Annotated in this window: 55 protein-coding genes and 1 tRNA gene (1 of these 56 only partly in view); 21 read left to right on the top strand and 35 right to left on the bottom strand. The window is 69.4% G+C overall.

Features of this window, described 5'->3' with window-relative positions; genetic code table 11:
- Positions 1 to 34: 34 nt before the first annotated feature.
- Entirely contained in the window at positions 35 to 1330 is a 1296-nt protein-coding gene (locus tag ACTJJ4_RS02630; RefSeq protein WP_440941889.1) for a M20/M25/M40 family metallo-hydrolase, read from the top strand.
- A gap of 48 nt (positions 1331 to 1378) precedes the next feature.
- Positions 1379 to 2209: an undecaprenyl-diphosphate phosphatase gene (locus tag ACTJJ4_RS02625; protein ID WP_292703192.1), complete on the top strand. Its 831-nt coding sequence runs from the start codon at positions 1379 to 1381 to the stop codon at positions 2207 to 2209.
- A 4-nt stretch (positions 2210 to 2213) separates the two neighbouring features.
- Here ACTJJ4_RS02625 and ACTJJ4_RS02620 read toward each other — a convergent pair whose 3' ends face one another.
- The gene (locus ACTJJ4_RS02620; protein WP_440941888.1) at positions 2214 to 3056 is read right to left on the bottom strand and encodes a PAC2 family protein; all 843 of its coding nucleotides are present in this window, start codon (positions 3054 to 3056) and stop codon (positions 2214 to 2216) included.
- Positions 3057 to 3149: 93 nt separating this feature from the next.
- Between ACTJJ4_RS02620 and ACTJJ4_RS02615 the strand changes: the two genes are divergently transcribed.
- From ACTJJ4_RS02615 to lnt, 9 genes are all read left to right on the top strand, one after another.
- Positions 3150 to 3833 carry an HAD family hydrolase gene (locus ACTJJ4_RS02615; protein WP_292703190.1) on the top strand — a complete coding sequence of 228 codons (684 nt, stop codon included), beginning with the start codon at positions 3150 to 3152 and terminating at the stop codon, positions 3831 to 3833.
- On the top strand, positions 3830 to 4840 hold the full coding sequence (locus ACTJJ4_RS02610; protein ID WP_440941887.1) for a tRNA (adenine-N1)-methyltransferase: 1011 nt from the start codon (positions 3830 to 3832) through the stop codon (positions 4838 to 4840). Before ACTJJ4_RS02615 ends, ACTJJ4_RS02610 begins: the two co-directional genes overlap by 4 nt.
- 10 nt (positions 4841 to 4850) lie before the next feature.
- The gene (locus ACTJJ4_RS02605; RefSeq protein ID WP_440941886.1) at positions 4851 to 5762 is read left to right on the top strand and encodes an FKBP-type peptidyl-prolyl cis-trans isomerase; all 912 of its coding nucleotides are present in this window, start codon (positions 4851 to 4853) and stop codon (positions 5760 to 5762) included.
- Positions 5759 to 6769: a helix-turn-helix transcriptional regulator gene (locus ACTJJ4_RS02600; protein WP_440941885.1), complete on the top strand. Its 1011-nt coding sequence runs from the start codon at positions 5759 to 5761 to the stop codon at positions 6767 to 6769. Before ACTJJ4_RS02605 ends, ACTJJ4_RS02600 begins: the two co-directional genes overlap by 4 nt.
- Positions 6766 to 7755 carry a helix-turn-helix transcriptional regulator gene (locus ACTJJ4_RS02595; protein WP_440941884.1) on the top strand — a complete coding sequence of 330 codons (990 nt, stop codon included), beginning with the start codon at positions 6766 to 6768 and terminating at the stop codon, positions 7753 to 7755. The genes ACTJJ4_RS02600 and ACTJJ4_RS02595 overlap by 4 nt, the downstream gene beginning before the upstream one ends.
- A 31-nt stretch (positions 7756 to 7786) precedes the next feature.
- Positions 7787 to 8044: a twin-arginine translocase TatA/TatE family subunit gene (gene tatA / locus ACTJJ4_RS02590; RefSeq protein ID WP_440941883.1), complete on the top strand. Its 258-nt coding sequence runs from the start codon at positions 7787 to 7789 to the stop codon at positions 8042 to 8044.
- A gap of 57 nt (positions 8045 to 8101) precedes the next feature.
- Positions 8102 to 8866: a twin-arginine translocase subunit TatC gene (gene tatC, locus ACTJJ4_RS02585; RefSeq protein ID WP_440941882.1), complete on the top strand. Its 765-nt coding sequence runs from the start codon at positions 8102 to 8104 to the stop codon at positions 8864 to 8866.
- Entirely contained in the window at positions 8863 to 11337 is a 2475-nt protein-coding gene (locus ACTJJ4_RS02580; RefSeq protein WP_440941881.1) for a DEAD/DEAH box helicase, read from the top strand. Before tatC ends, ACTJJ4_RS02580 begins: the two co-directional genes overlap by 4 nt.
- A gap of 89 nt (positions 11338 to 11426) precedes the next feature.
- Entirely contained in the window at positions 11427 to 12866 is a 1440-nt protein-coding gene (gene lnt / locus ACTJJ4_RS02575; protein WP_440942810.1) for an apolipoprotein N-acyltransferase, read from the top strand.
- A gap of 1 nt (position 12867) precedes the next feature.
- Here the strand turns inward: lnt and ACTJJ4_RS02570 are convergent, their stop codons facing one another.
- The 4 genes from ACTJJ4_RS02570 to ACTJJ4_RS02555 all read right to left on the bottom strand — a co-directional run bounded on the left by ACTJJ4_RS02570 (position 12868) and on the right by ACTJJ4_RS02555 (position 15528).
- Positions 12868 to 13251, bottom strand: a complete 384-nt coding sequence (locus tag ACTJJ4_RS02570; protein ID WP_285632291.1) for an RNA polymerase-binding protein RbpA — start codon at positions 13249 to 13251, stop codon at positions 12868 to 12870.
- A 116-nt stretch (positions 13252 to 13367) separates the two neighbouring features.
- On the bottom strand, positions 13368 to 14135 hold the full coding sequence (locus tag ACTJJ4_RS02565) for a glycerophosphodiester phosphodiesterase family protein (protein WP_440941880.1): 768 nt from the start codon (positions 14133 to 14135) through the stop codon (positions 13368 to 13370).
- Complete coding sequence (locus ACTJJ4_RS02560; protein ID WP_440941879.1) at positions 14132 to 15058, bottom strand: SPFH domain-containing protein; 927 nt, start codon at positions 15056 to 15058, stop codon at positions 14132 to 14134. Before ACTJJ4_RS02560 ends, ACTJJ4_RS02565 begins: the two co-directional genes overlap by 4 nt.
- 8 nt (positions 15059 to 15066) lie before the next feature.
- A complete protein-coding gene (locus tag ACTJJ4_RS02555) occupies positions 15067 to 15528 on the bottom strand; it encodes an NfeD family protein (protein ID WP_440941878.1) in 462 nt (153 codons plus the stop codon).
- A 116-nt stretch (positions 15529 to 15644) separates the two neighbouring features.
- Here ACTJJ4_RS02555 and ACTJJ4_RS02550 point away from each other — a divergent pair, with 116 nt between their 5' ends.
- Positions 15645 to 16409: an SDR family oxidoreductase gene (locus ACTJJ4_RS02550; RefSeq protein ID WP_440941877.1), complete on the top strand. Its 765-nt coding sequence runs from the start codon at positions 15645 to 15647 to the stop codon at positions 16407 to 16409.
- A gap of 65 nt (positions 16410 to 16474) precedes the next feature.
- Here ACTJJ4_RS02550 and ACTJJ4_RS02545 read toward each other — a convergent pair whose 3' ends face one another.
- Positions 16475 to 17068 carry an HdeD family acid-resistance protein gene (locus tag ACTJJ4_RS02545; protein ID WP_440941876.1) on the bottom strand — a complete coding sequence of 198 codons (594 nt, stop codon included), beginning with the start codon at positions 17066 to 17068 and terminating at the stop codon, positions 16475 to 16477.
- Between the two features lie 76 nt (positions 17069 to 17144).
- Between ACTJJ4_RS02545 and ACTJJ4_RS02540 the strand changes: the two genes are divergently transcribed.
- Genes ACTJJ4_RS02540 through ACTJJ4_RS02530 form a run of 3 tightly spaced genes read left to right on the top strand, consistent with a single transcriptional unit; the run spans position 17145 to position 20381 of the window.
- Positions 17145 to 17588 (top strand): helix-turn-helix domain-containing protein, encoded by a 444-nt coding sequence (locus ACTJJ4_RS02540; protein ID WP_440941875.1) that lies wholly within the window; start codon positions 17145 to 17147, stop codon positions 17586 to 17588.
- Positions 17589 to 17598: 10 nt separating this feature from the next.
- Positions 17599 to 18009 carry a VOC family protein gene (locus tag ACTJJ4_RS02535; protein WP_285632284.1) on the top strand — a complete coding sequence of 137 codons (411 nt, stop codon included), beginning with the start codon at positions 17599 to 17601 and terminating at the stop codon, positions 18007 to 18009.
- A gap of 23 nt (positions 18010 to 18032) precedes the next feature.
- Entirely contained in the window at positions 18033 to 20381 is a 2349-nt protein-coding gene (locus ACTJJ4_RS02530) for an ATP-binding cassette domain-containing protein (protein WP_440941874.1), read from the top strand.
- 38 nt (positions 20382 to 20419) lie between these two features.
- On the opposite strand, the gene aspS is transcribed toward ACTJJ4_RS02530, so the two are convergent.
- Entirely contained in the window at positions 20420 to 21715 is a 1296-nt protein-coding gene (aspS, locus tag ACTJJ4_RS02525; RefSeq protein WP_440941873.1) for an aspartate--tRNA(Asn) ligase, read from the bottom strand.
- A gap of 253 nt (positions 21716 to 21968) precedes the next feature.
- On the opposite strand from aspS, the gene ACTJJ4_RS02520 reads away from it, so the two are divergent.
- The 4 genes from ACTJJ4_RS02520 to ACTJJ4_RS02505 all read left to right on the top strand — a co-directional run bounded on the left by ACTJJ4_RS02520 (position 21969) and on the right by ACTJJ4_RS02505 (position 25533).
- A complete protein-coding gene (locus tag ACTJJ4_RS02520) occupies positions 21969 to 22769 on the top strand; it encodes a class I SAM-dependent methyltransferase (RefSeq protein WP_440941872.1) in 801 nt (266 codons plus the stop codon).
- Positions 22770 to 22904: 135 nt separating this feature from the next.
- Positions 22905 to 23396: a hypothetical protein gene (locus ACTJJ4_RS02515; RefSeq protein ID WP_440941871.1), complete on the top strand. Its 492-nt coding sequence runs from the start codon at positions 22905 to 22907 to the stop codon at positions 23394 to 23396.
- Between the two features lie 176 nt (positions 23397 to 23572).
- Positions 23573 to 24448: a serine hydrolase domain-containing protein gene (locus ACTJJ4_RS02510; RefSeq protein ID WP_440941870.1), complete on the top strand. Its 876-nt coding sequence runs from the start codon at positions 23573 to 23575 to the stop codon at positions 24446 to 24448.
- A gap of 149 nt (positions 24449 to 24597) precedes the next feature.
- Complete coding sequence (locus ACTJJ4_RS02505) at positions 24598 to 25533, top strand: alpha/beta fold hydrolase (RefSeq protein WP_440941869.1); 936 nt, start codon at positions 24598 to 24600, stop codon at positions 25531 to 25533.
- Here the strand turns inward: ACTJJ4_RS02505 and ACTJJ4_RS02500 are convergent.
- From ACTJJ4_RS02500 to ACTJJ4_RS02475, 6 genes are all read right to left on the bottom strand, one after another.
- Positions 25484 to 25981, bottom strand: a complete 498-nt coding sequence (locus tag ACTJJ4_RS02500) for an HIT family protein (protein ID WP_440941868.1) — start codon at positions 25979 to 25981, stop codon at positions 25484 to 25486. The genes ACTJJ4_RS02505 and ACTJJ4_RS02500 overlap by 50 nt on opposite strands.
- 70 nt (positions 25982 to 26051) lie before the next feature.
- Positions 26052 to 26552, bottom strand: a complete 501-nt coding sequence (locus tag ACTJJ4_RS02495; RefSeq protein ID WP_440942809.1) for a GNAT family N-acetyltransferase — start codon at positions 26550 to 26552, stop codon at positions 26052 to 26054.
- Between the two features lie 5 nt (positions 26553 to 26557).
- The gene (locus ACTJJ4_RS02490; RefSeq protein WP_440941867.1) at positions 26558 to 26974 is read right to left on the bottom strand and encodes a GNAT family N-acetyltransferase; all 417 of its coding nucleotides are present in this window, start codon (positions 26972 to 26974) and stop codon (positions 26558 to 26560) included.
- A 103-nt stretch (positions 26975 to 27077) separates the two neighbouring features.
- Complete coding sequence (locus ACTJJ4_RS02485; protein ID WP_440941866.1) at positions 27078 to 28160, bottom strand: DNA polymerase IV; 1083 nt, start codon at positions 28158 to 28160, stop codon at positions 27078 to 27080.
- A gap of 54 nt (positions 28161 to 28214) precedes the next feature.
- Positions 28215 to 28913: a potassium channel family protein gene (locus ACTJJ4_RS02480; protein ID WP_440941865.1), complete on the bottom strand. Its 699-nt coding sequence runs from the start codon at positions 28911 to 28913 to the stop codon at positions 28215 to 28217.
- The gene (locus ACTJJ4_RS02475) at positions 28906 to 30222 is read right to left on the bottom strand and encodes a TrkH family potassium uptake protein (protein WP_440942808.1); all 1317 of its coding nucleotides are present in this window, start codon (positions 30220 to 30222) and stop codon (positions 28906 to 28908) included. Before ACTJJ4_RS02475 ends, ACTJJ4_RS02480 begins: the two co-directional genes overlap by 8 nt.
- A gap of 131 nt (positions 30223 to 30353) precedes the next feature.
- Between ACTJJ4_RS02475 and ACTJJ4_RS02470 the strand changes: the two genes are divergently transcribed.
- Positions 30354 to 31682: an MFS transporter gene (locus ACTJJ4_RS02470; protein ID WP_440941864.1), complete on the top strand. Its 1329-nt coding sequence runs from the start codon at positions 30354 to 30356 to the stop codon at positions 31680 to 31682.
- Between the two features lie 32 nt (positions 31683 to 31714).
- Here ACTJJ4_RS02470 and ACTJJ4_RS02465 read toward each other — a convergent pair whose 3' ends face one another.
- From ACTJJ4_RS02465 to polA, 6 genes are all read right to left on the bottom strand, one after another.
- Positions 31715 to 32458 carry a formylglycine-generating enzyme family protein gene (locus tag ACTJJ4_RS02465; protein ID WP_440941863.1) on the bottom strand — a complete coding sequence of 248 codons (744 nt, stop codon included), beginning with the start codon at positions 32456 to 32458 and terminating at the stop codon, positions 31715 to 31717.
- A gap of 3 nt (positions 32459 to 32461) precedes the next feature.
- Complete coding sequence (gene yczE / locus ACTJJ4_RS02460) at positions 32462 to 33118, bottom strand: membrane protein YczE (RefSeq protein WP_440941862.1); 657 nt, start codon at positions 33116 to 33118, stop codon at positions 32462 to 32464.
- Positions 33115 to 33870, bottom strand: a complete 756-nt coding sequence (locus ACTJJ4_RS02455; RefSeq protein ID WP_440941861.1) for an SGNH/GDSL hydrolase family protein — start codon at positions 33868 to 33870, stop codon at positions 33115 to 33117. Before ACTJJ4_RS02455 ends, yczE begins: the two co-directional genes overlap by 4 nt.
- 42 nt (positions 33871 to 33912) lie before the next feature.
- Positions 33913 to 35265: an MFS transporter gene (locus ACTJJ4_RS02450; protein ID WP_440941860.1), complete on the bottom strand. Its 1353-nt coding sequence runs from the start codon at positions 35263 to 35265 to the stop codon at positions 33913 to 33915.
- A gap of 65 nt (positions 35266 to 35330) precedes the next feature.
- On the bottom strand, positions 35331 to 37004 hold the full coding sequence (locus ACTJJ4_RS02445) for a DUF885 domain-containing protein (RefSeq protein WP_440941859.1): 1674 nt from the start codon (positions 37002 to 37004) through the stop codon (positions 35331 to 35333).
- A 39-nt stretch (positions 37005 to 37043) separates the two neighbouring features.
- Positions 37044 to 39677: a DNA polymerase I gene (polA, locus tag ACTJJ4_RS02440; RefSeq protein WP_440941858.1), complete on the bottom strand. Its 2634-nt coding sequence runs from the start codon at positions 39675 to 39677 to the stop codon at positions 37044 to 37046.
- A 63-nt stretch (positions 39678 to 39740) separates the two neighbouring features.
- Here polA and ACTJJ4_RS02435 point away from each other — a divergent pair, with 63 nt between their 5' ends.
- Positions 39741 to 40163, top strand: coding sequence for a hotdog fold thioesterase (locus ACTJJ4_RS02435; RefSeq protein ID WP_292703609.1), 423 nt, complete (start codon positions 39741 to 39743; stop codon positions 40161 to 40163).
- A gap of 59 nt (positions 40164 to 40222) precedes the next feature.
- On the opposite strand, the gene ACTJJ4_RS02430 is transcribed toward ACTJJ4_RS02435, so the two are convergent.
- The 16 genes from ACTJJ4_RS02430 to rpe all read right to left on the bottom strand — a co-directional run.
- Complete coding sequence (locus tag ACTJJ4_RS02430; protein ID WP_440941857.1) at positions 40223 to 40840, bottom strand: ANTAR domain-containing response regulator; 618 nt, start codon at positions 40838 to 40840, stop codon at positions 40223 to 40225.
- Positions 40841 to 41034: 194 nt separating this feature from the next.
- A tRNA-Leu gene (locus ACTJJ4_RS02425) sits at positions 41035 to 41117 on the bottom strand.
- Positions 41118 to 41179: 62 nt separating this feature from the next.
- The gene (gene pyk / locus ACTJJ4_RS02420; protein WP_440941856.1) at positions 41180 to 42628 is read right to left on the bottom strand and encodes a pyruvate kinase; all 1449 of its coding nucleotides are present in this window, start codon (positions 42626 to 42628) and stop codon (positions 41180 to 41182) included.
- Between the two features lie 56 nt (positions 42629 to 42684).
- A complete protein-coding gene (locus ACTJJ4_RS02415; RefSeq protein WP_440941855.1) occupies positions 42685 to 44151 on the bottom strand; it encodes a glutamate synthase subunit beta in 1467 nt (488 codons plus the stop codon).
- On the bottom strand, positions 44144 to 48649 hold the full coding sequence (gltB, locus tag ACTJJ4_RS02410) for a glutamate synthase large subunit (protein WP_440942807.1): 4506 nt from the start codon (positions 48647 to 48649) through the stop codon (positions 44144 to 44146). Before gltB ends, ACTJJ4_RS02415 begins: the two co-directional genes overlap by 8 nt.
- 161 nt (positions 48650 to 48810) lie before the next feature.
- Complete coding sequence (lgt, locus tag ACTJJ4_RS02405) at positions 48811 to 49809, bottom strand: prolipoprotein diacylglyceryl transferase (protein WP_440941854.1); 999 nt, start codon at positions 49807 to 49809, stop codon at positions 48811 to 48813.
- Positions 49810 to 49819: 10 nt separating this feature from the next.
- Entirely contained in the window at positions 49820 to 50623 is an 804-nt protein-coding gene (trpA, locus tag ACTJJ4_RS02400; RefSeq protein ID WP_440941853.1) for a tryptophan synthase subunit alpha, read from the bottom strand.
- Positions 50620 to 51828 (bottom strand): tryptophan synthase subunit beta, encoded by a 1209-nt coding sequence (gene trpB, locus ACTJJ4_RS02395; protein WP_440941852.1) that lies wholly within the window; start codon positions 51826 to 51828, stop codon positions 50620 to 50622. Before trpB ends, trpA begins: the two co-directional genes overlap by 4 nt.
- A gap of 2 nt (positions 51829 to 51830) precedes the next feature.
- Positions 51831 to 52634 (bottom strand): indole-3-glycerol phosphate synthase TrpC, encoded by an 804-nt coding sequence (trpC, locus tag ACTJJ4_RS02390; RefSeq protein WP_440941851.1) that lies wholly within the window; start codon positions 52632 to 52634, stop codon positions 51831 to 51833.
- Positions 52634 to 52873, bottom strand: coding sequence for an HGxxPAAW family protein (locus tag ACTJJ4_RS02385; protein WP_285632216.1), 240 nt, complete (start codon positions 52871 to 52873; stop codon positions 52634 to 52636). Before ACTJJ4_RS02385 ends, trpC begins: the two co-directional genes overlap by 1 nt.
- A gap of 34 nt (positions 52874 to 52907) precedes the next feature.
- Positions 52908 to 53498 carry a Trp biosynthesis-associated membrane protein gene (locus tag ACTJJ4_RS02380; RefSeq protein ID WP_440941850.1) on the bottom strand — a complete coding sequence of 197 codons (591 nt, stop codon included), beginning with the start codon at positions 53496 to 53498 and terminating at the stop codon, positions 52908 to 52910.
- A 1-nt stretch (position 53499) separates the two neighbouring features.
- Complete coding sequence (gene hisI / locus ACTJJ4_RS02375; RefSeq protein WP_440941849.1) at positions 53500 to 53850, bottom strand: phosphoribosyl-AMP cyclohydrolase; 351 nt, start codon at positions 53848 to 53850, stop codon at positions 53500 to 53502.
- Complete coding sequence (gene hisF, locus ACTJJ4_RS02370) at positions 53847 to 54608, bottom strand: imidazole glycerol phosphate synthase subunit HisF (protein WP_440941848.1); 762 nt, start codon at positions 54606 to 54608, stop codon at positions 53847 to 53849. The genes hisI and hisF overlap by 4 nt, the downstream gene beginning before the upstream one ends.
- Positions 54608 to 55450, bottom strand: a complete 843-nt coding sequence (gene hisG / locus ACTJJ4_RS02365) for an ATP phosphoribosyltransferase (protein WP_440941847.1) — start codon at positions 55448 to 55450, stop codon at positions 54608 to 54610. The genes hisF and hisG overlap by 1 nt, the downstream gene beginning before the upstream one ends.
- Before the next feature lie 38 nt (positions 55451 to 55488).
- Positions 55489 to 55752: a phosphoribosyl-ATP diphosphatase gene (locus ACTJJ4_RS02360; protein WP_285632201.1), complete on the bottom strand. Its 264-nt coding sequence runs from the start codon at positions 55750 to 55752 to the stop codon at positions 55489 to 55491.
- Positions 55749 to 56055, bottom strand: partial view of a ribulose-phosphate 3-epimerase gene (gene rpe, locus ACTJJ4_RS02355; protein ID WP_440941846.1) — the 3' end only. Its footprint extends 374 nt past the window's final position; 307 of the gene's 681 nt are visible here — the last part of the coding sequence; its start codon lies off the right edge, out of view — the gene reads right to left on this strand; it ends in the stop codon at positions 55749 to 55751. The genes ACTJJ4_RS02360 and rpe overlap by 4 nt, the downstream gene beginning before the upstream one ends.

The following is a 56055-nucleotide window of genomic DNA, read 5'->3' as shown; positions in this document are numbered from 1 at the left end:
CGGGCGTGGCACGCCGTTTCGATAGCCTGGAGCCATGTCGGATTCCTCCCTGCCCGAAGTCGCCCGGATCGCCCGTGATCTGATCCGCATCGACACCTCCAACTTCGGCGGAGGGAACTCGAAGGGCGAACGCGAAGCCGCGGAGTACGTCGGCGCCTACCTCGCCTCGCTCGGACTCGAGCCGGAGTACTACGAGCCGATCCCGAACCGGACCAACGTGATGGCACGCGTCAGGGGCAGCAACCCTGAGCGTCCCGCACTGGTCGTGCACGGACACCTGGACGTGGTGCCCGCCATGGCCGAGGACTGGAGCGTCGACCCGTTCGAGGGCGTCGTCCGCGACGGGATGCTGTGGGGGCGCGGCGCCGTGGACATGAAGAACATGGACGCCATGATCCTCACCGCGGTCGCCGATCTGCTGCGGGCGGGCGAGCAGCCCGAGCGCGACCTGATCCTGGTGTTCTTCGCGGATGAGGAGAACGGCGGCGTCGAGGGCTCCGCTCTCGTCGTGCGCGACAGGCCGGAATGGTTCTCCGGCGCGACCGAGGCGATCAGCGAGGTGGGCGGGTACTCGATCACGGTCGACGATCACCGCGCCTATCTGCTGCAGGTGGGGGAGAAGGCCCTGATGTGGCTCCGGCTCGTCGCCAAGGGCCGCGCCGGGCACGGCAGTCGCTACCACGAGCAGAACGCCGTCACGCGCCTCGCAGAGGCCGTCGCCGCCGTCGGCCGCACCCGCTGGCCCATCCGGCTCACTCCGACGACTCAGGCGCTTCTGGACGGACTGAGCGAGCTGACCGGCCGGCCGATCGACGATCCGGACGCGCTGGCCGCGGCCGCCGGACCGGCAGAGGCCTTCCTGCGCTCCACGTTCCGCACCACCGCGAACCCCACCGCGCTCACCGCCGGCTACAAGCACAACGTGATCCCCGAGACCGCAGAGGCCCTGATCGACGTCCGCGTGATCCCCGGGACCGAGGACGACGTGCTCGCCGAGCTGCAGCGGATCGTCGGCGACGACGTCCGCATCGAGACCGTCGTGCGCGACATCGGCATGGAGACGCCGTTCACCGGCGACCTCGTGGATGCCATGGTCGCGGCCCTGGGGAAGCACGACCCCGGAGTGCCGGTGATCCCGTACCTGCTCGGCGCAGGCACGGACAACAAGGCGCTGGCCTCGATCGGCATCACCGGGTACGGATTCGCGCCGCTGCAGCTGCCCGCCGATCTCGACTTCACAGGGATGTTCCACGGAGTGGACGAGCGCGTCCCCGTAGAATCTCTTGTCTTCGGTCAGCGCGTGCTGACCGATCTGCTGCGCTCCTGCTGACCGGCATCCGCCCGGGGACACCGACGCCTCACCCTTGGAAAGCACCGCATGAATCTGCTCGAAGCCCTTCTGCTCGGCGTCGTCCAGGGACTCACCGAGTTCCTGCCGATCTCCTCCAGCGCGCATCTGCGCATCGTCGGGGCGCTGCTTCCCTCCGGTGAGGACCCGGGTGCGGCGTTCACCGCGATCACCCAGATCGGCACGGAGGCGGCCGTCGTGGTGTTCTTCTGGCGCGACATCGTGCGCATCATCGGCACGTGGTTCCGCTCCCTGACCGGCAAGGCGCCGCGCAACGACCCCGACGCGAGGATGGGATGGCTGATCATCCTCGGCAGCATCCCGATCGTCCTGCTGGGGCTGCTCTTCCAGGACAAGATCGAGACGACGCTGCGATCGCTCTGGATCGTCGCGATCATGCTCATCGGCTTCGGTCTGCTGCTCGGCATCGCGGACTACATCGGCGCCAAGAAGCGCAAGCTCGACGAACTCACCTACCCGCACGGCATCGCCTACGGCGTGGCGCAGGCTTTCGCTCTGGTGCCGGGCGTGTCGCGATCCGGCGGCACCATCACGATGGGCCTCTTCCTCGGCTATGAGCGCGCAGCAGCCGCCCGATACGCGTTCCTGCTCGCGATTCCCGCGGTGTTCGGCAGCGGCTTCTACCAGCTGTTCAAGCACGGCGGCGAGGCCGGCCAGTACTTCAGCCTGGGGGAGACCTTCGCGGCGACCGGCATCGCATTCGTCGTGGCGCTCGGGGTGATCGCGTTCTTCATGAACTGGATCTCCAAGCGCAGCTTCCTGCCGTTCGTGATCTACCGGGTGCTGCTGGGCGGCACGCTCATCGTGCTGCTGTCCACGGGCGTGCTCTCGCCGCGCTGATCGGTCACTTCTTGTCGGGGCCGTCGCCGCGGCGGCGCAGGTAGCGCTCGAACGCCTGGGCGATGGCGTCACCGGAGGCATCGGGCGAGTCCCAGGTGTCGCGAGTCCGCTCCAGCTGGTGGATGTACTCGGTCATGTCCTCGTCCTCGGCCGCGGCGGCGTCGATGGACGCCTCCCACGCCGCGGCCGCCGTGCGCAGGTGCTCGCGGGCGGGACCCACGCCGGTGAGCTCCTCGAGCCGATCCAGCAGCGCCAGGGTCGCCTTGGGCGAGGGGGCGGCGGTCGCGACGTAGTGCGGCACGCTGGCCCACAGGCTCGCGGAGGGGATCTCGGCGCGCTCGGCGAAGTGCTCGAACACGCTCAGGATGCCCACCGGCCCCTCATAGGTGGACTTGTCCAGGCCGTGCGCAGCGCGCACCCGCTCGTTCTGGCTCGACGCGAAGATCGAGATGGGACGGGTGTGCGGCACATCCGAGAGCATCGCCCCGAGAGTGACCAGGCCCGTCACATCGTCGCGCAGTGCCACGTCGATGAACTCCGTGGCGAACGCCTGCCACGCCCGCGCCGGCTCCGAACCGGTGAGCAGCCACAGCTCCGGGCCCTCGGCCGTGCTCGTGGGGCGCCACAGCGTGGCCTCCGGCCAGTGCAGCTCGCGGCGCCCGGAGGCATCCATCCGGGATGAGGGACGGGTGTACTGATAGTCGAAGTACAGCTCGGGATCGACGGAGTGCACGGCCTCGTAGCTCCCCGCGTCGCGCAGCGCGCCGATGGCGCCGCTGGCCGCCTCGCCGGCGTCGTTCCAGCCGTCGAACGCGGCGACGATGATGCGTGAGCCGAGAGCGTCCACCGTTCTCCCTCCTGTCATCCGGGGCCTGCACCCCCGGAAGTGTCCCTCCAGGCTAGTCGCCCGGCATCAGCCCTGGGCCGGCTCCCGGCTAGCATGGGTTCAGTGAGCAACAAGCCCAGCGCAGTCCTGTGGGACATGGACGGAACCCTCGTCGACACCGAGCCGTACTGGATGGACGCCGAGACCGTCCTGGTCGAGTCGTTCGGCGGCACCTGGACCCACGAGGACGCGCTCCAGCTGGTCGGGAACGGCCTGCACGACAGCGCCCTCATCCTGCAGAGGTACGGCGTCGACATGGAGGCGGACGCCATCGTCCAGCACCTCACGGATGCCGTCGCAGGCCGCCTCCGCGCCGACGGGGTCCCGTTCCGGCACGGCGCGCGCGAACTGCTCGCAGACCTGCGCGCCAACGGCATCCCCACGGCCCTGGTGACCATGTCCCTGCGCCGCATGGCGCTCGACGTCGTCTCGCTGATCGACTTCGACGCCTTCGACCTCGTGGTCGCCGGCGATGACGTCGCCCGCCCCAAGCCCTTCCCCGACCCGTACCTGCGAGCCGCCGAGCTGCTGGAGATCGACATCACCGATGCCGTCGTGATCGAGGACTCCGGCACCGGAGTCGCGGCAGGTCGGGCATCCGGAGCGGTGACCCTGGGCGTGCCGCACATCGTCTCCCTGGACGGCTCGGACGCGCACGAACTGTGGCCGACGCTCGCGGGACGCACGTCCGCCGACATCCGCGACCTCGCCGGCCGCCACGCCAAGGAGAACGCATGAGCGCCAATCGACCCCGCGGGCCGTTCCGAGAGGGCGACCGCGTGCAACTGACCGGGCCGAAGGGGCGGATGCACACCATCACGCTGCGCGCGGACGGGGAGCTGCACACCCACCACGGAGTGCTCAAGCACACCCAGTTGATCGGTCAGCCGGACGGCTCCGTCGTGACCAACAGCGGCGGACACGACTACCTGGCCCTGCGGCCGCTGCTGCGGGACTTCGCGATGTCGATGCCCCGCGGCGCTGCGATCGTGTACCCGAAGGACTCGGCGCAGATCGTCATGCAGGCCGACATCTTCCCGGGCGCCGTCGTCGTCGAGGCCGGCGTCGGCTCCGGCGCCCTCTCGCTCGCCCTGCTTCGGGCCATCGGCCACGAGGGCAGGCTGACCTCGTTCGAGCGGCGCGAGGACTTCGCGGAGGTGGCGCGCGCGAACGTCGAGACATTCTTCGGCGAGACGCCCGACACCTGGAGCGTCGTGGTCGGCGACCTGGGGGAGGAGCTGCCCGCGCAGTTCGAGGACGGCACGGTCGATCGCGTCGTGCTGGACATGCTCGCACCCTGGGAGTGCATGGACGTCGTCGCCGATGCCCTCGCGCCCGGCGGCGTGGTGATCTGCTACGTCGCCACGGCCACGCAGCTGTCGCGCGTCGCGGAGTACATCCGCGGCACGGGACTGTTCACGGATCCGGATGCCTCCGAGACCATGGTCCGCGGATGGCACGTCGAGGGGCTGGCCGTCCGACCCGACCACCGCATGGTCGCGCACACCGGGTTCCTGCTGACCGCGCGGCGCCTGGCGCCGGGTGCGGTTCCTCCCGAGGTGAAGCGCCGTGCCTCCAAATCCAGCTACGGCGACGAGGACGTGGAGCTGTGGACCCCCGGCGCGGTCGGTGACCGCGAGATCACCGACAAGAACCTGCGCAAGCGGGTGCGCGAGGCGCAGAAGGCCGCGAACGGCGCGCGCACCGCCGCCGCATCGCGCGAGGGCGACAGCGCTTCGGAATAGACTGGGGCGCGTGCGTAAAACGACCGCTGCCGTCTCGGCCCTCGCCCTGTCCGCTCTCGTCCTGACGGGCTGCTCGACCGCGCCGGGATCCGGCGCCGCCGGTTGCGAGCGCAGCGAGTCCGCCGCGCTCTCGATGGCCGTCAAGGCGACCGGTGACATCGGCTCCGCGAAGGTGAGCCTGACAGCGCCGATGCCGACGTCGAAGGTGGTCTACGACGACCTCGTGGTGGGCGACGGCGCGGTCGTGCGCGAGAAGACCCAGGACGTGGTCGGCTCCATCACCCTGCTGAACGGCGCCACCGGTCAGATGATCGACAGCGGCGCGGGCGTGTGGTCCCCGAAGACGCTCAGCGAGCAGTTCGGCGGTATCGGCGCGGCGCTGCAGTGCGCGACGAACGGCTCCCGGGTCGCGTTCGCGGTCCCTGCGAAGGACCTTCCCGAGGGCATGGCAGCCCAGGTCGGCCTGGGCCCCGACGAGAGCATCGTGGGCACCATCGACATCCAGGAGGTGCTGCGGCCGAAGGCGCAGGGCCGCGACGTCTTCAACGACGCGCAGGGCATCCCGTCGGTGGTGCGCGCGCCCAGCGGGCAGCCGGGCATCATCGTCCCCGACGGCGCGGCGCCGAAGAAGCTCGTGACCGAGACCCTCATCGAGGGCGACGGCGCGAAGGTCGGCAAGGGCCTGGCGATGTTCCAGTACACGGCGGTGAAGTGGTCGACCCGTGCCGTGACGGGTTCCTCGTGGGAGAAGGGCGTCGTGTACGACACCTCCACCCTCCCGCCGCAGGTGATGACGCAGGTCGCGAAGGCGACCGTGGGGAGCCAGATTCTCGTGGTCGACCCCGAGAAGACCGGCGACGACGCCATCGTCTACGTCGTCGACGTGCTGGGAATCGTCCCGCCGGAGCTGGTCCGGGGATGACGCCGGCCCAGATCCCCGCGGAGGAGCGGCTGACGAATCTCGTCGTGGCGCTGATGGCCACGGAGATCGGCCTGACCAAGCAGCAGATCCTCGACAACGTCTCCGGGTACCGTCAGCGCGTCGAAGCCGGTGCGAAGCCCGATTCGCTGGAGAAGATGTTCGAGCGCGACAAGGACGAGCTGCGCGCGCTCGGCATGCCCGTGGAGACGATCGGCGATCCGGCTGATCCTCAGGACATGCGCGAGGCCCGCTACCGGATTCCGCAGGCCGACTACGACCTGCCCTCCGACATCGAGTTCACGGACGCGGAGCTCGCGGTGCTGCGCCTCGCCGGCAGCGTGTGGAGCAGCGAATCCGTCTCCGCCGATGCCCAGGCCGGCGTCCGCAAGATCCGGGCGCTCGGCATCGACGGGGACGAGCCGATCATCGGTTTCGCGCCGCGCATCGCCGTGCAGGATGCTGCCTTCCCCGCCCTGCAGGAGGGCATCGAACGCAACCGCGTGGTGGTCTTCGACTACCTGAAGCCCGGTGAGGACGCACCCACGCGCCGCCGCATCCGTCCGCTGGTCCAGGTCGAGTACGAGTCGCGCTGGCACCTGTACGGGTTCGACGTGGATGCCGACGGTGAGCGCACCTTCCTGCTCAGCCGCATCGTCAGCGATGTGAAGGTCACGGGCCAGGGCTTCGACCCCGTCGCGCGCGACGGGGCTGCGGAGCGAGCGCTCGCGGGTCTCGCGGAGGTGGCCGCATCGCAGCAGGCCCTGCTCGAGATCACCCCGGGGACCGAGGCCGCCCTGCGGCTCGGGCGCCGAGGAGTTCCCGCAGTCCAGGGCATCCGGGTGCCCTACGTCGACCGGCACATCTTCGCCGACGAGCTGGCCACCTACGGACCCGAGGTGCGGGTGGTGGAGCCGGCCGATCTCCGCGACAGCGTGATCCAGCGCCTGCACGCGATCGTCGACGCGCACGCCGCCGAAGCGACCGCCGGAGAGGGGAGTGCCGAATGAGCTCCGCACCGCTTCTGGCCGCGGACCGCGTGCGCCTCTACCTCACGCTCGTCCCGTACCTGCTCGAGCGCGGCCAGGTCACGCTCGACGAGGCCGCGGCCGAGTTCGGCGTGACCGCCGCGCAGATGCGCGCCATGGTCGAGAAGCTCACCGTGATCGGCCTGCCGGGCGACTCCGGGTACTGGCAGCTCCCGCAGGAGATGTTCGACATCGACTGGGACCTGCTCGACGAGCACGACATCATCGAGATCACGCACGACGTGGCCTTCCGCCGGGTTCCCCGGTTCACCGCCCGGGAGGCGGCGGCGCTGCTCGCCGGCCTCCAGCTCGTCGCCGCGGTGCCCGCCGTGGCAGACTCCGGACTGGTCAGCGGCCTGATCGCCAAGCTCTCCCGGGGCTCCGCCGACGCTCCTCCCGATCTGCTCATCGCGCCGGTGGAGGTCACCGAGGTTCAGCAGGTCGTCTCGCGCGCGCTGCACGACGGCGTGGCCGTGGCGTTCCGGTATCAGGCCCCGGATGCCGAGCCCACGACGCGCACGGTCGACCCGCGTCAGATCCTGATCACGAACGGGCAGTGGTATCTGCAGGGATGGTGTCATCTGCGGCAGGCGATGCGCACCTTCCATCTCGATCGCGTCAGCGATGCGCATCTGACCGAGATCCCGATCACCCACGGTGACGCGCCCGTGCCTGCGGAGTTCGGCGGAGGCGGCGACGTCTCGGACCACGTCACAGTGCGGCTGCCCGAGCGGATGCTGCCGCTGCTGGGCGCCTTCCCGTACGAGGAGATCGACCGGGCCGACGCCGTCGTCACCGTACGGATGAGCATGGCGGACCCCCGTGGGATCAAGCGGATCGCCGGACGATTCGGGGGTGCGCTGGAGGTGCTCGACCCGCCCATCGCGCGGTGCGCGACACGCGAATGGGCATCCGCCGCACTCGACCTCTATACGGTGCCCGAGGCCTCTTCGGCACAGGTAGACTGAACGGAATCCGACCCACCAAGAGGAGAAATCCATGGGTAATCTTTTCGCAGGCCCGCACCTGTGGATCATTCTGATCATCATCCTTCTTCTGTTCGGCGCGGCGAAGCTGCCGGCGCTGGCGAAGAGCCTGGGACAGTCCGCACGCGTGTTCAAGGGCGAGATGAAGGCGATGAAGGACGACGACGCTCCGGAGGCCGGCGCCGACGGCCCGACCGCGACGTCGACCGGTACTGCAGCCCCGGCGGCTGAGCGTCCTGCTGACCAGGACACACCGCCCCGCGCCTCGTAGGTCGTGACAGAACTGAGCGTCGACGCGCCTTCTTCCGAGGGGAGCCACGATCGACGGATGTCGCTGGGCGAGCACCTCAGGGAGGCTCGTCGGCGCCTGATCATCGCGGTGATCGCGCTGGTCGTCGGCATGGTGATCGCCGCGATCCTCACCGAACCGGTGCTCAAGCTGATGGCGTGGCCGATCAACGAGATCAATGCGCTGCGCGGCAAGGACTTCGCCGCGCTGATGTTCACGAAGATCTCGTCGGGATTCAACCTCCGCCTGCGGATGTCCCTCGCCATCGGCCTGCTGCTGTCCGCACCGATCTGGCTGTGGCAGATCTGGGCGTTCATCGTGCCCGGGCTCACGAAGAAGGAGATCAAGTACACGGTCGGGTTCGTCCTCGCTGCGATCCCGCTCTTCTTCGCCGGCGGCGCGGTCGCGATCTGGGTGGCGCCGCACGTGATCGAGGTGATGTCGGGATTCGTGCCGGGCATCGGCAAGAACTTCCTCGACGCCGAGTACTACTACGACTTCATCCTCAAGTTCATCCTGGTGATCGGCATCTCGTTCGTGCTCCCGGTGTTCATGGTGGCGCTGAACCTCGCCGGTGTGATCACCGGCAGGGGACTGCTGAAGGGATGGCGGATCGCGGTGCTCGTCGCCTCGGTCTTCGCCGCCATCGCGACGCCGGCGGCCGACATCGGATCGATGTTCCTGGTCGGCGGCATCCTGATCGTGCTGTACTTCGCCGCGGCCGGAGTGTCGCTCCTCTTCGACCGTCGTAAGCGGAAGAAGCGCATCGCGGACGGTCTCGATCCGGACGCAGCCGCCGCATGAGCTCGCCGGCTGAGCGCTACGCATCCGCACAGACGGCGGCGCAGCATCCTCAGACGCGGCAGTTCGCCGCCGCACAGCGCTTCGCACTGGATCCCTTCCAGCTCGACGCCTGCCAGGCGCTCGAGCGCGGGCGGAGCGTGCTCGTCGCCGCACCCACGGGAGCGGGAAAGACGATCGTCGGCGAGTTCGCGATCCACCTGGCGATGCAGACTGCGGGGGACAAGGCGTTCTACACGACGCCGATGAAGGCGCTCTCCAATCAGAAGTTCCGTGAACTGGTCGACGTCTACGGCGCCGACGAGGTGGGGCTGCTCACCGGCGACACGAACATCAACGGCAACGCGCGCATCGTGGTGATGACCACCGAGGTGCTGCGCAACATGCTGTACGCCGGCTCGGACTCGCTCCGGGGCCTGCGCTACGTGGTGATGGACGAGGTGCACTACCTCGCCGACCGATTCCGCGGACCGGTCTGGGAGGAGGTCATCCTGCACCTTCCGCAGGAGGTGCGCCTGATCTCGCTCAGCGCCACCGTCTCCAACGCCGAGGAGTTCGGCGACTGGCTCGACACCGTGCGCGGAGACACCGACGTGATCGTCTCCGAGATCCGGCCCGTGCCGCTGGAGCAGCACGTGCTGGTCCGCGACGACCTGCTGCCGCTGTTCGACGACCGCGCAGGCGTTGCGACCGCGCAGGTGAACCAGGAGCTGTTCCGCATCCGCTCGTTCACCGGCTCCCGGTACGAGAGCAACCGCAGCGCGCAGGAGTACCGCAGCGATCGCCATGCCGGACGGCAGGCGAAGCGACCTCCGCGAGGCGGGAAGCGGCCCGTCCGCTCTGCCAACATGCGGCGCATCGAGCGGATGGACCGTCCGGACGTCGTGCGGCTGCTGGAGCGGTCGAACCTGCTCCCCGCCATCTTCTTCATCTTCAGCAGGGTCGGCTGCGACGCCGCCGTGCAGCAGGTGCGCCGGGCGGGGATCCGCCTCACCACGCAGGAGGAGCGCACCGAGATCCGCGAGATCGTCAACGAGCGCACGCGGTCGCTGCAGGACGAGGATCTCGACGTCCTGGGCTTCTGGGAATGGCGCGACGACCTCGAGCGCGGCGTCGCGTCGCACCACGCCGGCCTTCTCCCGGCGTTCAAGGAGGTCGTCGAGGAGCTGTTCCAGCGCAAGCTCGTGAAGGCGGTCTTCGCCACCGAGACCCTGGCCCTCGGCATCAACATGCCCGCACGCACCGTCGTGCTCGAGAAGATGGAGAAGTTCAACGGCGAGGCCCGTGTCGCCATCACCTCCGGCGAGTACACGCAGCTGACCGGACGAGCGGGCCGTCGCGGGATCGACGTCGAGGGCCATGCCGTCGTGCAGTGGACCGAGGGCATGGACCCCCAGGCCGTCGCGGCGCTGGCGTCCCGCCGCACCTACCCGCTCAACTCCAGCTTCCGCCCCACGTACAACATGGCGGTGAACCTCATCGACCGGTTCGGGCGCTCCCGCGCCCGCGAGATCCTGGAGTCGTCGTTCGCCCAGTTCCAGGCGGACCGAGCGGTGGTCGGGCTGGCCCGCAAGGTGAAGGACGCCGAGGAGTCGCTGGCGGGCTATCAGAAGGCCATGCAGTGCGAGCACGGCGACTTCCTGGAGTACGCGGCCATCCGGCGCGAGCTCAGCGACCTGGAGAAGAAGAATCGCCGTGACGCCGCCGGCCCCCGTGCGGCACGGGAGAAGCGGATGCGCCAGATCCAGGCTCTCCGCACTCGCATGCAGCGGCATGCGTGCCACGGATGCCCCGACCGTGAGGCGCACGCACGCTGGGCGGAGCGCTACTTCAGCCTGAAGCGCGAAACCGACCGCATCCGCCGCCAGATCGAGACCCGAACCGGCACGGTCGCGCGCACCTTCGACCGCGTCATCGACGTGCTCCGGGTCGTGGACTACGTGGAGGGCGACGGAGACGACCTCTCGCTGACCGATGCCGGGCGCACCATGAAGCGGATCTACGGTGAGCGGGATCTGCTCGTGGCCGAGGCGCTCCGTCAGGGTCTCTGGCGCAGCCTGGACGCGCCGTCGCTCGCGGCGATGGCGAGCTGCCTGGTCTACGAGCCGCGACGCGACGAGCAGAACGCGGGGGAGCGGGGCCTGCCCCGCGGCGCGTTCCGCATCGCCTACGACGCCACCGTGCGGCTGTGGGCCGAGCTCGACGACATCGAGCACGACTACTCCCTCCCGCGCACCGAGCCGCTCGCGCCGGGCCTGGCTGCCGCAATGCACTCCTGGGCGCGCGGGGGCTCGCTGGACCGCGTGCTGATCGACGCCGACATGGCAGCGGGGGACTTCGTGCGCTGGGCGAAGCAGACCATCGACCTGCTGGATCAGCTCTCCATCGTCGCCGACGACGGTGACCTCGCGTCCACCGCGCGACGCGCGCTGGACGGCGTGCGTCGCGGCATCGTCGCCTACGCAGGAGTGTGACGGTGGGAAGGACTCGCCCCGCGGCATCCGTGCGCCCGTTCGTGCCGCTGTGGCTCGCGGTCTGGCTCGCCGCGATCGCCGGGTTGCTGATGAGCGTCTCGTTCCCCTCTCTGGCGATCTGGCCCCTCGCGCTGGTCGCGGTCGCGCTTCTGATCGTCTGCCTCGACGGGCGCCGTCTCTGGCCGGCGCTTCTCGTCACCGGCGTGTACGGCCTCGTCTTCTACTCGATGCTGGTCGGCTGGGTGGCACGGTATCTCGGCCCGGTTCCCTGGGTCGCCCTGGCCGTCGTGGAGGGCGTGCTGACGGCCGTGGCCCTGCTGCCGATCGCGCTCGCGTACCGCTGGATGCCGCGTGCCTGGCCGCGCAGCCGCCCGGTCCTGCTTCCCGCGGTCGTGGCGGCCCTGTGGACCGTGCAGGAGCTGTTCATCGGCAACTGGCCCTACGGCGGCTTCCCCTGGGCCCGCCTGGGCATGACGCAGGCCGAAGGGCCCTTCGCGCCCATCGCGTCCTGGGTCGGTGTGAGCGGGCTGAGCTTCCTCATGGTCTTCGTCGTCGCGCTGATCGTCGAGGTCGTCCGGGCGCGCGCCTGGCGGCGTCCTCTCGCACTCGTAACACCGGTCGTCACCGCGCTGGTGCTGCTGTTCCTGCCTGTGTTCCCGACGGCGCATTCGGGGACCATGCGCATCGCAGCCGTGCAGGGCAACGGACCGACCGGCTACTTCGACACCAGGGAGCAGTACAGCGTCATCGACGCGCAGATGGCCGCGACCGAGCCGCTGGAGGGCGAGAAGGCCGACCTGGTCGTCTGGCCGGAGGGCGGCGTCGACTACGACCCGTTCCAGGACGCCTCCACCGCTCGACGGCTCAACCGGGTCGTGTCATGGCTGGACGCGCCCCTGCTCGCCAACACGGCCACCGAGCGCGGCAAGGACATCTTCAACACCTCGTTCCTGTGGACGGAGGAGGGCACTGCCGCGCAGCTGCACGACAAACGGCATCCGGTGCCGTTCGGCGAGTACGTGCCGAACCGCGAGTTCTTCAATGCCCTCGCCCCGGACCTGATCGGTCTCCTGCAGCGGGAGTACACGCCGGGGACGAACCCTCCGCTGGTGAAGGTCGGCGACGTGGGTGTGGGGCTCGCGATCTGCTTCGACGTCATCTACGACGAGGTGATCCGGGAGGGTGTGCAGCGCGGCGCCCAGGTGCTCGTGCTCCAGACCAACAACGCCGACTTCCGGGGCACGGACGAGAACCTGCAGCAGCTGGCTTTCGCACGGATGCGGGCGATCGAGACCGGTCGCAGCGTGGTCAACATCTCGACCGTCGGCACGAGTCAGATCATGCGGCCGGACGGCAGCACGGTGGCGTCCCTGGACGCAGATGAGGCCGGAGCGCTGCTCGAGGATGTCGAACTGCGTTCCGGCCTCACGGCTGGTGTGCTGCTGGGCCCGTGGATCCAGCTCGCGCTGGTGATCGGGGGCCCGGTGGCACTGGTCGCCGCCGGCGTGATCGCTCGGCGGCGACGCTGAATCAGGCGCCGATGCGCTCGCGCGTCGGGTCGTCGCCGGCGCCGCGGCGGGCGCGCACGTAGGCGAGACGGTCGGCGAGGAGCTCTTCGAGCTCATCGCGGGTGCGACGCTCCAGGAGCATGTCCCAGTGCGTGCGCGCGGCCTTCTCGTCGTTCTCCTCGAGCTTCACGGATGCGCCGTCCACCTGCAGCAGCGCCTCGGCGCCGCAGCTGCGGCACTCCCAGGTCTGCGGCGGCTCGGCGTCTGCCGCGAACATCAGGGTCGTCTCGTGGCCGCACGTGTCGCACTTGTAGGTGGTGGCGCGCCGCTCCATGAACACGACGCCTTCTTCGCTCTGAAGGCTCTGGGCACCCAGCCGGATGCCGCGAAGGCTGCGATCTGCCATTGTGTGGTCCTCTCGTCGCTGTCAGGTATAACGGTCGCGCCTGTGCGCTTCATCCACAGCGGCGAGATCCCGGTCGAACTCACAGGGGAATCCCAGCGCCGACCGGCCTGCGACGGTCAGATCGTCTGGAGCGCGAGATCGGCGCGATCCGTGACGATCGCGTCCGCTCCGGCGGCGATCAGGCGCCGCATGTCGTCGGGGTCGTTGATCGTCCACACGTGCACTTCGGTGCCGCACGCGTGGGCCGCTCGCACGAGGGCCGGGGTGAACAGCCGGATGCCCAGATGGCGCTCGGGGATCTGCACCGCATCGATGTCGCGCAGCACCCGCGCGGGGGAGAGGCGCAGCCATGACAGCACCCTCAGCGCGAGGATGATCGAGCTCGCGCCGGAGGTGGCGGGCCGGATGCCGGCGCCGGCACGCATCGCGGATGCCAGCGCGGCGCGCCGATTGCGCTCGGAGAAGCTCGTGACGAGCACACGATGCGAATGAGGTGCGATCAGCGGACCGATCGGCTCGGCCGCGGCTTCGGTCTTGATGTCGATGTTGAACCGGGTATCGGGGAAGGCATCCAGCGCATCGCCGACCGTCATCAGCCCGCCGTGGGGTGCGAACAGTTGCGCGAGCTCGGCCGTGCGCACCTCCGACACCGCGCGCGGGTCGCCCGTGAGCCGCTCCAGCGTGTCGTCGTGGAACAGCACCACGTCGCCGTCCGCCGTCACCTGGCAGTCGGTCTCGATGTACTCGGCGCCGGCGGCGTGGGCCGCCGCGAAGGCGCCGGCCGTGTTCTCCCACAGCGACGAGTCCTCGCCGACCGCGGGGACCAATCCGCGGTGGGCGAGGACTCGGGGATGCCGGGAACCGGCGAAGTACGGGTGCGTCACGCGCCGGGCTGCGAGGCGTCCGACCCGCCGGGGCGGGGTGTGAACGCACTGCCGATGCCCTTGAGCGCCTCGGTGAGCTCGCTGGGGATGATCCACAGCTTGCTCGACGAGCTCTCGCTGATCTTGGGCAGCATCTGCAGGTACTGATACGCGAGCAGCTTGTCGTCTGGGCGACCCTCGTGGATGGACGCGAACACGTTCTGGATCGCCTCCGCCTCACCCTGAGCGCGCAGCACCGCAGCCTGCTTGTCTCCCTCTGCCTTGAGGATCGCGGCCTGCCGCTGACCCTCGGCCTCGAGGATCTGCGACTGCTTGGAGCCCTCAGCGGTCAGGATGGCCGCACGACGGTCGCGCTCGGCGCGCATCTGCTTCTCCATCGAGTCCTGGATGGACACGGGCGGGTCGATGGCCTTCAGCTCCACGCGCGAGACGCGGATGCCCCACTTGCCGGTCGCCTCGTCGAGCACGACGCGCAGCTGGCCGTTGATCTCGTCACGGCTGGTCAGCGCCTCTTCGAGGTTCAGGCCTCCGACGACGTTGCGGAGCGTGGTCGTGGTGAGCTGCTCGACCGCCCCCAGGTAGTTGGCGATCTCGTACGTCGCCGCCCTGGCATCCGTCACCTGGAAGTAGACGACGGTGTCGATCGAGACGACCAGGTTGTCCTCGGTGATCACGGGCTGCGGCGGGAACGAGACGACCTGTTCGCGCATGTCGATCAGCGGTCGCAGCCGGTCGATGAACGGCACCAGCAGGTTCAGACCGGGGTCGAGCGTCTTGTGGTACCGCCCCAGGCGCTCGACGATGCCGGCGGTCGCCTGGGGGATGATCCGGATGGATCGGGCGATCGTGACCAGCACGAAGATGATGACGGCGATCGCCAGTATCCAGGCGATCGTGGTGGGAATGAACGAGGAGTCGTCCATCAGTGCTCCTATTCGGTGACGGGGCGGACGATGGCGGTGGCGCCGTTGATCTCTGCGACAGCCACGCGGCTGCCCTGGATGATCGGTGTGCCGTCGAGACTGCGGGCGGTCCAGGTGTCTCCGTTGCTGAGCTTGACCTGCCCGGAGACGGCGGTGATGTCCTGCAGGGCGGTCCCGCGGAGATCGATGAGCGCGGCGACGTTCGACTTGGTGGGATCCTCGCCGCGACGCAGCCGGTGCAGCAGCGGCGGTCGGAGGAAGAAGATGAACAGGGCGGCGGCGGCGGCGGCGATGATGACCTGCGCCCAGATCGGCAGGCCGACGAGGTCGGAGACGAGCCCCAGCACGCTGCCGAAGGACAGCATCAGGAAGGTGAAGTCCAGGGTCATCATCTCGATGACCAGGAACAGGGCGATCAGCACCAGCCAGCCGATCCAGGCCCACTGCTCGATACCTGCGATGAAGTCCATGCGCCCCTCCTGCGGTCAACCTATCACGCGGGTGATCCCGCGGTGCGGCGGCGCCGCGTTGTAGGGTTGGGAGGTCGCCGACCCGGCGATATCCCGCGCATCACGAGGAGTCAGGAATGACCCAGGTTCTGCCCGCCGGATCCCTTCAGGGCAAGGTGGCGCTCGTCACCGGCTCGTCCCGGGGCATCGGCGCCGACACCGTCCGCTACTTCGCCGAGGCCGGCGCGGACGTCGTCATCAACTTCCGCAACAAGGCGCCGCGTGCCGAGAAGCTCGCCGCGGAGCTCCGGGAGCTGGGAGTGCGGGCACTGGTCGTGGGTGCCGATCTCACTGATCCGTCCTCCGTCGCGGAGATGTTCGACGCGGTGCGGGCGGAGTTCGGCAAGCTCGACATCCTCGTACTCAACGCCTCGGGCGGCATGGAGTCCGGCATGGGCGAGGACTACGCCCTCAAACTCAACCGCGACGCGCAGGTGAACGTGCTGCAGGCCGGCGAGCCGCTGCTGGGCGACGGATCGCGCGTCGTGTTTGTGACCAGCCATCAGGCGCACTTCATCCGCACGACCCCGACGATGCCCGAGTACGAACCGGTCGCGAAGTCCAAGCGCGCGGGTGAGGACGCACTGCGCGAGCTGATCCCCGGCCTCGCGGAGAAGGGCATCGGCTTCACCGTCGTCTCCGGCGACATGATCGAGGGCACCATCACCGCCACGCTCCTGAACCGTCTGAACCCCGGTGCGATCGCCGAGCGTCGCGAGTCCGCGGGCAAGCTCTACAACGTGTCGGAGTTCGCCGCGGAGGTCGCCCAGGCCGCTGTCGACCCCGTTCCCGCCGACAACACCCGTCTGGTCGGAGACACCTCGGACTTCGCGGCCGAGTGATCCGCTGAAACGAGGAAGGCCCCGTCCGATCGGACGGGGCCTTCCTCGTGCGCCGGGAAGATTCCTCAGGCGGTCTCCTCCGAGCGAAGGGCGTCGGCGATGAGCGCGGCATCCTTCTTCAGGGTGATGGAACGCACGATCTGCAGCACGCCGAGCACGACGAGCGAGATGCCGGCGAGCCACCACAGCATGACCGCGTACAGCGGCGACAGCAGCAGGATGACGCCCGCGACGATGCTGAGGATCGCGTAGACCACGGTCCAGACCCTCGAGCGGGAATCGCCCAGCAGCGACAGCGAGACGACGCCGTCGATGATCCAGGTGATACCGAGCATGATGCCGAAGAAGATCGCGAGCGTCGCCGTGAAGGCGAAGAGGTTGACGAACGCGAGGATGCCGCCGACGACGTAGAGCAGACCGAGGACGATGTGGCCGAGGCGCGACCAGCCGCCTCTGTCCTTGGTGAAGATGCCCGTGCCGATGTACACGAGACCCTGGATGATCAGGTACACGGCGAGGATGCCCGCGAAGAACATCGCGGTCTTGGTGGGGGAGACGAGGATGAAGATGCCGAGCACCAGCATGATCACGCCGGATACGGCCAGCGAGGTGCGCACGGCGGAGAAGAAGCTCTTCACTTCGGGGGAAGCGTCAGACACGATGATGTCCTTTCCTGGTGTCTCCTGAGAGTGGGAGATGGCGCCCAGCGTACTGGCTGCATGCGACGATCGGTGTGTGATTGATGATTCGACACGATCCGAGGACAGGCTGCGGGAGCTCGTCATCCTGCGCCGGGTGCGGGATCGCATCGATCGGGAGTACGCGAAGCCGCTCGACGTGGAGGCGCTGGCGCGCGGAGCGCACATGTCCTCCGGTCACCTGAGCCGCCGGTTCAAGCAGACCTTCGGCGAGTCCCCGTACTCCTATCTGATGACACGGCGGATCGAGCGGGCCATGGCGCTGCTGCGCCGCGGGGACCTGTCCGTCACCGAGGTGTGCTTCGAGGTCGGGTTCTCCTCGCTCGGCACGTTCAGCACGCGTTTCACCGAGCTGGTGGGCATGCCGCCGAGCACCTATCGCACGGAGCACGACCACGGCCCGGGCATCCCGTCGTGGCTGGAGAAGCAGGCGACCAGACCGATCAGGAATCGAGAAGCGCGGCCGTCGTCGCATCAGTAGCGTCGGTGACATGAACATCACCATCAACGCGAGCTTCCTCCCGCACACGGATGCCGAGGCCTCGCTGAGCTTCTATAGGGACGTGCTCGGGTTCGAGGTGCGCAAGGACGTCGGCGGGGGCCGGATGCGGTGGATCACCGTCGGTCCGGTCGAGCAGCCCGACACGGCGATCGTGCTGACTCCGCCCGCTGTCGACCCTGGGATCAATGACGACGAGCGCAGCACGATCCTCGAGCTCATGGCCAAGGGGAGCTTCGGCGGCATCGTCCTGGCGACCGGCGACGTCGACGAGGCGTTCGCGGCCATCGAGGCGAGGGGCGCCGACGTCGTGCAGGAGCCGATCGACCAGCCGTACGGCATCCGCGACTGCGCCTTCCGCGACCCGGCAGGCAATATGATCCGACTGCAGCAGATCGCCTGACCGCCACCCAGAAGGAGACGCCGATGGTCCACGCCGCCGACGCCCATGACAGCATCCGAGTCGAAGGGGCCCGCGAGAACAATCTGAAGGATGTCAGCGTCGTGCTCCCCAAGCGTCGCCTGACCGTGTTCACCGGCGTGTCCGGGTCGGGCAAGAGCTCGCTGGTCTTCGACACGATCGCCGCGGAGTCGCGACGGATGATCGACGAGACCTACAGCGCCTTCGTGCAGGGGTTCATGCCCTCGGTGCCGCGTCCCGACGTGGATGTGCTGGAGGGGCTGACGACCGCGATCATCGTCGACCAGGAACGGCTCGGAGCCAATCCCCGGTCGACCGTCGGCACCGTGACCGATGCCAATGCGATGCTGCGCATCCTGTTCTCCAAGCTCGGCAGGCCCTACATCGGCGGGCCCACCGCGTTCTCGTTCAACATCCCGACCCAGAAGGCCAGCGGGGTCATGACCGGACCGGGCGGCGAGAAGAAGATCGTGAAGGATGCGATCTATCTGGGCGGCATGTGCCCGCGGTGCGAGGGCAGGGGAGCGGTGTCGGACATCGATCTGGCACAGGTGGTCGACGAGTCGAAGTCGTTGGACGACGGAGCGATCATGGTCCCCGGCTACACGGCCGACGGGTGGATGGTCAAGCAGTTCGCGGGTTCGGGCTTCTACCCGTCCGACAAGCCCATCGCGTCGTTCACCGAGAAGCAGCGCCAGCTGTTCCTCTACGGCGAGGTGACCAAGGTCAAGATCAACGGGATCAACATCACCTATGAGGGGCTCATCCCGAAGATCACGAAGTCCATGCTCTCCAAGGACCTCGACGCGCTGCAGCCGCACATCCGGCGCTTCGTCGAGCAGGTCGCGACCTTCGCCACCTGTCCGGAGTGCGACGGCACCCGCCTCACCGAGGGAGCGCGGTCGTCGAAGATCGCCGGGGTGAGTATCGCGGACGCCTGCCGGATGCAGGTGACCGACCTCGCCGCCTGGGTGCGCGGACTGGATCTGGACGAGGCGGGCCCGCTGCTGACCGCCCTGAGCGCCAACCTGGACTCCTTCGTCGCCCTGGGTCTCGGATACCTGAGCCTGGATCGTCCGTCCGGGACGCTGAGCGGGGGAGAGGCGCAGCGCATCAAGCTGTTGCGTCACCTCGGATCGTCCCTCACCGATGTCACCTACGTGTTCGACGAGCCGACGATCGGGCTGCATCCGCACGACATCCAGCGCATGAACAACCTGCTTCGCGAACTCCGCGACAAGGGGAACACGGTGCTGGTCGTCGAGCACAAGCCCGAGACCATCGAGATCGCCGACCACGTCGTCGATCTCGGTCCCGGGGCGGGGGCGGGCGGTGGCGAGATCTGCTTCGAGGGCACGGTGGACGGGCTGCGGGCGAGCGGCACGCTGACGGGTCGTCACCTCGACGACCGGGCCTCGCTGAAGCCCTCCGTGCGCAGCGCGACGGGCGCGATCGAGGTGCGCGGTGCCACCGCGAACAACCTGCAGGATGTGGATGTCGACATCCCGACCGGGGTACTGACGGTCATCACGGGGGTCGCCGGCTCCGGCAAGAGCTCCCTCATCCACGGTTCGGTCTCGCCGCGGGAGGGAGTCGTCGCGATCGACCAGAGCGCGATCAGAGGCTCGCGACGCAGCAATCCGGCGACGTACACCGGCATGCTGGAACCCATCCGCAAGGCCTTCGCCAAGGCGAACGGGGTCAAGCCCGCGCTGTTCAGCGCGAACTCCGAGGGCGCCTGCCCGACCTGCAAGGGCGCCGGCGTGATCGTCACCGAGCTCGGGTTCATGGACACGATCGAGACGCCCTGCGAGGACTGCGGCGGCAAGCGCTTCCAGGCCACGGTGCTCGAGTACAAGCTCGGCGGCCTGGACATCACCGAGGTGCTGGAGCTGCCGGTGGCGAAGGCGCGCGAGTTCTTCACGGCCGCCGACACGAAGATCCCGGCGGTGGCGAGCGTCCTGGGGAGGCTGGAGGACGTCGGCCTGGGCTATCTCACGCTCGGCCAGCCGCTGTCGACGCTGTCCGGCGGTGAACGCCAGCGGGTCAAGCTGGCGATCCAGATGGGGGAGAAGGGGGACGTCTACGTCCTCGACGAGCCCACCACGGGCCTGCACCTCGCCGACGTGCAGCAGATCCTGGGTCTGCTGGACCGGCTGGTGGATGCGGGGAAGACCGTCATCGTCATCGAGCACCACCAGGCCGTCATGGCCCATGCCGACTGGATCATCGACATCGGTCCCGGTGCGGGTCATGACGGCGGACGCGTCGTCTTCGAGGGAACCCCCTCTGCCCTCGTCGCGGAGCGGGCGACGCTCACGGGGGAGCACCTCGCGGCGTACGTGGGCGCCTGACGAGGAGGGGACGGATGCCGGCATCCGTCCCCTCCCGATCACGGCGCGAGCCGGTGCATGTCCCTCGGGAAGAGCGCCGTCTCCCGGACGTTGCCCGCCTCGATGAGCCGGGCGACCCATCGCTCGAGTCCGATCGCGAAGCCGCCGTGCGGCGGGATTCCGTGCGCGAACGCAGGCAGGTACGCCGCGTAGTCGTCCGGGTCCTCGCCCCGCGCCCGGAGGGCGGAGACGTAGTCGGAGTGACGGTGCAGGCGCTGACCGCCGGTCACCAGTTCGAGACCGCGGAACAGCAGGTCGAAGCTGTTGCTCCAGCGCGGGTCGGACGGCTGCGGATGCGTGTAGAACGGACGCTTCGCCATCGGATACCCCTCGACCGCGAGGAAGTCGCTGCCGTGCTCGTCGCGCGCCCAGTGTCCCAGCTGCCGTTCGTGCTCCGGCGCGAGGTCGGGCTCGTCCTCCGGCGCGCCGACGAGGCTCAGCGCGTCGCGGAAGTGGATGACCGGGATGCTGTCGGGCACCACCGGGATCGCGGGCGACAGCACGTCGACCGCCTCCGGTGCATACGAGGTGATGGCCGACACCATGCCGGCGAGCACCTCGCGCAGGCAGGCGAGCACGTCGCGGTGGTCCTCGATGAACCCGAACTCGACATCCAGGGAGCGGTATTCGGCCAGGTGCCGCACGGTGTCGTGGGGCTCGGCGCGGAACACCGGGCCGATCTCGTAGACGCGCTCGAACACGCCGACGAGCTGCTGCTTGTAGAACTGGGGGCTCTGCGCCAGAAAGGCCGGGCGACCGAAGTAGTCCACCTCGAACACGTCCGCACCGGATTCGGTCGCCGACTCGACGAGCTTGGGGGAGTGCACCTCCCGGAACCCGGCGGCGTCCAGGGTCTCGCGGAAGCCGCGCAGGCTGGCGGCCGCGAGCTCCCAGGTCGCGCGGCGCGTGGCGTGACGCCACGTCACTGCGGCGTGGTCGAGGATGACGGGCAGCCCGGCCGTGAGTGTCGGGCGCCACAGCTCGACGGGCGGCGTCTCGGCCGGTTCGCCGAGCACCTCGATCCGCGGGGAGACGACCTCCGCTCCGCCCGGCGCCTGCGGGTTCGCCGCCACGGTTCCCGTGACTCGGACCACGGTCTCCTCCGGCGGCACGACGGCCGGATGCTCCGCATCGCGGTGCAGCACGACCTGGGCGAGGCCCGAGCGGTCGCGCAGCACCAGGAAGGTCACGGACGACAGGATGCGACGCCGATGGACATGACCCATCAGGGTCACTGTCGTCCCGGGTGCGGCGGTGCCGAGCTCAGTGGCGAGTGTACGGGGTGGTCTGCTCATCATTCCTCCAGGTGCATGGAGCCCTGGAGGTGTGGGCGGGGGCCAGATCGCGGTGCCACCACACCTTCGCCGGTGAATCGCCGGCCTCTCGTCGGTACGCCGTCACGCGCGGGAGCCGTCTGCCGGAGCTGATCCGGCGCGAGGGGCGTCACGCCTCACGTCTGCCAGGCAACACGTTAGCACCACCCGCGGAAAGGCCGACATCGTCGGCGAGCTGCTCGCTCGGTCGCGCCGAACGGCTAGCCTCGACGGCATGGCATCCGCTGATCAGCAGGACATCGACGCGCGCATCCAGACGTACTACGGCGAGGTCTTCGACGAGCACGCCCGGCTGACGACCCGGTCGGCGCAGGGGCCGCTGGAGTTCCAGCGCACGCAGGAGATCATCCGCGCTCATGTCCCGAGCGGGCGTGTGCTCGACATCGGCGGTGGCGCCGGGATCCACTCCAGAGCTCTCATGGACGCGGGCTACGAGGTGGAGATGATCGATCCTGTCCTTCGGCACGTCGAACAGGCGCAGGACGCGGGCGTGGTGGCCGCTGTGGGCGATGCGCGCGAGCTCGATCACCCGGATCATTCCTTCGACTCGGCGATCCTGTTGGGCCCGCTCTATCACCTCGCTTCCCGGGCGGATCGGATCAGGGCGCTCCGTGAGGCCGGTCGGGTGGTGCGTGCCGGGGGAGTCGTACTGGCCGCGGGACTTTCGCGATATGTCGCGTTCGGTGCTGCATCTCTCGGACGACCGGTGCCGACGCCGATTCCGGGGGAGTGGGCGGCTCTCATCGCCGACGGGACGCCGGGTTCGAAGCTGCGGTTCCCTGCCGGGCATTTCCACACCGCGGAGGAGCTCGATGAGGAGGTCGCGGATGCCGGACTGGACGTGCTCGAGGTGGTCGGAGTCGAGGGGCCCGCAGGGCTGTTCCTCGAGAGCGTCGAGGACGTGCATCCCGATGTCCGGGATGCCGCGCTCACCGTGGCACGGGCGGCATCCGCGATGCCCGGGATCCGTGACCAGAGCGCGCATCTGATCGCGGTCGCGCGGGTGCCCGCCTGACGCATGCCCTAGGGTCGAGCCATGAGGACGCGTTGGGGAGTGATCGCGGTCGGCTCTGTGCTGGTGGCCACGAGTATCGCAGGGTGCGCGTCAGGGCCCGGCGTGACGGGTTCCGCTCCGACATCAGAGGCGACCGTGGCTGCCCCCATCACGCCTGATCCCAGCTTCGTGCCGACGCCCGACCCGGCGGCGGATGCTCGTGCACAGGCGTGGATGGACAGCCTTCCGGTTCCTGCTGCCGCGAAGCGTGTGGAAGACAGTCCGAGTTCGTCGTTCAGCATGATCAGCACGGCGTGGCTGTGCCAGCCGACGATCGTGAAGGAGGCCTACTGGGTCGTCGACGGGACGAGCCTGCCCGAGACGACGAGGTGGATGTCCCAGCATCCGGCACCGGGGCTCTTCTCCAGCCTGTACGGCCCGATCTCCGATGACCAGACCTCTCCCGGCGCCATGACGAGCTTCGGGCTGACTCCGCAGGAGAACGACCCGTTCCAGGGCATCTTCGTCGTCATCGCGCAGACCGAGCACGGCTCGGCGATTCACGCCCAGGCGGGAACGTATCCGGAGTCGGCGGTGTGCCCGACCCCGGAACCGGGCACCACCTTCGGCGGTCTGGGCCAGGGCTGAGGCGTCAGCTCAGGGGAGTGGGCGCAGTCGGAAGATCAGGATGCCGAGGTAGGTGTTCATCCATGCGGCCTTGTGCGGGTACCGTTCGGCATCCGCGGGGGAGAGCTTCGGTTCCGGAGAGCCGACCGGAAGGTACGCGACCTGCCGATGTCGGAGCCCGCTGCTAGCCTCATCGAGTGATTTCAGCGGCGACCGCACTGGACCGAATCGTGAGCGCGATCGACGCCGAAGGGCTCGGCGCGTACGGCGTGCACGTGCTCATCGGCGACGACGAGGCGCAGCATCGCTGGCGCAGCGACGACCGCGTGAACATCTACTCCGTGTCCAAGGGGGTCAGCGCGCTGGCAGCGGGGATAGCCGCCGATGCCGGGATCCTCACGCTCGACACGCGCGTCGCGGAGCTCCTGCCCACGATGCAGCTCGGCGACGGCGTGGAGCACGTGACGCTACGGCATCTGCTCACGATGACGAGCGGCATCGACTTCGCATGGTTCGGCAGCCAGGAGGCGCCCTGGCCCGACATCGCACAGGAGATGCTCCGTCGTCCTTCGCTCGGGGCGGGCGAGGTCTATCAGTACTCCGATGCGAGCACCTACGTCGCCATGCGCATGCTCGGCGCCGTCGTCGGCGACGTGCGCGACTGGCTCATGCCGCGACTGTTCGAGCCGCTCGGGATTCACAACCCGCAATGGCATCGTTGCCCACTCGGCTGGATCATCGGCGGGACCGGCCTCGAGCTGCGGACCGAGGAGCTCGCCCGGATCGGCCGTGTGCTGCGCGACCGCGGTTCGTGGCGCGGGGATCAGCTGGTCGGTGCCGAGTGGATCGATGCGATGCACGCCGACTGGGTGCGCACGGGCTGGGACGGCGACTCGTCGCAGTACGGCATCGCCGTCTGGGCCGGTCCAGGCGACGGCTGGCGACTCGACGGTCTGTACGGCCAGTACGTGTACGTCGACCGTGCGCATGATGCGGTCGTCACCATCACAGCGCACGAGGAGACTCACGACCATCGGCTCGTGCAGATCGCGTCGACGGTGCTCGCGGGCTGAGTCGTCAGGGGCGCGACCGTGGAGCCCCTCTCGGCGCTCTGTCGGTCATCAGGTAATAACCGATAATGCACATTATGACAGTACACGTTTGACTGAAGGTGCCTATGCGAAGCACGCGTCGGTCCCCTGCTTCATGGCAGGGTGGGATCATGCGCGTCGCCGATCTGGAACTGCCCTTCGCCGTCACGGAGATGGGTCCGTCGGACGCGAGCCCCGTCATCGTGCTCCCGGGCGGTCCCTGTCGAGGCCCGGAGTATCTGGGCGACCTCGCAGGCCTGGACAGAACCCGTCGACTCGTCGTACTCCATCCGCGTGGAACGCCTCTGAGCGGCGGGCTCTCCCGTGGATGGTGGCAGGACGCCGACGATGTGGCGGCACTGGCAGACGCACTCGGACGCGACGCCGTCGACCTGATCGCCCACTCCGCTGGCACCCGGCTCGCTCTCGCTGCTGCGACCCGCCACTCGCATCTGGTCCGCTCTCTGACGCTGGTGACCCCTCCCGCGAGCTGGCTGACGGGCACCCCTCACGACGGCGCGTCGATCGCTCTCGACCGCACCGATCCCGCTGTCGCAGCGGCGCTCCGCGCGCTGGAGCAGGAGGATCCCGCCACCGACGACGCCTTTCGCCAGGCATTCCAGCGACAGGCTCCGGCGACGTACGCCCACTGGACCGAAGTCGAACGGGCTCATGCCCGCGTCGGCGCGGTCAGTCGGGCTGCAGCACTGGCGTGGTTCGATGACATCCCGGATGAAGCGGTGGAGCTCATCCGCGCTGCACCCATTCCCCCGACCCTCGTCATCGGTGGCCGTCTCGACTACCTCACGGGTGTCGGACCGGTGGCGGACTACGCCGCCGTCCTGGGCGCACGCCTCGCGATGATCGACGACTGCGGACACTACCCCTGGATCGAACAGCCGGAGGACTTCCTACGGGTCACCGATGACTGGCTGTCGCAGGTTGCCTCTCCCCCGTCAGAGTGGCCTGATCGGACGCTGAGTAGCGGATCGAGCTCCACTCCCCTGGCGTCGATGATCAGCCCGCCGTGTCCTCCCAACGCGTGGGCAGCCCGAGCACGGGGATGAGCCTCGCCGCGTAGGCCGCCCTCTCCTCCGGAGCGTGCCACGTCGCCTCGTGATGTCGGGTGTAGAGCTCGTCCTCCGCCCAGCGCGGAAAGACATGGATGTGCAGGTGCCAGACGTCCTGGTCGCCCGCCGGCTCGTTGTGCTGGCGCACCGACGTCCCCCGGCAGCCGTACGCCGCGCGCACGGCTCGAGCGGTGCTCTGCACCAGATCCCACACCGCGTGATTGACGGCCTGCGGCAGCTCGTACAGATTCTCGTGGTGTCCGCGTGGGATGACCAGCAGGCTGCCGGGGTTGCCGGGCCACCATTTCGGCGCCACCCGCGCGTACGCGAACGGCGTCACACCGACGATGTCCTCGGGACGGTTGTTCTCGTCGTACTCGCCGCGCTGGATGCGGCAGAACGGGCAGTCATAGCCCGGCGGCTCATGATTCCACATGTCTCGCATGTCTCTCTTTCCCCCCCGTCAGTGCGGATCAGCGCTCCAGGACGCTCTCCGCTGCAGCTCATCGCGGGCGTCAGACATCTCGCACGGTGAGGATCATGCGACCGTGCTCGGTGCGGGGGCCGGGCTCTCCGTCCTCACGGAATCCGAGCTTCTCCAGCACCCGCCGCGAGGCGAGGTTCCAGTCCCACACAGAAGCCCACAGTCGTCGATGGCCCAGCTCTCTCGCCCACTGGATCACCGCCTCGCCGGCCTCGGTCGCGTAGCCGTTCCCGTGCACGTCCCGGAGCAGCTCGAAGGCGATCTCGGGCTCGTCCTCCGCTCCCTTGCCTGCGAACACCAGGCCGGCGTAGCCGATCACGTCTCGCCCCTCCGCCCTCACGACCGTGAGCAGCAGTGAAATGGCTCCCGAAGTCCGGATGTCCTCCGCGATGTCGTCCGCAGTGGGTCTTCCGTGCCCGTCCAGCCTGCGATGCGCCGGCACCCGGGCATCCCGCTCGGTCCACAGCCGATGGAACACCTCGGCATCCGTCGGCTGCTGGTTCCGCAGCAGAAGTCGGCGGGTCCGCAGCATCCCGGTCACGCCGCTCCCAGGATCATCAGCTTCTCGGGGTCGGTGACGCCCTCGAAACCGAATCGGCGGTACAGCTCGTGCGCGTCCGCGGTGGCGAGCATGACGCGCTTCAGGCCCAGGGGGCGCACAGCCGCGACGACGGCCCCCGCCAGCGCCTTGCCTGCGCCGAGACCGCGGGCGGCAGGGTCGACGAAGACGTCGCAGAGCCAGGCGAACGTCACCTGGTCGGTGACGACGCGGGCGTACCCGACGAGCCGGCCGTCGGCATCCAGGGCCCCGAAGTTCACCGAGGCGCGCGCCGCCGCCTCCACGACCTCGCGTGATCGGCCGAGCGCCCAGTAGGCCTCCTCCGAGAGCCAGCGGTGCACCACGTCCAGGTCGATGTCTTCGAGGTCGGTCGTCACGCGCACAGCAGCAGTCATGGTCAGAGCCTAGGGCCGTCCGCCACCGCGCAGTGCGGCCCGTACCGAGGGTTCAGGATGCGGCGTCAGCGGGTGGGCGGCCCCGGCTTCCGCGCCGCCAGGCTCAGATGCGGCCGCGCACGGGCGTCCGCTCCCCCGGGTCACCGCCCTCGGGCATGGTCATCTCGGCGCGGACGCCCAGCAGCCGGACCTCGCGACCGGCGTCCAGACCGTCGGCCAGTTCGCGCGCTGCTGCGATGAAGGCACCGCGGTCCTGCGTAGGCTCGGACAGCTTCCGGCCCATCGTGCGCGTCTCGAACGGGGCGTATCGCACCTTCAGGTGCACGCGGATGACGGGTCGCCCCTCCTCTGTGCAGTCGTCGAAGGCCTGCCCGGCGAGGGACTCGATCGCGGCCTCGATCTCGGCGCGTGTCGTGAGGTTCCGCTGGAAGGTCGTCTCCCGGCTGTGGCTGCGGGCGATCCACGGGGTGTCGTCCACGACCGCCGGACCTCGTCCGGAACCGAGCCCGTGATACCAGACGCCCATCTTCGGACCGAACTCGCGGATCATCTCGGCTTCGTCGGCATCGGCGAGGTCGCGCACCGTCCGGATGCCGTGGTCGGCCAGTCGCTTCTGCACGCGGGAGCCCACGCCCCACAGATCGCGGGTGGGCCTCTCCCCCATCACCTCGAACCAGTTCTCTGCCGTGAGGCGGAAGACGCCCCGGGGCTTGCCGAACTCCGTCGCGATCTTGGCACGCACCTTGTTATCGCCCACGCCGACCGAGCAGTGCAGGGAGGTCGCGGCCAGCACGGCGTGCTGCGCGTCGCGGGCCAGGGCCTCCGGGTCATCCGTCGTCGTCCCCAGAAAGCACTCGTCCCATCCGATGATCTCCACGACCACGCCGGGAAGGGCGCGGAGCGCGCTCATCACCCCGGCGGATGCCTCTTCGTACGCCGCGTGATCCACCGGCAGGAAGACCGCGTCCTCGGGCGCCTTGCGGGCCGCGATCTTCAGCGGCATCCCCGAACCGATGCCGAACGCGCGCGCCTCGTACGATGCCGTGGACACCACCGCCCGTTCGGTGGGATCGCCGTTGCCGCCGACGATCACAGGCCGTCCGGCGAGCTCGGGGCGCCGCAGCACCTCGACCGCCGCGATGAACTGGTCCATGTCGACGTGGAGCACCCAGGGCGCCGGAGTCATGCCTCGAGTCTGCGGCACGAAGCCCGATCTGTCACCTGGCTTCGCTCGTGCGGCTCAGCGCAGCTGCGCGAACGCCTCGGCTCGCTCGGTGGGTCCCACGATGAGGATCGTGTCGCCTGGACGCAGCACGGTGGTGTTGTCGGCGTTGTGCCACTCGTCCGCCCCGTGCTGGTAAGCGGCGACGGTGATGCCGTGGGTCGTGCGGACTCCGGTCTCACCGAGGGCGACGCCGTGCAGCATGGAGGGCGCGGCCGCCTTGACCAGCGCATAACCCGGCGCCACCTCGATGTAGTCGAGTGCCGCACCACGGACGAGGTGCGCGACCCGGCGCCCCATGTCGTGCTCGGGGTAGATCACCTTGTGCACGCCGAGCTGCTCCAGGATCAGGCCGTGCCGGTCGTCGACGGCCTTGGCCCAGATCACCGGGATCCGCATGCTCAGCAGCACGGAGCAGGTGAGGATGGAGGCGGACACATCGTCTCCGATCGCCACCACCACGCGGTCGAACTCGTCGATCGCGAGCTGCCTCAGCGCCTCCTCCCTGGTGGAGTCGGCCCGCACCACCTGCGTGAGCTCGCCGTTGTGCGCCTGGACGAGATCCTCGTCGATGTCGATGCCGAGCACCTCCGTGCCGGCGGCCATGAGCTCATGCGCCAGTGCGCTTCCGAACCGGCCGAGACCGATGACGGCGACCGAGTCCGCCTCGGCGATGCGCCGCGACGCATCGCCGCCGAAGAGCGAGAACCTAACCAATGGCGGGCCTTTCCTTGGGGAGTTCGTAGAGCACGCGACGTTCACGCAGTGCGATCGCCGTGCCGAGCGTGAGGGGACCGAGTCGGCCGAGGAACATCAGCATGATCAGCACCAGCTTCGCCGCAGCCGGCAGCTGCGTCGTGATGCCTGTCGAGAGTCCGACCGTACCGAACGCGGACACCGCTTCGAAGAGCACCCGGTCCAGGGTGCTGTCCGTGATCAGCAGCAGCGCCGAGGTTCCCACCACGACCGCGGCGACGGCGATGAGCACGACCGTGATGGCCTGGCGGTGCACGGCGCGGCTGAGCCGCTTGCCGAAGATGTTCACCGCGCCCTCGCCGCGCAGCTCGGTCAGCATGATGAAGAACAGCACGGCGAAGGTCGTGACCTTGATGCCACCCGCCGTTCCGGCCGGTCCGGCCCCGATGAACATCAGGATGTCCATGCCGAACCAGCTCGCATCGTGCATGGCGCCGATGTCGATGGAGTTGAAGCCGGCGGTGCGGGTCTGCACGGACTGGAAGAACCCGGCCAGGATCCGTGCCGCGGGGTCGAGCCCGCCGAGGGTCTTCGGATTGCTCCACTCGATGACCGTCAGATAGACCGTGCCGCCCACCAGCAGCACGAGGGTGCCCCACAGGACGAGCTTGGTGTTCATGGTCCAGTGCAGCGGGCGGCGGAACTCCTTGCGCAGCTGCATGATCACCGGGAAGCCCAGGCCGCCGAGGATGATCGCCGCCGCGATGGGCAGGCAGATGTACGGATCGGCGACGAATCCCATCAGGTTGTCCGAGTACAGAGCGAACCCCGCGTTGTTGAACGACGAGACCGCGAGGAACCCGGCGTTCCAGGCCCCCCTGCCCGGGTCGTAGCCGTAGCCGAAGGCGAACCGGAGCCAGAGCAGGATGAAGACGACCGCTTCGATCCCCAGCGTGATCCGCACGATCCCGCGGACCAGTCCGCGGACGTCCCCCCACCCGGTCGCCTTCGCCTCGGAGGCGGTGTTGATGCGAGATCGGACTGTCAGCTTGCGGGCCAGCACCAGACCGATCAGTGACGCGAAGATCATGATGCCGAGCCCGCCCAGCTGGATCAGCAGCATGATCACGACCTGCCCGAACGGCGTCCAGTACGTCGCCGTGTCCACGGTGGTCAAGCCCGTGACGCAGACCGCGGACGTCGCGGTGAAGAGCGCGTCCACGAGTTCGGCGCCACCCGGTCCCCGCTTGGACATCGGGAGCATGAGGAGGGCCGTGCCCACGACGATGGCCGTGGCGAATCCGAGCACGACGACCTGCGACGGATGCAGCCCGGTACGGCCGCGGGCCGGCCTGCGGCGCGCGCTGCCCGGTCCCGCAGCGCTCTGCGCTCTCAGATCCACCGGGCAACTGTACACCGGACGAGCCGTGTCGTCCGTTCGCGCCGACTACCCTGGTACGGGTGACCGCCACTCCCCTCCCCCGTTCCGGCCCCGGCTGGCGCGCCTGGCTGATCTGGGGCGTCGCCGTCGCGGCGTACGTCCTCGCCATCACGAACCGCAGCTCGCTGAGCGCGGTGGGCGTGGACACCGCGGAGCGGTTCCACGCCGACGCGGCCACCCTGTCGCTGTTCGCGGTGGTGCAACTGGCCGTCTACGGCGGAATGCAGATCCCGATCGGGGTGCTCCTAGATCGCTACGGCTCGCGTCCGATCATGGTCGTCGGCATGCTCCTCATGAGCGTGGGGCAGTTCGTGATGGCGGTCTCCCCCAGCATCGGCGTCGCGATCGTCGCCCGCGTGCTGCTCGGCGCAGGGGACGCGGCGATCTTCCCCGCGGTGATCCGCCTGGTCGCCACCTGGTTCCCCGCCCAGCGCGGTCCGCTGATGGGACAGATGACGGGCCTGGCGGGCCAGTGCGGCCAGCTCGTCGCGCTGCTCCCCCTTGCCGCCCTGCTGCACTCCACGTCCTGGACGATCACATTCAGCAGCATCGCCGGACTGGGAGTCCTGTTCGCGATCCTGGTGTGGGCCTTCGTGCGCAACCGTCCCCCGGAGCAGGAGCAGGACGTCACGGTCAACACCGAGACCGGCGTGATCCGCGTCGTCACCTCCTCGATCGACACAGGTGTCGGCATCCGCGCGGCCTGGGCCCACCCCGGCACGCGGCTCGCCTTCTGGACGCACTTCACCACGCCGTTCGCGGGCACCGCCTTCCTGCTGCTGTGGGGCATGCCGTTCCTCACCGCGGGCGAGGGACTCTCCAACGCGGCCGCGGCCGGACTCCTGTCGGTGAACGTGATCGTCGCGATGGCGCTCAGCCCGATCCTGGGCGAGCTCTCCCGCCGGATCCCCACGCGCCGCTCACTCGCGCTGGTCGTGCCGATCGTCAGCGTGCAGGTCATCGGATGGCTGCTCGTCATCGCGTGGCCCGCACCCGCCCCGGTGTGGCTGCTCACCATCCTGATCGTGTGCCTGGGAGCCGGTGGTCCGGCATCCATGATCGCCTTCGACCACGCCCGCACGCACAACCCCGTGCACCGGCTCAGCACCGCCACCGGCGTGACCAACTCGGGCGGATTCCTCGCCGGACTCATCGCGATCTTCCTCATCGGTCTGATGCTCGACCTGCAGGGTGCCGGCACACCCGCGACTTACTCGCCCGAAGCCTTCCGGTGGGCGTTCCTGACCCAGCTGCCGCTGTGGATCCTCGGGCTCACGATGATCATCATCGAGCGCAAGCACACCCGCATCCGGATGGGACTCGACCCGGAGCGCCCGCGGAACCGCTGAGCGGGCAGAAGGCCAGTCGCGGGTCGCCTCGCTCAGCCGCGTCGGGTCCAGCCGATCGGATGTGGGCCCCCGCGGCCTCCGCGCTCGACATCGGCCTGCGCCGACCAGCCCTGGGCGCTGTCGACCGCGTCGAAGCCGCCACGGGCGAGTCGCATGCCGACGTCGTCGTGGTGCATGCGCGGAGCACCACCCCGCCGGACGGAGGCCCGAACGCTCCAGCTGTCATCCGCGAAGCCGCCGCCACGGAAGACGCGGTAGTCGTCGTAGCGCTCGGGGTCGAGCAGATCCCAGCACCATTCCCAGACGTTCCCGAGCGTGTCGAACAGACCGTGGAGGTTGGGCAGCTTCAGCCCGACGTCGTGCGGCTCGGATCCCCCGTCGGCCCCGGTCCAGGCGATCTCCGCGAGCGGGCCGTACTGAGGCCCGGTCGAGCCCGCCCGGCACGCGAACTCCCATTCGGCTTCCGTCGGCAGCCGGTATCCGTCGCTGTCGACATGCCAGGTGACCTCCTCGCCGTCGAACGCGTAGGCGGGGTCGAGCCCCTCCCACTCCGACGCGGCATTGCAGAACCGGATCGCGCGCAGCCAGCTGAGATCGCGCGCAGGGTGCCGCGGACGGGAGGCCGGGATGCCGAGCACCTCTGCGAACTGCTCCTCGGTCACCGCGAACACGCCGATCTCGAACGCCTCGAGTCGGACTGTGCGATGCTGCTCCCGCCGCGCGTCGTGCAGGGTCACCGTGCCGCCCGGGAGCGTCCGCATCTCCCACAGGTCCATGTCTCAGCCCGCGACCGTGTCGGGGCGGAGATCGCCGTCCGGTTGAGTCAGGCGCTCCGCAGGCAGCCGCACCTCGAAGACGCGCATGAAGAACTGGCACATCGGGCCGACCAGCAGAGCGAACGCCACGGTGCCGAGGCCGACGTTCCCGCCCAGCAGCCAGCCGATCAGCACCACCGAGACCTCGAGGGCCGTGCGGACCAGCCAGATCGGCCGGCCGGTGACGCGGTGCAGGCCGGTCATCAGCCCGTCGCGTGGACCGGGACCGAAATGCGAACCGATGTACAGGCCGGTGGCTGCGGCGAGAACCGTCAGGCCGATCGCGAAGAAGATCACGCGAAGCCACAGCACGTCGGTCTCGGGAATCGTCAGGAAGCCGACATCCGCGGCGGGGCCGACCAGCAGGGCGTTCAGCACCGTGCCGATGCCCGGCTTCTGGCGCAGCGGGATCCACATCAGCAGCACGATGCCGCTGACGATGATCGTGATGGTCCCGAAGGACAGCGGGATGTGCGTCGCGATGCCCTGGGTCAGGACGTCCCAGGGAGCGGCGCCGAGCATGCCGCGGACGATGAACGCGATGCCGATCCCGTACAGGAACAGGCCGATCAGCAGCTGCGGCACGCGGCGCAGCATCCGGCGGCCGGCGAGCGACCTCATCGCGGCGTCCGCTCGACCCAGCCCCCGTACTTCGCGGTGCGCCCGTCGCCGGACGACGTGCCGGTGACACGTCGCCTGATCCACGGAGCGACGAACTCGCGGTAGTACGCATAGCCGCTCGGCCCTGCGACCGGATGGTGTGCTGGAGCCCACCATTCGCTCGGCGGCTCGTAGCCGAGTGCGTGCAGCACGCGCGCCGCGACGCGGTGGTGGCCGTGCGCGTTCATGTGCAGTCGGTCCTCGGACCAGTACTGGGGACGGGACAGCTCGGTGTCGGGCCAGTTCAGCGCGCGGACGACGTCGGGTCGGTCCTGGATGCGGCGCATCACGGCATCCGACAGCTCGTCCCCGCGCCGCTGCACCATCCTGCCCATCGGCAGGCGAGCGCTGGGGTTCGCACCCGAGAGCACGATGAGCTGCACGCCCTCCTCATCGCACCTGCGCAGCACACGGGTGAAGGCGTCGGCCAGGTGCTCGATGTCGGCGTTCGGGCGCAGCATGTCGTTGCCGCCGCCGTTGAAGGAGAGATGCGTCGGCCGGAGAGCGAGCGCGGGCTCGAGCTGCTGCTCGACGATCGGCCAGGCCAGCTTGCCGCGGATCGCGAGGTTCGCGTAGCGGATGCTGTGCCCCGACGCGTCGGCCCAGCCCTGCGCTGCGATGTCAGCCCAGCCCCGCACGGTGCCGTCCGGCAGCTCGTCGCCGACGCCCTCCGTGAAGGAGTCGCCGATCGCCACGAATCGCACTTCCGCCATCTTTCCAGCCTATGGCCGCGCCGGACCGCTCGGCGCCATGGGTCAGCGGTCGTCGAGGCTCGCGCCGCGCCTGTCGACGAGCCCCCAGGCCGCCACCGCCGCGATCACGAAGAACACCGAGAACACGACGAAGGCCAACGGCGCACCGCCCTGGGCGAGCAGCAGCGGCACCACCAGCGGCGCGATGATGGATGCGATGCGACCGATGCCGGCGGCCCAGCCCGCTCCGGTCGCGCGCAGCGAGGTCGGGTAGATCTCGGGAGTCACGGCGTACAGCGCGCCCCAGGCTCCCAGATTGAAGAACGAGAGCGCCATTCCGGTCGCGATGATCACGCCCTCACTGCCGGCGATGCCGAAGAGCACCGCGGAGACGGCGGAACCGGTCAGGAACACCGACAGGGTCAGACGCCTGCCCCACACCTCGATCAGCCACGCCGCGGCGGCGTACCCCGGCAGCTGCGCGAGCGTGATCAGCAGGGTGAAGCCGAACGACTTGACCAGGTCGTAGCCGGCGGCGAAGAGGATGCTGGGGATCCAGATGAACGCGCCGTAGTACGCGAAGTTCACGCAGAACCACACCAGCCAGACGCTGGCGGTGCGGAGCCGGAACTCCGGCGCCCACAGGAGGGCGACCCGCCGCGACGCGGTGGGGGCGAGCGTCTCGCGCACCGGCTCCTTGCGGATCGCGGGGGTTCGCTGCAGGTCGGCATCCGTCTCCAGCCGCGAGACGATCCGCTCGGCCTCCCCCATGCGACCCCGTGACGCCAGCCAGCGCGGCGACTCGGGCAGGCCCCACCGCACGACCAGGGCGTACACCGCGGGGATCGCACCGAGCGCGAACGCCCACCGCCAGCCGTTCTCGGAGGCCGGGATCACGAAGTAGCCGATCAGGGCGGATGCTGTCCAGCCGACCGCCCAGAACGCCTCCAGGATCACGATCAGCCGACCGCGGATGCGCGCGGGTGCGAACTCGCTGACGTACGTGGACGCCACCGGCAGCTCGGCCCCGAGCCCGAGGCCCACGAAGAATCGGAGCACGATGAGCACGGCCACCCCGCCGACCAGGGCGCTCGCCCCGGTCGCGAGGCCGTAGATCAGCAGCGTCACGGCGAAGACGTACCGGCGCCCCAGCCGGTCGGCCAGCAGCCCGCCGACGCTGGCGCCGATCGCCATCCCGATGAACCCGGCCGATGCGATCCACCCGGTCGTGAACGAATCGAGCGACCACTCCCGGGCGAGCACCGCGATGATGAACGAGATGAGGCCGACGTCCATGGCGTCCAGGGCCCAGCCGACGCCGGAGCCCGTCAGCACGCGCAGATGCGAGCGCGTGAAGGGCAGGGCGTCGAGTCGTGCGGCCAGGGACGACCGGCTCGTCAGCGAGGGTTCGGGCATGCTCTCATCGTAGAGGTGAGGTCAGCATGACCACACCTCTACGATGAGATGCCCGCACGCGGGTCTCAGACGTGGAACACCGATCGCAGCGTGTCCAGGCCCACGCCGCCCATGTCGAGGGCGCGCTTGTGGAACCCCTTGAACGAGAACGCGTCGCCCTCCTGGGCGCGCACGGCGTCACGGACCTGCTCCCAGATGCGCTGGCCGACCTTGTACGACGGCGCCTGGCCCGGCCATCCGAGGTAGCGGTTCACCTCGAACTGGCGGAACTCGTCGGACATGTTCACGTTGCGGCGCATCATGTCCAGCGCGTAGTCGTGGTCCCAGACACCGTCGCCGTCGAGGCGCGGCTTGCCCAGGTGGACGCCGATGTCCAGCACGACGCGCAGGGCGCGCATGCGCTGGCCGTCGAGCATGCCGAGCCGGTCCGCGGGATCGTCGAGGTAGCCGAGCTGCTCCATCAGACGCTCGGCGTACAGGGCCCAGCCCTCGGCGTGACCGGAGGTGCCCGCCAGCACGCGCCGCCAGGTGTTCAGCTCGGCGCGGTTGTAGGTCGCCTGCGCGATCTGCAGGTGGTGACCGGGGACGCCCTCGTGGTACACCGTGGTCAGCTCGCGCCAGGTGTCGAACTCGGTGACGCCCTCGGGCACGGACCACCACATCCGGCCGGGACGCGAGAAGTCGTCGGTCGGCCCGGTGTAGTAGATCCCGCCCTCCTGGGTGGGGGCGATCATGCACTCGAGCTCGCGGATCTGCTCGGGGATGTCGAAGTGGCTGGCGCCGAGGTCCGCGATGGCCTTGTCGCTGGTCTCCTGCATCCAGCGCTGCAGCGCCTCGGTGCCGTGCAGCTTGCGGGACGGATCGGCCTCGAGGTGCGCGACCGCCTCCTCGACCGTGGCTCCGGGGAGGATCTCGTTCGCGATCGAGTTCTGCTCGGCGATCATCCGCTCGAGCTCATCGCGGCCCCACTCGTAGGTCTCGTCGAGGTCGATCGTCGCGCCGAGGAAGCGGCGGGAGTTCAGCGCGTAGAGCTCGCGGCCGACGGCATCCTGCTCCGGCGCCACCGAAGCCAGTTCGCCGGCGAGGAAGGTGCGCAGCTCGTCGTAGGCGACGCGGGCGGCGCCCGAGCGATCGGCGAGCTCCTTGGCGAGGGACGCCGGCAGCTGACCCTCCTCAGGAGCGGCCTCGGCGACGAACGCCGCGAAGAAGCCGTCATCCGCCGTGTAGCGGCCGATCTGGGTGGCCACCTCGGTCACCTGCCGGCGGGCGGGGACGACGCCCTGGCGGATTCCCTCGCGCAGCGTCTCGGTGTAGCCCTTGATGGCTGCGGGCAGCGCGGCCAGGCGCTCCGCGACGACCGACCAGTCCTCGGCGGTCGCCGTGGGCATCAGATCGAACGCCTGCCGGAAGTCCTGCGGCGCGGACGCGATCACGTTCAGATCGCGCAGGTGCCACTGCGCGTCGTGCAGCTCCACTTGCAGGCGCAGTTCGGAGGACAGATCGGTCTTGGTGACCCGATCGATCTCGTCGACGGGCTCCAGTGCGTCGAGCTCGGCGAGTGTCGCGCGTGCAGCCGCGACCGAGCGCTCGTGGCCCTCGGGGCTGAGGTCGTCGAGCTTTCCGTTCGCCTCGTTACGGCCGATGTAGGTCGCCAGCGTCGGCGACAGATCCACAAGGGTGTCCACCCAGCGCTCGGCGACCTGGTCGATCGCGGAGGGGGTGCGGGGTTCAGCAGTCATGGATTCGAGCCTAGCCCCGCACGGCCGCAGGTCAGGGGATCAGTGCGCTGCTTCGTTCCAGTCGCGTCCGCGACCGACCTGCACGTCCAGCGGCACCGAGAGGTCGGCGGCTCCGCCCATGCGCTCGCGCACGATCGCCTCCACGGCGTCCCACTCCCCCGGCGCGATCTCGACGACGAGTTCGTCGTGGATCTGCAGCAGGGCCCGTGAGCGCAGCTCGGCCTGGCGCAGGTCCGCGTGGATGCGGAAGAGGGCGATCTTCATGATGTCGGCGGCGCTGCCCTGGATCGGGGCGTTCAGCGCGGCGCGCTCGGCGTTCTCGCGCAGCACCCGGTTGGGGCTGCTGAGGTCCGGGAACGGGCGCCGGCGACCGAAGATCGTCTCGGTGTAACCGTCTTCCTTCGCCTTCAGCACCGAGGCGCGAAGGTAGTCGCGCACCGCGCCGAACCGGGCGAAGTACTCCATCATCAGCTGCTTGGCCTCGGACTGCTCGATGCGCAGCTGCTTGGACAGCCCGAAGGCCGAGAGCCCGTAGACGAGGCCGTACGACATCGCCTTGACTTTGGTGCGCATGGCCGAGGTGACCTCCTCGGGCTCGACGCCGAAGACCCTGGCGCCGACGAACCGGTGCAGGTCCTCACCGGAGTTGAACGCCTCGATCAGCCCGGCGTCACCGGACAGATGCGCCATGATGCGCATCTCGATCTGCGAGTAGTCGGCGGTGAGGAGGGACTCGTAGCCCTCCCCGACCTCGAAGGCGCTGCGGATGCGACGGGACTCCTCGGTGCGCACCGGGATGTTCTGCAGGTTGGGGTCGGTGCTGGACAGTCGTCCGGTCTGGCTCCCGGTCTGCACGTAGGTGGTGCGGATGCGATGGTCGGCGCCGATCGCGGTGTCCAGCGACTCGATGATCTGGCGGAGCTTGGTGGCCTCGCGATGCTGCAGCAGCAGATCGAGGAACGGGTGCGGGTTGGTCTCCTGCAGGTCGGCCAGCACCGCGGCATCCGTCGAGTAGCCGGTCTTGGTCTTGCGCGTCTTGGGCAGCTGGAGGTCGTCGAACAGCACCTCCTGCAGCTGCTTGGGCGAGCCCAGGTTGAACTCCCGGCCGACGAGCGCGAACGCGTCGGCGGCGAGACTCTCGGTGCGAGTGAGCAGCTCGCCCGAGAACGTGGAGAGCACGTCGTGGGAGACGGCGACGCCCGCGACCTCCATGTCGGCCAGCGTGAGCAGGGTCGGCAACTCGATGTCGGTGAGCACCGTCGTCACGGAATCCGGCATCGCCTCGCGGATCGCGGCAGCCGTGCGCAGCGTGAACCAGGCCTCCTGCGAGGGCGTGGCGCCGTCTGTCTCGGGCACGAGCTGGGTGGGATCGGCCTCGGGCAGCTTCTCGTCGAGGTAACGGCCGACGAGGTGCGCGAGGGTCTTGTCCGGGAAGCTCGGGCGCATCAGCCAGCCCGCGAGCAGCGTGTCGTAGGCGATGCCGCCGATGCGGATGCCGGCCCGCAGCAGCGCCTTCACCTGCGGCTTCGCGTCGTCGAGCACCTTGGGCGCGTCGGACTCCAGCCAGCCGCGCAGCGCGGCAGCCGCGTCGTCGTTCCAACCGCCCTCGTGAAGCTCCGTCGCACTGGCGAAGCCGAAGCGCGTGATCGTCGAGCCGTTCAGCACGAGGCGCACGCCGATCTCGCCGTCCTGCGCAGCGAGCCACTCCGCCGCGGCGGACGCCGACGACTCGGTGGGCTCCGGCACCTTCACGGCGGGCTCGTCGTGCACGGGCTCGTCAGTGGCCCCCACCGCCTCGAAGACGCGCGGCAGCAGAGTGCGGAACTCCAGGCGTGCGAAGATGTCGCGCACCGCCTGGGCGTCGATGGGAGCCACGGCCAGCTCGTCGGGGCCGACGGGCAGCTCCACATCGTTCAGCAGGCGGTTCAGCCGCCGGTTGCGGCGCACGTCCTCGATGTGCTCGCGGAGGTTGCCGCCGACGACGCCCTTGATCTCGCCGGCTCGCTCGAGCAGCTCGTCCAGCGAGCCGAACTGCGTCAGCCACTTGACGGCCGTCTTCTCCCCCACCTTCGGCACGCCGGGCAGGTTGTCGCTGGTCTCGCCGACAAGCGCCGCGATGTCGGGGTACTGCTCCGGCCGGACGCCGTAGCGCTCCTGCACGGCGATCGGGTCGTAGCGCTTGAGCTGCGACACCCCCTGCACCGAGGGGTACAGCAGCGTCACCTCGTCGTTCACGAGCTGGATCGAGTCGCGGTCGCCGGAGACCACGAGCACGTCGTAGCCCTTCTCGGAGCCCTGTCGTGCGAGCGTCGCGAGGATGTCGTCGGCCTCGATGCCCTCCTTGGTGAGCACCGGGATCGACATCGCTGCCAGGCAGTCCTGGAGCAGCGGGATCTGGCCCTTGAACTCGTTCGGGGTCTCGGAGCGCGTCGCCTTGTACTCCGGGTACTCATCGGTGCGGAACGAGTGACGTGAGGTGTCGAAGGCGATGGCCATGTGGGTGGGCTTCTCCGCCTTGATGAGGTTAACCAGCATCGACAGGAAGCCGTAGATGGCGTTCGTGTGCTGGTTGTCCCTGGTCGTGAAGTTCTCGACCGGAAGGGCGAAGAACGCCCGGTACGCGAGCGAGTGGCCGTCGACGACCATGAGGGTAGGCTTTGCGGAGTCCGTCACCCTGCAAGCCTAACGAGAGCGACGGACACTCGCCGAGGAGGACGCGTGACGGATCAGGCTCAGATGGACGAGCAGGCTCGGATGACGGGCATGGAGTGGGCCACGCAGCGCGGCATGGGCGCTCTGGCACAGAAGATGGGGATCGAGTTCACCGAGTTCTCCGTCGAGCGCAGCGTCGGCACGATGCCCGTGGAGGGCAACACCCAGCCCGTGGGCCTGCTGCACGGCGGCGCGTACGTCGTGCTGGGCGAGTCGCTCGGTTCGATGGCCGCCAACCTGCACGCCGGGCCCGGCCGTCTCGCGGTCGGCGTCGACATCAATGCCACGCACACGCGCTCGGCGACCTCCGGCATCGTCACCGGGGTCTGCACGCCGATCCACCTCGGCCGCAGCATGACGGTGCACGAGATCGTGGTCACTGACGATCAGGGCCGGCGCTGCTCCACGATCCGCATCACCAACATGATCAAGGAGATGCCCGCCTGACGCGGATGCGAGAGGGCCCCGTCATCAGACGGGGCCCTCTCGCTGTCAGTGGATCGTGCTCACTTCTTGGGGGCGAGCTGCTCGATGATCGCCTTGGCGACGTCCTGCATCGTCAGACGGCGGTCCATGGACGCCTTCTGGATCCAGCGGAACGCCTCCGGCTCGCTCAGACCCATCTTCTCGTTCAGCAGGCCCTTGGCGCGATCGACGAGCTTGCGGGTCTCGAAGCGCTCGACCATGTCGGCGACCTCTGCCTCGAGCGTGATGATCTGCTCGTGGCGGGCCAGCGCGATCTCGATCGCGGGCAGCAGGTCGTTCGGCGTGAAGGGCTTGACCACGTACGCCAGTGCACCGGCCTCGCTCGCGCGCTCGACGAGCTCCTTCTGGCTGAACGCGGTCAGCAGCACGACGGGTGCGATGTTGTTCTTGTGGAGCTTCTCGGCCGCGCTGATGCCGTCGAGCAGAGGCATCTTCACGTCCATCACGACCAGGTCGGGGCGCAGCTCGGTGGCGAGGGCCACGGCCGTCTCGCCGTCGCCCGCCTCGCCGACGACGTCGAAGCCGTTGTCGCGGAGGATCTCGACGATGTCGAGGCGGATCAGCGACTCGTCCTCGGCGACGACCACGCGTCGCGGGGCGGATGCCGTGGGCTGCTCAGGCTGTTCTACGTCAGTCACGGTAAGAATCCTATCTGTTCACCTTGTGCCGGCGGTGGGGCCACGTCGCGACTCACCCCATTGCTTCGCGATGCGCCGAGCCTCCCGCGACGCGGGACCGGACCCCGACGCGGGCTGCGCCCGCTGGTTCGAGTCCCGCTCTGCTGCCGTATGTGGATTCCGGGACACCCTCCGGGCGCCCCGGAATCCACATGTGCCGGCGGTGGGACTCGAACCCACACGTCCTCTCGGACAAAGCATTTTGAGTGCTCCGCGTCTGCCATTCCGCCACGCCGGCCCGGATCGACTTTAGCGCACGGCGAAGGGGCGGACCCGCAGGCCCGCCCCTTCGAAAGCGTCTCAGACGCCGGTCTTGTAGATCGGCGCCGCTCCACCCACGGCATCCCCCACCTTGTGGATGCGGATGTCGTTCGTGGAGCCGATGATCCCGGGAGGGGAACCGGAGATCACGACGACCTTGTCCCCTTCCTTCGCCAGGCCGGAGCCGAGCAGGTGCTCGTCCACCTGGTGGTACATCGCGTCGGTGTGCTGCACCATCTCGACGAGGGTCGAGCGGATGCCCCAGGTCAGCGCCATGCGGCGGCGGATGCCGGGCTCGGGCGTGTACGCGAGCATCGGGATGCGCGAGCGCAGCCGCGAGAGGCGTCGCGCGGAGTCGCCGGACTGCGTGAACACGCACAGGAACTTGGCGTCGACGAACTCGGCGACCTCCAGAGCCGCGAGCGTCACCGCACCACCCTGAGTGCGCGGCTTGTTGGTGAGCGGGGAGATCCGCTCCAGCCCGTGCTCCTCGGTCGACTCGATGATGCGGGCCATGGTCTCCACGACCACCACGGGGTACTCCCCCACGCTGGTCTCGCCGGACAGCATCACGGCGTCCGCGCCGTCGAGCACGGCGTTGGCGACGTCCGAGGTCTCGGCGCGGGTGGGGACGGGGCTGTTGATCATCGACTCGAGCATCTGCGTGGCGACGATCACCGGCTTCGCGTTGCGGCGAGCGAGCTCGACCGCGCGCTTCTGCACGATCGGGACGGCCTCGAGGGGCAGCTCGACACCCAGGTCGCCACGGGCGACCATGATGCCGTCGAACGCGTCGACGATCTCCTCGAGCGCATCGACCGCCTGCGGCTTCTCGATCTTGGCGATGACGGGGACGCGCACGCCCTCCTCGGCCATGATCTCGTGCACGCGCTCCACGTCGGCGGCGTTGCGCACGAACGAGAGCGCGATCAGGTCGGCGCCGGTGCGCAGACCCCAGCGCAGGTCCTCCTCGTCCTTCTCGCTCAGAGCGGGGACGTTCACGGCGACACCGGGCAGGTTGATGCCCTTGTTGTTCGACACGGCGCCGGCGACGACCACGCGGGTCGTGACGACGGTGCCGTCGGTGTCCACGACCTCGACGCGCACCTTGCCGTCGTCGATGAGCAGGAAGTCGCCCGCCTTGACGTCCTGAGGGAGACCCTTGAACGTCGTGCCGCAGATCTCCCGGTTGCCGATGATGTCCTCGGTGGTGATCTTGAAGATGTCGCCGACGGCGAGCTCGTAGGGCCCGTCCTCGAAACGGCCGAGGCGGATCTTCGGCCCCTGCAGGTCGACCAGCACGGCGACGGCGCGGCCGGCGTCGTCCGCGGCCCGGCGCACGTTGGCGTAGTTCGCCTCGTGCACGGAGTAGTCGCCGTGGCTGAGGTTCAGCCGTGCGACGTCCACACCGGCCTCGATCAGTGCACGGACCGTTTCATAGGTCGAGGTTGCAGGCCCGAGTGTGGCCACGATCTTCGCGCGTCTCAACGGCATCTCCAGGGTGAGAAGGGGTACGGGGACTTGGCGACGTTGCCACGCTCAGCCTACGCAGGCTGGACGCTGAGTGCGACATCCGTTGCAGCGACCGGTGCGGGCAGCGTGGTGGCGCCCATCAGGTCGCGATCGATGGCGGCTGCGGCGGCACGACCCTCTGCGATCGCCCAGACGATCAGCGACTGTCCGCGCCCGGCGTCGCCGGCGACGTAGACGCCGGGCTCCGAGGACGCGAACCGCGCGTCGCGCTGGTACACGCCGCGACCGGTGAGGGCGGGCACGTCCCGCTCGCCGAGCACATCGGCCTCGGGTCCGGTGAAGCCCATGGCGATGAGCACGAGCTCGGCCGGGATCTCCCGCTCCGTTCCGCTCTGAGGTACCCGCTTGCCGTCCACGAACGCGGTCTCGGCGACGCGCAGGGCGCGCAGCGCCCCGGTGTCGTCGGAGAGGAACTCCACCGTCGAGGCGAGGTAGGTGCGCTCACCGCCCTCCTCGTGTGCGGACTGCACCTCGAACAGGGTGGGCTGCGTCGGCCAGGGCTGGTTCTCGCTGCGCTCCGTGCCAGGACGTCGTCCGATGGCCAGGTTGGTCACGCTGCGTGCGCCCTGGCGGTGGGCGGTGCCGATGCAGTCGGCGCCGGTGTCGCCACCGCCGATGACCACGACGTGCTTTCCGGCGGCGCTGATCTGGCCGGGGACCTCGTCACCGGCGACCGCGTGGTTGGACTGCACCAGGTAGTCCATCGCGAAATGCACGCCTGGCAGGTCACGGCCGGGGATCGGCAGATCGCGCGGCACCGTGGATCCGGTCGCGATGAGCACGGCGTCGTAGCGCGCCCGGAGGTCGCTCCAGGACAGCTGCACGCCGATCTCGACGCCCGGCCGGAAACGGGTGCCCTCCTCCTCCATCTGACGCAGACGCGCGTCGACGTGGCGCTTCTCCATCTTGAAGTCGGGGATGCCGTAGCGCAGCAGCCCGCCGATGCGGTCGTCGCGCTCGTAGACGACCACGGTGTGCCCGGCGCGGGTGAGCTGCTGAGCCGCGGCGAGCCCGGCGGGGCCGGACCCCACCACAGCGACCGTCTTGCCCGTGAGGCGCTGCGGCGGGCGGGGCTGCACCCAGCCGTTCTCGATCGCGTCATCGGCGATCGACTGCTCGATGTGCTTGATCGTGACGGCAGGCTGGTTGATCCCCAGCACGCAGGCACTCTCGCACGGTGCCGGGCACAGCCGCCCGGTGAACTCCGGGAAGTTGTTCGTGGCGTGCAGCCGGTCGCTCGCTGCCTGCCGCTCGTCGCGCCAGGTCAGGTCGTTCCACTCCGGGATGATGTTGCCCAGCGGGCATCCGGAGTGGCAGAACGGCACGCCGCAGTCCATGCAGCGCCCCGCCTGGCGGCGCAGCACGGTGCGGTCGGTGTCCTCGTAGACCTCTTTCCAGTCCATGATGCGCACCGCCACCGGACGGCGCGCCGGCAGCTCGCGCTGAGTCGTCTTGAGGAAGCCCTTCGGGTCAGCCACGGGTCACCTCCAGGATCCGGGTCCAGATATTCTCGCCGTCGGGGTCGTCCCCGGCGGCCTGCGCCTCGCGGCGGATCTCCTGCACGGCGGCGTAGTCCCGCGGCAGCACCTTGACGAAGGCGGTCCTCAGCGCGTCGGCATCGGCGAGCAGCTCGGTCGCCAGCGGCGAACCCGTGCGCTCGACGTGCTCGGTCAGCAGGTGGTGCAGCGTCGCGGCGTCGGCGTCGTCCAGCGGCACGAGCTGAAGCTCGCCGCTCTCGAGCGCCTCCGCGTTCACCTGCGTCTCGCGCAGCGCGTGCACGTATGCCACGCCGCCGGACATGCCGGCACCCAGGTTGCGTCCCGTGGTGCCGAGGATCACGGCGAGCCCGCCGGTCATGTACTCCAGGGCGTGGTCGCCGACACCCTCCACGACCGCCGTCGCGCCCGAGTTGCGCACCAGGAACCGCTCCCCCACGACACCGGAGATGAACATCGTCCCCGAGGTGGCGCCGTACCCGATCACGTTGCCCGCGATCACGTTCCGGTGCGGTTCGAACGACGCATCCCTCGGCGGGCGGATCACGATGTCCCCGCCGGAGAGGCCCTTGCCGACGTAGTCGTTGGCGTCCCCTTCGAGTCGCAGCATGATGCCTGCCGGCATGAACGCGCCGAGCGACTGCCCGGCCGTGCCCCGGAGGGTCACGTCGATGGTCTCCGGCGGGAGACCGGCGGCGCCGTAGCGCTCCGTGACGTGGTGGCCCAGCATCGTCCCCACCGCGCGCTCCGTGTTGCGGATCGGCAGGTCGATGCGCACCGGGTCGCCCTGCTCGAGGGCGTCCCCCGACAGCGCGATCAGCGTGGTGTCGAAGTGCTTGTGCAGCTCGTGGTCCTGCGTCCGGCCGCTCTTGCGCGGCTCCCCGGAGGGGAACACCGGTCCGGTGAGGATCGGCGACAGGTCCAGTCCCTCGGTCTTCCAGTGGTGGACGGCGGCATCGGTGCGCAGCAGCTCGGTGTGGCCGATGATCTCGTCCAGCGACCGGAAGCCGAGCGCCGCGAGGTGCTCGCGCACCTCTTCGGCGATGAACTCCATGAAGTTGACGACGAACTCCGGCTTGCCGGTGAACCGCGACCGCAGCAGCGGGTTCTGGGTCGCGACGCCCACGGGGCAGGTGTCCAGGTGGCAGACCCGCATCATGATGCATCCGCTCACGACCAGTGGTGCGGTCGCGAAGCCGAACTCCTCGGCTCCCAGCAGGGCTCCGATGATCACGTCGCGGCCGGTCTTGAGCTGTCCGTCGACCTGCACCACGACGCGGTCGCGCATGCCGTTGAGCATGAGCGTCTGCTGCGTCTCGGCGAGTCCCAGCTCCCACGGCGTACCGGCGTGCTTGAGCGAGTTCAGCGGGCTCGCGCCGGTGCCTCCGTCGTGCCCCGCGACGAGGATGACGTCGCTCAGCGCCTTCGCCACGCCCGCGGCGACCGCGCCGATGCCGGACTGGCTGACCAGCTTGGTGTGGATGCGGGCCTTCGGGTTCGCGCGCTTGAGGTCGAAGATGAGCTGCTTGAGGTCCTCGATCGAGTAGATGTCGTGGTGCGGCGGCGGGGAGATGAGACCCACGCCCGGCGTCGCGTGACGCGTGCGCGCCACCCACGGGTACACCTTCTGCGGCGGCAGCTGCCCGCCCTCACCGGGCTTGGCGCCCTGGGCGAGCTTGATCTGCAGATCGGTCGCCTCGGTCAGGTACTGGCTGGTCACGCCGAACCGGCCGGACGCCACCTGCTTGATGGCGCTGCGGCGCTCGGGGTCGACCAGGCGCTCCGGGTCCTCGCCGCCCTCACCGGTGTTCGACTTGGCGCCGAGACGGTTCATCGCGATGGCGAGCGTCTCATGCGCCTCCTGCGAGATCGAGCCGTAGCTCATCGCTCCGGTGGAGAACCGCTTGACGATCGCGCTGACGGGTTCGACCTCGTCCAGCGGGACGGGCGGCCGCTCGCCGGTGCGCAGCTCGAAAAGGCCGCGCAGGGTCTTCAGCTCGTGCGCCTGGTCGTCCACGAGCTTGGTGTACTCGCGGAAGATGTCGTACCGGCGGGTGCGGGTGGAGTGCTGCAGACGGAACACCGTGTCCGGGTTGAACAGGTGCGGGGACCCGTCGCGGCGCCACTGGTACTCGCCGCCGGTCCACAGCCGCTCGTGCGCCCTGGCCGCCTCGTCCTCGGGATAGGCGTAGTCGTGCCGCGCCTGGTTCTCGGCGAACACGTCCTCGATGCCGATGCCGCCGAGCTTGGTCTCGGTGCCGGTGAAGTAGGCGTCGACGAGCTCCTGGCTCAGACCGATCGCCTCGAACACCTGCGCTCCCGCGTAGGAGCCGACCGTGGAGATGCCCATCTTGGACATGATCTTCAGCACGCCCTTGCCGAGCGCGTGGATCACGTTGTGGACGGCCTCCTCCGGGCTGATGCCCGTGATGTAGCCGGTGCGCACCAGGTGCTCCACGGTCTCCATCGCCAGGTACGGGTTCACGGCCGAGGCGCCGTAGCCGATCAGCGTGGCCACGTGATGCACCTCGCGCACATCGCCCGCCTCGACCACGAGACCGACCTTCATGCGGTTCTCGCGGCGGATGAGGTGGTGGTGCACGGCGGCGACCATGAGCAGCGACGGGATCGGGACGAGGTCCTTGTTCGAGTCGCGGTCCGACAGGATCAGCAGCTCCGCGCCGCGTTCGATCGCGGCATCCGCCTCGGCGCACATCGCCGCCAGCCGGTCAGCCAGCGTGTGAGGACCCGCGTCGAAGTGGTACAGGCCGCGGATGGTGGCGCTGGAGCGGCCGGGAAGAGCGCGGTCGATGTGCCGGATCTTCGCCAGCTCGTCGTTGTCGATGACGGGGAAGTCGAGGCTCACCGTGCGCGCATGCTCGGGACCCCAGTCGAGCAGGTTGCGCTCGGGTCCGAGGCCGAGACGCAGGCTGGTGACGACCTCTTCGCGGATCGCGTCCAGGGGCGGGTTCGTGACCTGAGCGAACTGCTGCACGAAGTAGTCGAAGAGCAGGCGCGGGCGCTCGCTGAGCGCCGCGATGGGCGCGTCGCTGCCCATCGCGCCGAGCGGCTCGGCACCGTTCTGCCCCATGGGGGTGAGCAGGATGCGCACCTCCTCCTCCGTGTAGCCGAAGGTGCGCTGGCGACGGGTGATGGATGCCGCGGGGTGCACGATGTGCTCGCGCTCGGGGAGGTCGGCCAGGCGCACGGCGCCCTCCGCCAGCCAGTCGGCCCAGGGATGCAGGGCGGCCAGATCGCGCTTGACCTCGTCGTCCTCGATGATGCGGCGCTGCGCCGTGTCGACCAGGAACATCCGGCCGGGCTGCAGGCGCCCGCGGCGCTTGATGCGCTCCGGTGCGAACTCCAGCACGCCCGTCTCGCTGCCGATCACGACGAGTCCGTCGGTGGTCTCGGTCCAGCGCCCGGGGCGCAGGCCGTTGCGGTCGAGCGTGGCGCCCACCTGCACGCCGTCGGTGAAGATCAGGGCGGCGGGGCCGTCCCACGGCTCCATCTGGTTCGCGTGGTACTCGTAGAACGCGCGCAGATCCGGGTCGAGGTCGGTCTGCTTCTCCCATGCGGCGGGCACCATCATCATGACCGCGTGCGGCAGGCTGCGACCGGTCAGGGTGAGCAGCTCCAGCACCTCGTCGAAGGATGCCGAGTCGCTGGCGCCGTCGGTGCAGATCGGGAGCAGCGGGGCGATGTCGCCGAGCAGCTCGGACTCCAGCTGCGACTGCCGGGCGCGCATCCAGTTGCGATTGCCGCCGATCGTGTTGATCTCGCCGTTGTGCGCGAGCATCCGCAGCGGCTGTGCGAGCGGCCAGGACGGGAACGTGTTGGTCGAGTAGCGCGAGTGCACCACGGCGAGCTCGGAGGCGAAGCGCTCGTCCTGCAGATCGGGGTAGAACGGCTCCAGCTGCAGCGTGGTGACCATGCCCTTGTACCCGAGGGTGCGGGCCGACAGGGAGACGAAGTAGGCGCCCAGCTCGTGTCCGGCGCGCTTGCGCAGCCGGTAGGCCAGGCGGTCCAGGGCGATGCCGGCGACGGCGCCGGGGGCGGTGATGAAGAGCTGCTCGAACGCCGGGCGGGCCTCATCGGCGAGCTTGCCCAGGTGCTCGTTGGCGGTGGGGACGACGCGCCAGCCGAGGACCTCGAGTCCTTCTTCGGCGGCGAGGCGCTCGATGCCGGCCTTCTGCTCGCGGCGGGCGCTCGACTCCAGAGGGAGGAACGCCAGGCCTGCGGCGTACTCGCCGACCGGGGGGAGCTCGAAGTCCGTGACGGCCCGGAGGAACGCGTCCGGCATCTGCGTGAGGATGCCGGCGCCGTCTCCTGTGCCGGCGTCCGAGCCGATCGCGCCTCGGTGCTCCAGGTTGCGCAGCGCTTCCAGCGCCAGCGCGATGATGTCGTGGCCGGGTTCCCCGCGGAGCGTCGCGACCATGGCCAGGCCGCAGGCATCCTTCTCGTGGGCGGGGTTGTACATCCCCTGCTTCGGGGGGTAAGCGCCGGAGGCGCCGTAGGGAGGCTGGAAGTACACCAGTCACCGTCCTCAGTGTCGAAAGTGAATCCGGGGACAGCGTCGGCCCGCTCGTTCAGTATGAAGGATCACGCACGGCGGGAGTGCTCAGATGACGTCCTCGCGGTTTATGAAGCCGTGCTTGTGGCGGGTGCTTCAGCGTCGATCCCGTCCACCGGAGGCTCACTCAGGTCGACGTAGTCGTGGGAATCGTGCTCTGAGTCTACAACGGCATCGGCGGGCTCTCGTCCGGGCTGGTACGGCGAGGCCTCCAGGCCGGTGTGACGGCGCGTCTGCACGATGAGGATGACCAGGCCGACGAGGACGCCGATGATCGCCGCCCACACGTTGCTGCGCAGGCCCAGGTAGACCTGGCTCGGATCGATGCGGATCGACTCCCAGACGATGCGACCGGCGCTGTACCAGATCAGGTAGCAGGCGAACAGCCGGCCCCACTGCAGACGCAGCCGACGGCCCAGCCAGAGCAGAACCAGCACGCCGAGCGTGTTCCAGATCACCTCGTACAGGAACGTGGGGTGGAACAGCGTGCCCTCGGGCAGGCCGGCCGGGAACGCCGGGTTGGACGCCTCGATCTCCAGGCCCCACGGCAGGTCGGTGGGCAGGCCGAACAGCTCGTGGTTGAACCAGTTGCCGAACCGGCCCATCGCCTGCGCGAGCAGGAGCCCGGGCGCGAGGGCGTCCGCGAAGGTCCAGAAGCGGATGCCGGTCCACCGGCATCCGAGCCAGGCGCCCGCGGCGCCGCCGATGAGCGCGCCGAAGATGGCGATGCCGCCCTCCCAGATCGCCCAGACCGAACCCGGCTCGAAGGGGTTCCAGGTGTTCTTGCCCGGGCCGAAGTAGAAGTCGAAGTGCGTCAGGACGTGGAAGATGCGCGCCCCGATGATGGCCAGCGGCACCGCGATGATCGCGATGTCGATGACGACCCACTTCTCCGCACCGCGCTTGGTGAGGCGGTGGTTGGTGATCAGCGTCGCTGCGATGATCCCCGCGATGATGCACAGCGCGTAGTAGTGGATCGTGATCCCGAAGATCGGGAACGTGCTGACCGGAGGGCTCGGGATGCTGGCGGGCACGCCCGAGATGAGGCTGTGAAGCGCAAGGGACATGAGAGTGAGTCTAGTTTCCTGTCGCGAATCGCGCCGACGGGGTGCCGCCGGCGAGAGAACGGGTGGTCTCGGCGAGGCCGTCCAGGCCGCCGTCGCGCAGCGCCTTGACGAGCGCCGTGCCGACGATGGCGCCGTCGGCGTACTCGACGACACCGGCGATCTGCTCGGGGTTGGAGATGCCGATCCCCACGCATGCGGATGACGCGCCACGGGCCCGCATGCGGTCGACGAGCGTCCGCGCAGCGCGGTCGAGAGCCGCCCTCTCCCCCGTGATGCCCATGGTGGAGACCGTGTAGACGAAGCCCGTCGACGAGGAGATGACCAGGTCGAGGCGCTCGTCCGTGGAGGTCGGAGCAGCGAGGAAGATGCGGTCGAGGCCGGTGCGGTTGCTCGCGGCGATCCACTCGCCGGCGGCCTCGGGGGTGATGTCGGGGGTGATGAGGCCGGCGCCGCCCGCGGCGAGCAGATCGTCGGCGTAGCGGTCGACGCCGTACTGCAGCACCGGGTTCCAGTAGGTCATCACGACCACCGGCACGTCGGTGCGGGAGGTGATCTCCTTCACCACCGTGAACAGGTCTCGGGTGCGGTAGCCGTTGGCCAGCGCCTGCTGCGTGGCCTGCTGGATGACCTCGCCGTCCATGACCGGGTCGGAGTAGGGCGGGCCGAGCTCGATGACGTCGACGCCGTTGCGCGCGAGGGTCAGCGCTGCCTCGATGCCGGTCTGCAGGTCGGGGAAGCCGATCGGCAGGTACCCGATGAAGGCGCCCCTGCCCGCTTCGTGGGCCTTGCGGATCGCTGCCTCGACACGGCTCACGACGCGTCCTCCTCGTCGTACAGGTCGAAGTAGCGCGCCGCGGTGTCCATGTCCTTGTCGCCGCGACCGGAGAGGCAGACGGCGATCACGGCGTCCGGGCCGAGCTCGCGACCGATGCGCAGTGCGCCGGCGAGGGCGTGCGCCGATTCGATCGCGGGGATGATGCCCTCGGTGCGGCTGAGCAGGCGCAGGGCCTGCATGGCCTCGTCATCGGTGGCAGGGATGTACTCCGCACGTCCGATGTCGCTCAGCCAGGCGTGCTCCGGGCCGACGCCCGGGTAGTCGAGACCGGCCGAGATGGAGTGCGACTCGACGGTCTGGCCGTCCTCGTCCTGCAGCACGTACGTCTTCGCGCCGTGGAGCACGCCGGGACGACCGCGTTCGATCGAGGCCGCGTGCTTCGGAGTGTCGACGCCGTCACCGGCTGCCTCGACTCCGTAGAGCTTCACGCCCTCGTCGTCCAGGAACGCGTCGAACATGCCGATCGCGTTGGAACCGCCGCCGACGCAGGCGACCACGGCATCCGGAAGCCGGCCGGCCTCGGCGAGCAGTTGCTCACGGGCCTCCTCGCCGATGATCTTCTGGAAGTCGCGGACCATCGCCGGGAACGGGTGCGGACCGGCCGCGGTCCCGAAGATGTAGTTGGTGGTCTCGACGGTCGCCACCCAGTCTCGGTAGGCGTCGTTGATGGCGTCCTTCAGGGTCCGGGACCCGGTCTTGACCGCGACCACCTCGGCGCCGAGCAGACGCATCCGCGCCACGTTCAGCGCCTGACGCTCCGTGTCGACCTCGCCCATGTAGATCGTGCACTCCAGCCCGAACAGGGCCGCCGCGGTCGCCGTCGCCACGCCGTGCTGGCCGGCGCCGGTCTCGGCGATCACGCGGGTCTTGCCGAGCCGCTTCGTCAGCAGGGCCTGTCCGAGCACGTTGTTGATCTTGTGCGAGCCGGTGTGGTTGAGGTCCTCGCGCTTGAGGAACACGCGTGCGCCGCCGGCGTGCTCCGCGAAACGCGGCACCTCCGTGATCGGCGAGGGTCGTCCGGCGTAGGAGTGCAGCAGCGTCGCGAGCTCGGCGCGGAACGCCGGGTCGACGATCGCCGCCTCGTACGCGGCGGTGAGCTCGTCGATCGCGGCGATGAGCGACTCCGGCATGTACCGCCCGCCGTACTCGCCGAAGAACGGTCCGTGCTGGTCGCGCAGCGCCATGCTCACTCCTCTCCCCCGCGCACCGGCAGGTCGCCGGCCGCGAGGAACGCGTTCAGGGTGGCGACGGGATCGCCGGTGACCAGCGCCTCGCCGATCAGGACGACGTCCGCCCCCGCCTCGCGGTAGCGGCGCACGTCCTCGGGTGCGAGCACCGCCGACTCCGCCACGCGGATGGCGGTGTCGGGGATGCGGTCGGACAGGGACGCGAACAGGTCCCGGTCGAGCTCCAGGGTCTTCAGGTTGCGCGCGTTCACGCCGATCAGCTCGGCACCCAGATCGATCGCGACCTCGAGCTCCTCTGCGGAGTGGGTCTCGATCAGCGGGGTCATGCCCAGCTCGCGGATCAGCGCGTACAGCTCACCCAGGGTCTTCACGTCGAGCCCCGCCACGATGAGCAGCGCCAGGTCGGCTCCGGCCGCGCGGGCCTCGAGCACCTGATACGGCGTAGCGATGAAGTCCTTGCGCAGCACGGGGAGGTTCACGCGCGCGGTGACGGCCTCGAGGTCGGCGAGACTGCCGCCGAATCGGCGCTCCTCGGTCAGGACGCTGATGGCGGAGGCACCGCCCTGCTCGTACAGGGAAGCCTGCAGCGCGGGATCGGGGATCTCGGCGAGAGCGCCGCGTGACGGACTCGCGCGCTTGACCTCCGCGATGATCTTCACCCGGTCGGCGGGCGCCAGCGCCGCGAGAGCGTCGCGGGCGGCAGGGCGCGCCAGAGCTTCACGCTCCACGTCGGCCAGCGGCCGAGTCGCAGCACGCCGCTCGGCGTCCTGCACCGCGCCGGCCGTGAGGTCGGCGAGGACCATCAGTGCGCCTTCGGGGTGTACTTCGGGCCCTTCACTCCCCAGCCCGCCTTCGCCATGACCCAGCCGACGATCGCGCCGATGACGACGACGGCGGCCGAGATCCAGACACCCACCACTCCCGAACCGTCGGGGAAGCAGAAGAAGACAGTGCCGGCGGTGAAGCCGACCAGCATGATCACGACGGCAGTCCAGGCTGCAGGCGAGTGTCCGTGACCGGGGTCTGCGATCGGGTTGGTCATGTTCTCCTCCGGGAGGGTCGACGATGTCATAAGTCTATCGGGAAGGGCCGGTCGGATCCGTGCCATGGGACAGGTCGTCCCAGGAATCGACGGCGTCCAGCGGCCCGGCATCCGCGTGCCGTGCCTCGGAGAGCTGGTCGTAGCGGCGGGTGCCCGCCTTCCAGCGGTGCGCGGTCGCCAGGACGAAGAGGGATGCCAGCGCCACCACGACCCACGCGCACAGGGCGGCGACGCTCCAGCCGCTGGGCTCGAGGTCGGTCACCATCGCGCCGAGCGCCTTGTCACCGCTGAGGCCGGTCGCCTTCGTGAGAGCAGGGGCGGCGGATGCGAGGGGCGGCGAGGACACGAGCGGCAGCGTTCCGGTGACGAGTGCGACCACGGCGCCGAGGCCGATCACCGCGAAGAGGTAGCGCAGCGCGCGTCCGGCGATGGACAGAGCTCCGCCGAGGGCCAGCACGGCCAGTGACAGCGGCGCGAGCAGCGGCATGGCCTCGGCGCCGGAGACGAGCAGCGGTGCGGCGGCGTCGGAGCGGTGGACGGTGATCCAGGTCTGCGTCGAGGAGATGATGCCGACGCCGCCCGCGAGCAGGAACCCCAGCACCGCGTACATGCGTGCGCGATTCATCTCACTCGCTCTCTGGGACGGTCAGTCCGCGACCGTCGAAGCAGGTGCGCGTGCCGGTGTGGCAGGCGGGTCCGTGCTGGTCGACCGTGAGCAGGATCGTGTCGCCGTCGCAGTCCACGGCTACGGCGTGCACCTTCTGCGTGTTGCCCGAGGTGTCGCCCTTGCGCCAGTACTCCTGCCGCGACCGCGACCAGTACACCGCCCGGCCGCCGGTGAGCGTGCGCCGCAGCGCCTCGGCATCCATCCACGCCAGCATCAGGACCTCGAGCGTGTCGAACTGCTGCACCACCACGGGGGCGAGCCCGTCGGCGTTCCAGGCGACCTTCGAGACATCCGCGTCGAGCGTCGTCATCGCACCACCACCCCGTCGGCGCGCAGTGCGTCCTTCACATCGCCGACCGTCAGCTGTCCGCTGTGGAACACGCTCGCGGCGAGCACGGCATCCGCTCCCGCCTCGATCGCCGGCGGGAAGTGCGCGGCCGTGCCCGCGCCGCCGGAGGCGATCACCGGCACCGAGGAGACCTCGCGCATGAGGCGGACGAGCTCCAGGTCGAATCCGTCCTTCGTGCCGTCGGCGTCGATGGAGTTCACCAGCAGCTCCCCGGCGCCCCGCTCGATGGCCTCGCGCGCCCAGTCCAGGGCGTCCAACGTGGTCTCGGCGCGTCCGCCGTGCGTGGTCACGACGAAGCCCGACTCCGTGGTCGTGGCGCGCTTGATGTCGAGCGAGAGCACCAGCACCTGTGCGCCGAAGCGGTCGGCGATCTCGTCGATCAGCTCCGGACGCGCGATGGCGGCCGAGTTCACGCCGACCTTGTCCGCACCGACCGCGAGCAGTCGCGCCACGTCCTCGACGCTGCGCACTCCCCCGCCCACGGTGAGCGGCACGAACACCTGCTCGGCCGTGCGCTGCACGACGTCGAATGTGGTGGAGCGGTCATCGACCGTGGCGGTGACGTCGAGGAAGGTGATCTCGTCGGCGCCCTGCGCCGCGTAATGCGCGGCCAGCTCCACCGGATCGCCCATGTCGCGCAGATCCTTGAAGTTCACGCCCTTGACCACGCGGCCGGCGGCCACGTCGAGGCACGGGATGACGCGTGCGGCGAGCGTCATCAGAGCCTCGCGGCGTGGATCGCGGTGACGAGGATGGCCCGGGCGCCAAGAGCGTACAGGTCGTCCATCACCTGGTTCATGCCCTTGCGCGGGATCATGACGCGCACGGCGACCCACTCCGGGTCGCGCAGCGGCGAGATCGTCGGCGACTCGCGGCCGCCGGCGATGGCCGTGGCCTGATCGACCAGGTGCGCGGGCAGGTCGTAGTCCAGCAGCACGAAGCGCCGGGCGACCATGACGCCGCGGAGGCGGCGCAGCAGGCGCGCGGTGCCAGGCACGTCTCCCGGCCTGCTGATCAGCACGGCCTCGGACTCGATGATCACAGGGCCGAAGATCTCCAGGCCCGCCTGGCGCAGGGTGGTGCCGGTCTCGACGACATCCGCGATCACATCGGCGACGCCGAGCCGCACCGCTGACTCGACGGCGCCGTCCAGCGGGACGAGCACGGCGTTCACGCCGTGCTCGCGCAGGAAGTCGTCCACCAGGCCCGGGTAGGCGGACGCCACGCGGACGCCCTCCAGATCCTGGATGGTCGAGTACTTCCCGGGAGGCGCGGCGAACCGGAAGGTCGAGCGGGCGAAGCCCAGCTGCTCGATCTCACGCGCGTCGTCCTGGCGCACGTCACGCAGCAGGTCGCGTCCGGTGATCCCCACGTCGAGGGCGCCGGATGCCACGTAGGTCGCGATGTCGCGGGGGCGGAGGTAGAAGAATTCGACGTCGCTGTCGGCGTCGACGACGTGCAGGGTCTTGGGGTCGCGGCGGCCGGCGTACCCGGCCTCCGCGAGCATCTCGGCGGCTGTCTCGGAGAGCGAGCCCTTGTTCGGAACGGCGATACGCAGCATGGATGTCCTTCTGTTCGAGCGGTCGGAGGGGAGCACGCTCACAGATGTCGGTAGACGTCCTCCAGGCTCAGCCCCTTGGCGAGCATCATCACCTGCAGGTGGTAGAGCAGCTGGGAGATCTCCTCAGCCGCGTTCTCGTCGCTCTCGTACTCCGCGGCCATCCACACCTCGGCGGCCTCCTCGACGATCTTCTTGCCGATCGCATGCACGCCGCGGTCCAGCTGCGCGACCGTGCCCGATCCTTCCGGACGGGTCTCGGCGGTGTGCTGGAGCTCGGCGAACAGCTCGTCGAATGTCTTCACGATTCCAGGCTAGCCGCTCGCGCGAGCTCCCGGAGCCGGGTGACGGCCGCAGCGGCGTCCTCGGCGCCGTACACGGCGGACCCCGCGACGAAGGTGTCGGCCCCTGCCCCGGCGGCCTGGGCGATCGTGGACTCGGAGATGCCGCCGTCGACCTGCAGCCAGACGTCCGAGCCGCGACGTGTGGCCTCCTGACGCAGCGCGCGCAGCTTGGGCATGGTCTCGGCCATGAAGCCCTGGCCGCCGAAACCGGGCTCGACGGTCATCACCAGGATCTGGTCGAACTCGTCGAGGATCTCGTACAGG

The organism is Microbacterium sp. 22195 (assembly GCF_052056515.1).
In the GTDB taxonomy this organism is placed as follows: domain Bacteria; phylum Actinomycetota; class Actinomycetes; order Actinomycetales; family Microbacteriaceae; genus Microbacterium.
This window is presented reverse-complemented; position numbering and strand designations above follow the sequence as displayed.

What these genes read in the sequence shown, in the direction of transcription:
- trpB (WP_440941852.1), bottom strand. Translation starts at nt 51,828, where the DNA reads ATGGCGCTGCGCGACCAGCACGGACCGTTCTTCGGCGAGTACGGCGGG.
- ACTJJ4_RS02495 (WP_440942809.1), bottom strand. Translation starts at nt 26,552, where the DNA reads ATGCTGCGGACCCGCCGACTTCTGCTGCGGAACCAGCAGCCGACGGAT.
- ACTJJ4_RS02630 (WP_440941889.1), top strand. Translation starts at nt 35, where the DNA reads ATGTCGGATTCCTCCCTGCCCGAAGTCGCCCGGATCGCCCGTGATCTG.
- ACTJJ4_RS02580 (WP_440941881.1), top strand. Translation starts at nt 8,863, where the DNA reads ATGAGCTCGCCGGCTGAGCGCTACGCATCCGCACAGACGGCGGCGCAG.
- lnt (WP_440942810.1), top strand. Translation starts at nt 11,427, where the DNA reads ATGAGCGTCTCGTTCCCCTCTCTGGCGATCTGGCCCCTCGCGCTGGTC.
- ACTJJ4_RS02435 (WP_292703609.1), top strand. Translation starts at nt 39,741, where the DNA reads ATGGACGAGCAGGCTCGGATGACGGGCATGGAGTGGGCCACGCAGCGC.
- ACTJJ4_RS02560 (WP_440941879.1), bottom strand. Translation starts at nt 15,058, where the DNA reads ATGGACGACTCCTCGTTCATTCCCACCACGATCGCCTGGATACTGGCG.
- hisG (WP_440941847.1), bottom strand. Translation starts at nt 55,450, where the DNA reads ATGCTGCGTATCGCCGTTCCGAACAAGGGCTCGCTCTCCGAGACAGCC.
- ACTJJ4_RS02595 (WP_440941884.1), top strand. Translation starts at nt 6,766, where the DNA reads ATGAGCTCCGCACCGCTTCTGGCCGCGGACCGCGTGCGCCTCTACCTC.
- ACTJJ4_RS02530 (WP_440941874.1), top strand. Translation starts at nt 18,033, where the DNA reads ATGGTCCACGCCGCCGACGCCCATGACAGCATCCGAGTCGAAGGGGCC.
- aspS (WP_440941873.1), bottom strand. Translation starts at nt 21,715, where the DNA reads ATGAGCAGACCACCCCGTACACTCGCCACTGAGCTCGGCACCGCCGCA.
- ACTJJ4_RS02450 (WP_440941860.1), bottom strand. Translation starts at nt 35,265, where the DNA reads ATGCCCGAACCCTCGCTGACGAGCCGGTCGTCCCTGGCCGCACGACTC.
- hisI (WP_440941849.1), bottom strand. Translation starts at nt 53,850, where the DNA reads ATGACGACGCTCGACGCGGATGTCTCGAAGGTCGCCTGGAACGCCGAC.
- ACTJJ4_RS02610 (WP_440941887.1), top strand. Translation starts at nt 3,830, where the DNA reads ATGAGCGCCAATCGACCCCGCGGGCCGTTCCGAGAGGGCGACCGCGTG.
- trpC (WP_440941851.1), bottom strand. Translation starts at nt 52,634, where the DNA reads ATGGTCCTCGCCGACCTCACGGCCGGCGCGGTGCAGGACGCCGAGCGG.
- ACTJJ4_RS02625 (WP_292703192.1), top strand. Translation starts at nt 1,379, where the DNA reads ATGAATCTGCTCGAAGCCCTTCTGCTCGGCGTCGTCCAGGGACTCACC.
- ACTJJ4_RS02445 (WP_440941859.1), bottom strand. Translation starts at nt 37,004, where the DNA reads ATGACTGCTGAACCCCGCACCCCCTCCGCGATCGACCAGGTCGCCGAG.
- ACTJJ4_RS02380 (WP_440941850.1), bottom strand. Translation starts at nt 53,498, where the DNA reads ATGAATCGCGCACGCATGTACGCGGTGCTGGGGTTCCTGCTCGCGGGC.
- ACTJJ4_RS02505 (WP_440941869.1), top strand. Translation starts at nt 24,598, where the DNA reads ATGCGCGTCGCCGATCTGGAACTGCCCTTCGCCGTCACGGAGATGGGT.
- ACTJJ4_RS02485 (WP_440941866.1), bottom strand. Translation starts at nt 28,160, where the DNA reads ATGACTCCGGCGCCCTGGGTGCTCCACGTCGACATGGACCAGTTCATC.
- hisF (WP_440941848.1), bottom strand. Translation starts at nt 54,608, where the DNA reads ATGACGCTCGCCGCACGCGTCATCCCGTGCCTCGACGTGGCCGCCGGC.
- ACTJJ4_RS02455 (WP_440941861.1), bottom strand. Translation starts at nt 33,870, where the DNA reads ATGGCGGAAGTGCGATTCGTGGCGATCGGCGACTCCTTCACGGAGGGC.
- ACTJJ4_RS02500 (WP_440941868.1), bottom strand. Translation starts at nt 25,981, where the DNA reads ATGCGAGACATGTGGAATCATGAGCCGCCGGGCTATGACTGCCCGTTC.
- gltB (WP_440942807.1), bottom strand. Translation starts at nt 48,649, where the DNA reads ATGTACAACCCCGCCCACGAGAAGGATGCCTGCGGCCTGGCCATGGTC.
- ACTJJ4_RS02490 (WP_440941867.1), bottom strand. Translation starts at nt 26,974, where the DNA reads ATGACTGCTGCTGTGCGCGTGACGACCGACCTCGAAGACATCGACCTG.
- ACTJJ4_RS02465 (WP_440941863.1), bottom strand. Translation starts at nt 32,458, where the DNA reads ATGGACCTGTGGGAGATGCGGACGCTCCCGGGCGGCACGGTGACCCTG.
- tatA (WP_440941883.1), top strand. Translation starts at nt 7,787, where the DNA reads ATGGGTAATCTTTTCGCAGGCCCGCACCTGTGGATCATTCTGATCATC.
- ACTJJ4_RS02535 (WP_285632284.1), top strand. Translation starts at nt 17,599, where the DNA reads ATGAACATCACCATCAACGCGAGCTTCCTCCCGCACACGGATGCCGAG.
- tatC (WP_440941882.1), top strand. Translation starts at nt 8,102, where the DNA reads ATGTCGCTGGGCGAGCACCTCAGGGAGGCTCGTCGGCGCCTGATCATC.
- ACTJJ4_RS02615 (WP_292703190.1), top strand. Translation starts at nt 3,150, where the DNA reads ATGGGTTCAGTGAGCAACAAGCCCAGCGCAGTCCTGTGGGACATGGAC.
- ACTJJ4_RS02555 (WP_440941878.1), bottom strand. Translation starts at nt 15,528, where the DNA reads ATGGACTTCATCGCAGGTATCGAGCAGTGGGCCTGGATCGGCTGGCTG.
- lgt (WP_440941854.1), bottom strand. Translation starts at nt 49,809, where the DNA reads ATGTCCCTTGCGCTTCACAGCCTCATCTCGGGCGTGCCCGCCAGCATC.
- yczE (WP_440941862.1), bottom strand. Translation starts at nt 33,118, where the DNA reads ATGAGGTCGCTCGCCGGCCGCCGGATGCTGCGCCGCGTGCCGCAGCTG.
- ACTJJ4_RS02600 (WP_440941885.1), top strand. Translation starts at nt 5,759, where the DNA reads ATGACGCCGGCCCAGATCCCCGCGGAGGAGCGGCTGACGAATCTCGTC.
- ACTJJ4_RS02570 (WP_285632291.1), bottom strand. Translation starts at nt 13,251, where the DNA reads ATGGCAGATCGCAGCCTTCGCGGCATCCGGCTGGGTGCCCAGAGCCTT.
- ACTJJ4_RS02550 (WP_440941877.1), top strand. Translation starts at nt 15,645, where the DNA reads ATGACCCAGGTTCTGCCCGCCGGATCCCTTCAGGGCAAGGTGGCGCTC.
- ACTJJ4_RS02520 (WP_440941872.1), top strand. Translation starts at nt 21,969, where the DNA reads ATGGCATCCGCTGATCAGCAGGACATCGACGCGCGCATCCAGACGTAC.
- ACTJJ4_RS02385 (WP_285632216.1), bottom strand. Translation starts at nt 52,873, where the DNA reads ATGACCAACCCGATCGCAGACCCCGGTCACGGACACTCGCCTGCAGCC.